The organism is Mesorhizobium muleiense, assembly GCF_900099905.1.
Lineage (GTDB): Bacteria > Pseudomonadota > Alphaproteobacteria > Rhizobiales > Rhizobiaceae > Mesorhizobium > Mesorhizobium muleiense.
In genome coordinates this window covers 1-55,815 of the sequence record NZ_FNEE01000002.1, presented here as the reverse complement: position 1 = coordinate 55,815, position 55,815 = coordinate 1, and the positions used below count along the sequence as shown (strand labels likewise).

The window sequence follows — 55,815 nt, the reverse complement described above, 5'->3', positions numbered from 1 at the left end:
GCGAGGACCCGGCCGATCAGCAGACCGGTTTCATCGGCGGCAAGTTCGCCTTCCAGTGGAACGGCAACTGGCGCGCGGTGGCAACGATGGAAGCCGTGGATGACGTTGTCTTCCTTCCAGCCCCCGATTTCGGCGCCGGCAACAAGATCGGCGCGGGATCTTGGCAATTCGGCGTGTCGGCCAAGTCAAAACATCCGGAAGGCGCTGCCGAGTTCATCAAGTTCGCCGCGCAGGACAAGTACCTGGCCGCCTTCTCCGACGGCATCGGCCTGATCCCGCCGACGCCCTCGGCGGCGCAGATGACGAAGAACTACAAGGATGGCGGCCCGCTCGCGGTGTTCTTCGACCTCTCCAAGGCACAAGCCCTGGTGCGCCCGGTCACCCCGGGCTACGTGGTCCAGGCCAAGGTCTTCACCAAGGCACTGGCCGATATCGCCAATGGCGCCGACGTGGCCGACACGCTTGACGCGGCGGTCGACGAGATCGACGCCGACATCGAAAGCAATGGTGGCTACGGTCACCGCTAGTTCTGTCGCGCCGGGGTCCTCGCCAGCCGCGGACTCCACCCTCTGTGGCTTGCTGGGCGGATACCGCAAATGGCGTCGAAATTAACCCTGTCGAACCGGGCGGGCTGGACATTCGCCCTGCCGGGCTTCGCACTCATCTTTACATTCATCGTCCTGCCGTTTTTCTTCGCGATCGGTCTGTCATTGACAAATCAGCGGCTGCTGTCGCCGAATCCCACCCAGTTCGTCGGGTTGGAAAACTATCAGCAGCTCCTGGGCCTTGCGGTGGTGACCCTCGAGCCAGAGCGCGACGATGCTGGCGAAACGATCCGAAACGAGGCCGGCGAAATCCAGTATCCGCGCCTGCGCGAGATCACCCGTAGCGACGACTATCCTCAGTATCGCGGCATGCGCGAGTGGTTTCGCTGGCAGTCCGGCGAAAACGTCATGATCGTCATCGCCAGCGACGTTGTGTTCATGAAGGCGCTGGTAAACACCTTCCTGTTCGTCCTGGTCGTGGCGCCGGTACAGGGCAGCCTCGCGCTGATGCTTGCTTTGCTGATCAACCACAAGGTCAGGGGCATCAACCTGTTCCGGACCATCTACTTCATGCCGGTGGTGGTCTCCATCGTCGTGGTCTCGCTCCTCTGGCGGTTCATCTATGACGGCCAGAACGGGCTGTTGAACAGCATCCTCCAGGCCCTCACCTTCGGCCTCTTCCAGCCCGTCGATTGGCTGGGCAATCCCTCGACGGCGCTGCCCGCAGTCATGGCCATGTCGATCTGGCAGGCCGTCGGCTTCCACATGGTCATCTGGCTGGCGGGGTTGCAGACGATCAGCCCCACGCTCTACGAGGCCGCCGCCATCGAGGGGGCTTCGAGATGGCAGACCTTCCGCTATGTCACCTGGCCGGGCCTGCGCAACATCGCCGTGCTTGTCCTTGTCGTGATCACCATGCAGGGCTTCGCGCTTTTCGCCCAGATCGACGTGATGACCAGTGGCGGTCCGCTCGACAGCACCCAGACCCTCGTCTTCCAGGCGGTCGAGCGCGGCTACGGCAAGCAGGACATCTCCGGCGGCTCGACCATCTCGGTCATCCTGTTCGCGATCGTGCTGGCGATCTCACTCATCCAGCGCTGGCTGACACGGGAGCGTTAGGATGGCCTTCGATCCCGACAATTACGGCCTCAGGCTGTTCGTCCGCTATCTGGTGCTGTGCCTGATCGCGCTGATCTTCGTCTTTCCGCTCGTGTTCATGATCAACTCGAGCTTCAAGCCGGACAGTCAGCTTCTCGCGGACACTTCCAGCCTGCGTGCATTCCTGCCCGTCGGGGACATCAGCCTCAACAACTATTTTGGTGCGTTCCGGCGGGCGCCTGTCGGCCTGTTCGTCCTAAACTCGGTTCTGGTCACCGGGGTGACCGTCCTTCTCTCGCTGCTGATCTGTTCGCTGGCCGCGTTCTCCTTTGCTTTCCTGCGGTGGAAGGGGCGCGATGTCCTGCTCTCGATCGTCATCGCGACGCTGATCATCCCTTTCGAGACCATCGCTATCCCGCTCCTGCTCCTGGTCTCGAAACTGCCCTGGATCGGGCTTGATGGGCTGCATTGGGGCTGGCTCAATACCTACCGGGTGCAGATCATCCCGTGGATCGCCGACGGACTGACGATCTTCCTGTTCGTGCAGTATTTCAAAGGGCTGCCGGGCGAACTGATCGAGGCAGGCCGGGTGGAGGGCGCGAATTGGTGGCAGGTCTACTATCGCGTCGTCATGCCGCTTTCAGGGCCGGTACTGGCGACTGCCGCCATCCTGAAATTCCTCGTCATGTACAACCAATATCTCTGGCCGCTGATCGTGGTGCAGCAGGAAGGCTATCGCCCGGTCATGGTCGGCCTCGGCTACTTCTTTCAACTCAACGTCGCCTGGGGCGAAGTCATGGCTTATCTCACCCTTATCACCGTCCCTGTGCTGGTCTTCTACCTGTTGCTGCAGCGCGCCTTCATCGCGTCGATCGCCTCGACCGGCGTGAAGGGCTGACTGCATGGCTCTCGCGCTCAAACGCCAGTGGATCTGGGACGGCCGGTCAGCCCCATTCCTCAAGGCCGACCAATCGATCGGAGACCCCGAATTGCCGCACATGAATCAGGAAACGGGAGCCATCGCTCATGGCTGAGGTCTCACTCAAGGGCGTCAAGAAATCCTTCGGTCGCGTCGAAATCATCAAAGGCGTCGATATCCACATCAACGACGGCGAGTTCGTCGTCTTTGTTGGACCGTCGGGCTGCGGGAAGTCCACGTTGCTGCGCATGATCGCCGGACTCGAGGACATAACCGAAGGCACCCTCGAGATCGGAGGCCGGGTGGTCAACCCGCTGCAGCCCAAGCAACGCGGTGTTGCGATGGTGTTCCAGAGCTATGCCATCTTTCCGCACATGACCGTGCGCGAGAACATCGCGTTCGGCCTTACGATCGCGGGCGCTTCCAGGCAGGAAAAGCAGCAGAAGGTGGCCGAGGCCGCACGCATCCTGCAAATGGAACATTTGCTCGACCGTCGGCCAAGTCAGCTTTCGGGCGGCCAGCGCCAGCGCGTCGCCATCGGGCGCGCAATCACCCGGAAACCGGCCGTATTCCTGTTTGACGAGCCGCTCTCCAACCTCGACGCCGCACTGCGCATGGACATGCGCATGGAAATCGGCCGGCTGCGCAGGCAACTGGGCACAACAATGATCTATGTCACCCACGACCAGGTCGAGGCGATGACGCTGGCTGACAGGATCGTCGTGCTGAAGGACGGTCAAGTCATGCAGATCGGAGCGCCGATGGAGCTCTATCACGAGCCGGCCAACAGGTTCGTAGCCGGCTTTCTCGGAGCGCCGTCGATGAATTTCCTGAACGTCGACGTCCTCGCCCTCGATGGCGAAGCGGCAATGGTTGGCAACCAATCCCTGGAGCCGATCAGGGTAGCGACCAGAAGGCGCGCCTTCCGGAAAGACGGCAAGGCCATCCTGGGTGTCCGTCCGCAGCACCTGCGGCCGGTGCAATCAGGAAAAGGCTTGCTGCATGGCATCGTGGCACATGCCGAGCGATTGGGCAGCGAGACGGTCGTCGACCTGACCCTTCGCGATAACAGCGAACTCATTGCCGCCTTCAATGAAGACAAGGTCTTTGAACCGGGTGACGCTCTGGAGCTCACGTTCGACACGGCCTTGGCCCACCTCTTCCCCGACGAAGGTGAGTTGCAGACGCATTAGCATGAGCAAACGACAATGCGTCGGCGCAATTCGCTTGTGTCCATTCCGGAACCCGGAACAAACCTGCCCGGAACAAACCTGCATGGCCGCGAGTTTCTACTTTTGCGAGAAGCGAGGGAAAGCCATGTTCAGACTTGTTTTGGCGACAGGCGTCGTAGTTCTCTTTTTCGGTGAACCGGCCCTTGCCGCAGACGGAAGTCCGTTGCCGCCGCAGAATGCCAGGAAACTGTCGGAGATAATCGCCAAGGTCGAGCAGCGCGACGACTTTCGCTACGTCGACGAGGTCGCCTGGGACAGCGGCGCCTACACCGTTACTTATTACACGACCGACAAGGCGAAGGTCGAAATCACCTACGATCCGGTGACAGCCGAGCCCAAATAGATCGCCACTCCAGCTCGGCGAACACTCATGGCGGCGCGGCCGGGTTCGGGCGCCCGCTTTCCCCCGCGGTAGTGTCCTCAGATCGCCGGCGAGCGAACGGCTTGCGTGCTGTCGAGCGCCTGCTGCAGCCGCGCGTCGCGGTCGTAGACGTCGCTGAAATATTCGACTTTGCCGGACATATCAGGCCAGGCGGTGAAATAGGCGACATAGACCGGGGTCCTGCGCGCTACCTTCTCCGTCGCATGTCCGTGCTTCAGCTTCTCCGCGATGTCATCGACCGAGGTGCCGAGCACGGCCGCCGCCATGCCGCGCGGATCCTGCAGGCGAACGCAGCCATGGCTGAGCGCGCGCATGTCACGCTGGAAAAACGTCTTTTGCGGCGTGTCGTGCATGTAGATGGCGTGCTTGTTGGGGAACAGGATCTTCAGTTCGCCCAGCGCATTGGCCTCGCTCGGCAGCTGGCGCACGCCATAAGGTATTTTTGCGCCATAGGCGCCCCAATTGACCGAGGAGGACGGAATGCGTTTGCCGCGCGCATTGACCACTTCGTAGCCGGCGCGGTCGAGATAGCCGGGGTCCCTGCGCAGCCGGGGCAGCATCTCGTTGACGAGGATCGACTGCGGCACGCCCCAATAGGGATGGAAGTCGACCTGCTCGAGCTGGTCGTAGAAGAAGGAAGTCTGGTTGGTGGTCTTGCCGATGACGACGCGGGTCTTCAGCTTCTCCTCGCCATTTTCGATATAGCTCGCGGTAAACGCCGGCTGGTTGATGAAGACACGCGGGCTGCCGAGATCGGATGGCAGCCAGCGCAACTCTTCCAGCGCGACCTGCACCTTTTGAATCTTGTCGGCTTTGGACGTCCCGACCAGCGCCGCGACGGTGCGCGGACCGATGACGCCGTCGCCCTTCATGCCAGCCTTTTTCTGAACCGCCTTGATGACCGGCACCAGTTCCGGATCATAGACCTCGCTGGTGGCGAGCCTGGCCAATATCTCGCCATAGGCGCCGCCCATCTCGTCGTCGAGATTGCGCGCGATCTTCGCCAGAAGCTTCGGCAGTTCGGGGCTGGTCTCTTCCGGCTTCAGCAACAGCTTGGGATCGACGACGATCTCGTCGTCGGCGCTGGCCTGAAGTGATTCCAGTTCGACGCGCAGCGCCTGGTATTCGGCGTTCTGCGGATGCCGTGATTCGAGATAGGTGCGCACTTGCTGGGTGCGCGTCAGCGTTTTCAGCACGCCTTCCATGTCGAGCGGCTTGGCCGGGAAATCATAGTAGCCGGTGATGCGATTGGGATCGACGCGGCCACTGTGCGCGTCGCGGACATAGCGCAAGACGCGCGCTGACAGCGCCATCTCGAAGCGGACGAGTTCCTTTAGCCGCGCATCGGCGCTGCCGGTCGATGCGCCGGCGGCAGGCACTTCAACCGTATAGTCGGCCGGCGTGAGGCCATAGCTCGTCGCCTCGCCAAGCACCCGCACCGCATCTTGCGCGCGGCTGTTGGCATTGGCTGACGTCACCCAGATGAAATCCGGATTGGCCGCGTAATAGGCGACGAGCGCCTTGGCGATGTCCTTCTCGGCGTAGAGCTCGTAATCGTCCAGTCCGGCAATCGCTTCGCGGAAGGCAGCGCCGGTGGCGGAAGATGGCTGGAATGCGGCGTCCTGTGGCATTGCCGGCTCCGGCGCTGCCGTCAGCGTCGAGAAGTCGACGCGCACGAGCGGATCGCTCTTGTAGGTGTAATAGGACGGGCTGCGAATCCGAGAGGCAGCGGGCGCTGCCGCATATGGCTTGTATTTCGGCCTCTGCCTTGATGGCGGCAGGGGGTAATCACCTCGCGGCGAATGCCTGACACCACCGCCGAAGAGCCTCTCGAAAAACCCTTGCGCGTCTGCCTGCGGCACGCCGAAGGCCAGCATTGCCGCGACCGCCGCAAGCGGCATCACGGTTGCTTTGTTTCCGAGGAATTTCATGGAATCACCCGCTCCGGCTGCAGCCGGCTCCCGTTCCGCATCGCTTGACGGTCTCGCCACCGCATCATGGATGTAGGGCGCGACTACACCGATTCATACTGATTTCGTTAAGCTTTCATAAATTTCATAAGGTCTGTTGCAGAACAGTTTCACAACGGTGGCAACCCGAAACGAATTGGCTCCGCTCCGGTTCCAGCAAATAGCGCTCGGGTCAGGCGACGCCGCCGCGGCGATGGGAATCAGCGCGCCCGGCCTCTACGCATTCGGCTGCAAGGAAGCGCTCTTCCTCGAAGCGCTCAATCTCTGCACGCAGGTCGAAGCCGCCGGTGTTAATGCAGCGATACCGGCTGCCGGTGTTCGGCAACGAAGCCGACCGCACGCTCGACCACGCCCTTGTCGGCGAGGATGCGGCGGTGGCCGAGCCCGTCGGCCCAGTACAGCCGCACATGGTCGCCGGCGCCGGCATAGAGCCTTGCATGGTCGGCGGACACTTCGCGGTCGTCCGGCGCATGGATGACCAGCGTTGGCACCGGCGTGCCGGCAAGCTGACGGTCGCCGGTGAATTCGTGCAGCGGTCGGCCGGCGATGCGTTCGACCCGGTCGGCCATGGCGGCCTGCGAGCGTGGGCCGACACTGAGCATGCGGCTGAAATCGTTGAAGATCGCAGGCAGTGAGCTCGGCGCCGCGATCAGCACCAGCCGCCCGGCCGGCAGCGGCGGAATGGCCTTGACCGAACCGGCGACGGCATTGGCGGCGACGGCGCCGCCGAAGGAATGGCCGACGACCGCCACGAACGGGCCGAACCACTCGCCGGTCAGCCGAGCGGCCTCGACAGCGCTGACCAATGTCAGCCGGCGGCCCTGCGATTGGCCGTGGCCCGGCAGGTCGAGCGAGACAACCTTGTAACCGGCGTCACGATAGGCTTCGATCAGCGTGCGCATATATTCGGTGCGCGAACGCCAGCCATGGATGACGAGCACCGTGCCGGCAGCCCGCCTGCCCGGCTCTGGCCTGAATTCATGCACCATGACGCAGCCGTTTTTGGTCTTCAGCCGATGATGGCGCGCCTCGGCCATGAAGCCGGCGGCGCGTTCGACGGCGCGTCGCTCGCCGTTGCTGAGAATTTTGGCGTTCGGCGTGCGGCAGAACAGTTCGAATGCCGCGCGCCCGGTAAGGCGGGGAGCCACATGTTCGGTGGCGGCAAACACGCCCCGGATGACCTTCAATCCAAATGATGCCATAGTGGCGATCCATCCATTCGTTCAAGCATGAACATAATAGTTCAAACATGAACATTAAACAAGAGCTGCCCTGGGACAACCCGCGTTTTCGCAACTGGGTCGCGGTGGCGCGCGCCTGCCATGTCCTGGAGCGCACGCTGGCAGTGAAGCTTGCGCCGCTGGACCTGAAGCCGGCGCAGCTCGACGTGCTGATGAATCTTTACCGCCATCCCGGCATGTCGCAGCACGATCTCGCCCGCCGGCTGCTGGTCGGCCGTTCCAACATCACCATGCTGCTGCCGCAACTCGAGACACGCGGCCTGCTGCGCCGCGAAGGCGATCAGAAGGACAAGCGCGTGCTGCGCCTGACCCTGACCGAAGCCGGCACGGAACTGCTGATGCAGGCGCTGAAGGTTCATATGGCGCTGATCGAGAAAGCGATGAGCCAGTCGACGCCGGAGCAATGCGACATGATCGGCGAGCAGATGCGCAAAATTGCCGACGTGCTCAAGGAGGCGTGACCCGCTCACCACATCGACTTTTTCGCGCGCTCCGGCCATTCCCTGTCGTAAGCCTCGCCGTCGATGCCTTTCCGGCTGGTGATTTCCAGGATCTTTCCGGGTGTCGGCAGCGACTTCGGGTCGACATGCCTCGCCGGGTTCCACAGTTCCGACCGATGGACGGCGCGAGCGCACTGGAAATAGACCGAATCGACATCGATGACCGTGACCGAACGCGCCGGTCGGCCGTCGACACTGAACGAGGCACACAGCGCGGCATCCGTGGTGATGTGGGCGCGACCGTTGACGCGCAGCGTGGTGCCGCAGCCTGGGACCAGGAACAACAGGCCGACGCGCGGATCGCGAATGATGTTTTTTAGCGAATCGGCACGGTTGTTGCCGCGCCGGTCCGGCATCATCAGGGTTTTCGGATCATGGATGCGGACGAAGCCGGCGAGATCGCCGCGCGGCGAGCAATCCAGCCCTTCCGGCCCGCTGGTCGCGAGCGCGGCAAAAGGCGAGGCCTCGATGAAGGCGGCGTATTCGGGAATGACATGGTCGAGTTCCTTGACCAGCGAGGTCTCGCCGGGCAGGCCATAGAGCGCTTCGAGCTGTTCGACCGTGGTGATGACGGACATGTTTTCGCCTCCGAGCATCCGCAGCCGCTACTCCAATTCCGTGACGTCTTGACGACACGTGCTGCACCTCATTTCGACCGTCTGGAAACGGGTGTCGACCCCCCAATATTAAGGGGTAAGCCACGTTGATAGCACGATCCTGAAACGGAGACGGAAAATGGATAAACCCTTCGATCGGCGACGTACCGCCTTGAAACTTCTCGAAAATATGTTCGAGGCTGAGATGCGCTTCCTGCAATCAGGGTCGGAGAGCCTCGATATCCTTGCCAGCGCGTTTCACGCGGAAGTTGTCGTGCATGAGCCGCAGTCCCTGCCCTATGCCGGCGACTGGAATGGCCTCGACGGCGTTGGCGCCCTTTTTCGCAAGATGCGGGAAATCTGGAGCGACGTGACCGTGGAAAGCCTTCAGGCCGCCCAAAACGATGACATGGTATTCATGAGCTGCACACTTGCGCTGACATCGCGGGCCAATGGTGCAACCATCAAACAGCCATTTGCCGAAGTCTTGCGCTTCAAGGATGACCGGCTGATCGAAGGCACGCCGTTTTATTACGACACCAGCGAAATACTGGCGATCCTGCGTTGATCGGAGCGTCCCGCCCGAACCATTCAACGATCGCGGCTTAGCCCCTTCTCTTCCAGCTCGGCAAGATAGGCGGCCCAGCGTGCGTCCTTCTCATGACCCAGCGTATGCAGGTAGTTCCAGGTGAAGATGCCGGTATCGTGGAAATCGTCGAAGGTGATGCGGACGGCATAGTTGCCGACCGGTTCGATCTTCAGGATCGCAACGTTGCGCTTGCCGGGAACGGTCACGCGCTGTTCGGGCGAATGGCCCTGCACTTCGGCGGATGGCGAGGCCACCCGCAAAAGCTCCGCCGGCAGCTCGAACGGCTGATGGCCAGGGAACGTCACGGTTAGCAGCCTGCGGTCCTTCGAGACCCTGAGTTCCTTCGGCGCCGTCATGGTGATAGGTTCCGCATCATCTGTCCTTTCCCTACGCCGCTTCGCGCAGCGGGAAAAGGCCGCTTCGAAACTTCCGACACGATCTGTCGGCGCGATGTTGCCAGGATCGAAACTTCTTGTCTTGAATGGCAGGTTGGATCGTATCACATAGCCATATATAACGATGCCGTTCGCAACCACGGGAAACGCACCAGCATGGACATGATCGATCCTTTTGGTCGCACGATCAGCTATCTGCGCGTTTCAGTCACCGACCGCTGCGACTTCCGCTGCACCTATTGCATGGCCGAGGACATGGCGTTCCTTCCCAAGAAGGATTTGCTGTCGCTGGAAGAACTCGACCGGCTATGCACGGTTTTCATCGAAAAGGGCGTCAGGAAACTGCGTCTTACCGGCGGCGAGCCGCTGGTGCGCAAGAACATCATGCATCTTGTGCGTCAGATTTCGCGTCATCTCGAAAGCGGCGCTCTGGAAGAATTGACGCTGACCACCAACGGCTCGCAGCTTTCGCGCTTTGCCGCTGAACTCGCCGATTGCGGGGTCAAGCGCATCAACGTCTCGCTGGACACGCTGGACCCGGAAAAATTCCGTCAGATTACCCGCTGGGGCAATCTCGACAAGGTCATGGATGGCATCGACGCCGCGCAGGCAGCGGGACTGAAGGTGAAGCTCAATGCGGTGGCGCTGAAGGATTTCAATGACGCCGAACTGCCCGAGATGCTGCGCTGGGCGCACGGCCGCGGCATGGAGTTGACTGTCATCGAAACCATGCCGATGGGCGAGATCGACGCCGACCGCACCGACCAGTATCTGCCGCTGTCGCTGCTGCGCGCAGCACTCGAGCGGCAGTTCACGCTGACCGACATCCCCTACAAGACCGGTGGCCCGGCCCGCTACGTCCACGTCGCCGAGACCGGTGGCAGGCTCGGCTTCATCACGCCGATGACGCATAATTTTTGCGAAAGCTGCAACCGCGTCCGGCTGACCTGCACCGGCACGCTCTATATGTGCCTCGGCCAGGAGGATGCCGCCGACCTGCGCGCACCGTTGCGTGCATCCGAAGGCAACGAACTGGTCGCCGACGCCATCGACGAAGCCATTGGCCGCAAGCCGAAGGGCCATGATTTCATCATCGACCGCCGCACCAACCGTCCGTCGGTATCGCGGCACATGAGCGTCACCGGCGGCTGATCTTCCTGGTCGCACCGCCGAAATAAATCCTGCCGCTGTTGCGAGGAGGTTGCAGCGAGCCGCCGAAGGCCGTGGACCAGCCCTTTGACGTTGCTGTCTTGCCGCCGGCTGGTAGAGGCTTGATGCAGGACCACAGTGGTAACGCCTTTGCTTTTTTCCCCAAATCTTCGCGGTGCACTGTTCATGGTGGTGGCGATGAGTGGTTTCACCCTCAACGACGCGATCACCAAAGTCGCGTCGGAATCCATGAACATGGCGCAGGTCATGCTGATCCGCGGCGCCTTCGCTTCGCTTTTCGTAGGCCTGCTTGCCTGGCAACGCGGTGCGCTTGCCCTGCCCGGCTCGATGCTGCAGCCGATGGTGGCGATACGCGTGATCGGCGAAGCCGGCGCTACTGCGTCGTTTCTCATCGCCCTTGCCCATCTGCCGATTGCCAATGTCTCGGCCGTGCTGCAGGCGCTGCCGCTGGCGGTGACGATGGGCGCAGCACTTGTGTTCAAGGAAGGCGTCGGCTGGCGTCGCTGGCTGGCTATCGCCATCGGCTTTGCCGGCGTGCTGATCATCGTGCGGCCCGGCTTCGAGGGGTTCAGCATCTATTCGCTGCTGGCGCTGGCCTGTGTCGCCTGTTGTGCGGTGCGTGACCTCGCCACCAAGCGGATACCGCAAGCCATTCCGACATTGCTGGTGTCGACCACCACGGCACTCGCCATGACAATGCTCGGCGCGGCGCTGCTTTTGCCAATGGGCGGGTGGACACCGATGACGGGTGAAAGCACGGCGTTCCTGGCATTGGCGGCAGTGCTCGTGGTCATCGGTTACCAGTTCATCATCATGGCGATGCGGATGGGCGACATCTCGTTCATCGCGCCGTTCCGCTACACGGCCCTGCTCTGGTCGATCCTGCTTGGCCTGTTCGTCTTCGGCGACGTCCCCGACCTGCCGATGATCCTCGGCGCCAGCGTCATCGTCGGCTCCGGCCTCTACGCACTTTACCGCGAACGGATCGTCGGCCGGCGCAAGACAGCCGCCGAAAGCGCTGGACCTGATATGGCGCCGGACGGCATATAGGCTTGCCGTTCGCCACGAGTGACCTTGTCCGTGTCGAGGGTATGTTGCAGAGCATGAAGCTATGATGAGACGCGTCTTCGGTATCACCGGCTGGAAGAATTCCGGCAAGACGACACTGACCGAAAAGCTGGTCGCCGAACTCGTCCGGCGTGGCTGGAAAGTCTCGACGGTAAAACACGCCCATCATGCCTTCGACATCGACAAACCGGGGGCGGACAGTTTTCGCCATAGGCAGGCCGGGGCCACTGAAGTCGCCATCGTGTCGGACAGGCGCTGGGCGCTGATGCACGAATTGCGCGGCGAGGACGAGCCGACGCTGGATGCGATCCTGTCGCGGCTCGGCACGGCCGACATCGTGCTGGTCGAAGGCTACAAGCGCGAGGCGCACAGCAAGATCGAGACGCGGCGGATGGAGGCCAAGGACTGGGCACCGCTTTCGGCAAATGATCCGCAGATCGTCGCCATCGCCGCCGACTTCGCCATAGCCGACGAAAGCCTGCCTGTCTTCGATCTCGACGACACCAGATCGATAGCCGACTTCATCGAGCGCGCGACAGGTTTGACGCGCTGAGGGTACTGCCGAAGAAGCATCGGCCGCCCCCTGTTTCCTCGTTGCCCCCCTGTTTTCCTCGGTTGTTTGCCTGCCGCAACGTCAGCATTGTCCGGCAATGCGAAACCCGCAAGCAACGGTTTTACAGTTGCTTTTTCTTGGGAAAGAATGGGAGTATCGCGCCAGCGGGCGGTCAACAGAACCGCCCACAGAGCCGTTTAGAACGACGGCCGGGAACATACAGAGAGGACTACCATGCGTACTGCACTGCGTATAGCGCTCGCCGCATCGGCGGCGCTGCTGACATTGGGCGTTGCCCAGGCTCAGGAGAAAACCTTGAGGATCGGCTCGGAGGGAGCCTATCCGCCGTTCAACAACCTGACTGCTGATGGCCAGCTCGTGGGCTTCGACATCGATATCGCCAAGGCGCTTTGCAACGAGATGAAGGTGACGTGCACTTTCGTCGCGCAGGATTGGGACGGCATCATCCCGGCGCTTCAGGCCGGCAAGTTCGACGCCATCGTTGCCTCGATGTCGATTACGCCGGAGCGTGCCGAGAAGGTCGACTTCACCAACAAATACTACAACACGCCGCCGGCGATCGCCGCGCCCAAGGACAGCGATATCAAAGGCGTGACCAAAGAGGACCTGGCAGGCAAGACGATCGGCGTGCAGGCGTCCACCACCCACTTCAATTATTCAACCAAGACTTATGCCGACAGCACAATCAAGCCGTACCCGACCGCGCAGGAATACCAGCTCGATCTCGCCAATGGCCGCGTTGATGCGGTCAACGACGACATCACTGTCATCGAAGGCTGGCTTGCCACGCCGGACGGCGCCTGCTGCAAGCTGATCGGCGCGATCACGCCCGACATCGAGATCCATGGTCCGGGCGCCGGCATCGCGGTACGCAAGGGCGATACCGCGTTGGTCAATCAGTTCAATAAGGCGATCGACGCCATCCGCGCCAACGGAAAGTACAAGGAAATCAACGACAAGTACTTCAAGTACGACGTCTACGGCGGCGAGTCCTGATCCTTCCGAGTTGACGGCGAACGGCGGGACATCCCCGCCGTTTGCGCAAGGCGCGGCGCGCCAGGGCTGACGCCGCGCTCTCAAAAAAAGCATAGAGGAGAACAGGCAGGCGGATGCAAAGCGTTTGGACGCTGCTCAGTTGGGGACCCGAAGGCTGGCTCGACGACATCGCCTATGGTGTTTTCATCACCGTTTTGCTTGCAGCCGCGACCCTGCCTGTCGGTCTGATGATCGGCTTTCTGGTCGCACTGGCCAAGCAATCCAACGAACCGTCACTGCGGCTGGCCGGCAATATCTACACCACGATCTTTCGTGGATTGCCTGAGCTGCTGACCCTGTTCATGATCTTTTACGGCGCGCAAATCGGCATCCAGCAATTGATGCGCCTGTACGACCCGACCGCCGCGGTCGAAGTGAATGCTTTTGTTTCCGGCATGATCGCGCTCGGCGTCGTCTTCTCGTCCTACGCCAGCGAGGTCTTCCTCTCGGCATTCCGCGCCATCCCGAAGGGACAGTATGAGGGCGGCTATTCGGTTGGCCTGTCGGGCGGGCAGACGATGCGACTGGTGGTGCTGCCGCAGCTTATCCGCATCGCCCTGCCGGGTCTTGCCAATCTGTGGCTTATCTTGCTCAAGGACACTGCGTTAGTTTCGGCGATTGGTCTTGCCGATATTCTGCGGCAGACCGGTGTTGCTGCCCGCGTGACCAAGCACGCCTTCCTTTTCTATGGATTTGCGGCCCTTATCTATCTGCTCCTCGCCATCATATCGTCTTTCGGCATCAATGCCATTGAACGCAGGGTTGGCCGACAACAGGTGCAACGATGAGTGCGGCAGCGGCCGACGTGGCGACCAAGGTCGAAAAACCGCCGGCAATCCCGCGCGGCTGGTCCCGGCAACGTGTATTGGGATATGCGTTGGTCGGTCTCTGGATCGTGCTCGGCATCGGCATGATTGTATACTTGGTCGAGGCTTGGAATTCCGAACTCTTCCAAAAATACGCCCCGGGCTACATCTCTGGCCTGGGCGTGACTCTCACGCTTGTCGCTGTGTCGATCGGGTTGGGAGCCGTCCTTTCAGTTCCTGTCGCCTACGCGCGGATGTCCAGGAACCGGACCCTGTCCAGCTTTGCCTACGCTTACGTCTACTTCTTCCGCGGCACTCCGCTCCTGACCCAAGTCTTTCTTATCTACTATGGAGTGGGTTCGTTTCGACCGGCACTTGAAGCTGTCGGCCTCTGGGGCTTTTTTCGCGAAGCCTGGTACTGCGCCATTTTCTCGTTCACCCTCAATACAGCAGCCTATCAGGCTGAGATCCTGCGCGGCGCAATCGAGAGCGTCCCCAGGGGCCAGTGGGAGGGCGCCGCCTCGCTCGGCCTGCACAAATTGCAGACGATGTGGAAGATCATCCTGCCGCAGGCACTGATCGTGGCGCTGCGTCCCTACGGCAACGAGATCATCCTGATGATCAAGGGCTCGGCCATCGTAGCCCTCATCACCGTCTATGATCTGATGGGCATCACGAAGCTCACCTATTCGCGGACTTTCGACTTCCAGTCCTATGTCTGGGCGGCGATCATCTATCTGATCATTGTCGAAACGCTGCGCCACGCAGTCGAATGGATCGAACGGCGCATTACGATCCATCTGCAACGCTGACTCCCATCGCTTTGCCTGATCCGCTAAGAAGGCCGGAAAACAGGATTGAAGGGATTCGAAAACATGGCATCGGTGGCATTTCTCGGTCTTGGCGTCATGGGCTATCCAATGGCCGGACATCTCCGGAACAAGGGCGGTCACGACGTCACCGTCTACAACCGCACCAAGGCAAAGGCCGAGCAATGGGTTGCCCAGCATGGCGGCAGTGTTGCCGACACGCCGGCTGAGGCCGCCGACGGCAAGGACTTTGTCTTTTGCTGCGTTGGCAATGACGATGATTTGCGCGCGGTGACGATTGGAGCCGAGGGTGCGTTCCAGTCGATGAAGAAGGGAGCCATCTTCATCGACAACACCACGGCCTCGGCTGAAGTCGCGCGCGAACTGGCGGAGAAGGCGCAAGTTCGCGGTTTTTCGTTCCTCGATGCACCGGTCTCCGGCGGCCAGGCCGGCGCCGACAACGGCGTCCTGACAGTCATGGTCGGCGGCGAGCAGAAAGCCTTCGAGCAGGCGAAGCCTGTCATCGATGCCTATGCCCGCATGGTCGGGCTGATGGGCCCGGCCGGCTCCGGCCAACTCACCAAGATGATCAACCAGATCTGCATCGCCGGCCTTGTCCAAGGGCTGGCCGAAGGCATTCATTTCGGCAAGAAGGCCGGGCTCGACATCGAAAAGGTCATCGAGGTGATCTCCAAGGGCGCGGCCGGCTCATGGCAGATGGAGAACCGCCACAAGACGATGAATGCCGGCAAATATGATTTCGGCTTCGCCGTCGACTGGATGCGCAAGGATCTCGGCATCTGCCTGGCGGAGGCCGACCGCAACGGCGCCAAGCTGCCGGTGACGGCACTTGTCGACCAGTTCTACAAGGATGTGCAGGCGATGGGCGGCAAACGCTGGGACACGTCTTCGCTGCTGGCGCGACTGGAGAAGTAGGTTTTGTCGTGGCCGAGCTTTCGCCTCACTCCAGCGCCGAGGAGATTGTCACCCATCTGCGCTCGATCGGCTCGCAGGAGAACCGCCTTGGCATGCTGCGCTACGGCATTAAGATCGAACGTGCGCTCGGAATCCCGCATGGCGTGCAGAGGCAGATTGCCAGGAAAATCAAGCGCAACCATGAGCGTGCCTTCGAACTGTGGCAGTCGGGCATAATGGAAGCGCAGTTCATCGCTTCCGTCACAGCCGATCCGAAGCGGTTTTCTGGCGCGGATGCAAGACGATGGGCGGCGACTTTCGACTCGTGGGATATCGTCGACGGCGTCTCCGATCTCTTTGTCGACACGGATTGCTGGAAGGAACTGATAGAAGAGTTTGCCGCCGATGACCGGGAGTTCGTTCGACGCACGGCTTTTGCGATGATGGCCTGGTCGGTCGTCCACCGGAAGACGGAGCCGGAGGCGACCTTCCTCGACTTCCTGCCGATCATCGAAGCGCACGCCGGCGATGACCGTAATTTTGTGAAGAAGGCGGTGAACTGGGCGCTTCGCTCTATAGGCAAGCGATCGATGAGTTTGCACGGCGCTGCCCTTGCCCTGGCACAGAAGCTGGCCGGATCGACCGACAAGACGGCGCGCTGGATCGGCAAGGACGCTGCAAGGGAGCTTTCCGATGCCAAGACGCTCGAGCGGCTCGCCAGAAAAGGCTGACTGGAGCCAGATCCGCTTTACTGAGGTGACGCGATCCACGCGCGCCGATTTCGAGAACCTGTTCGAGCAGCCTGGCGGCCCGAAATATTGCTGGTGCATGGCCTGGCGCCACCTCGAAAACCGCGAGCAAGCGTCCAACGATGAGAGGAGACGGGCCATGCTGGCGCTCATCGAAGCCGGCACGCCGGTCGGTATCGTCGCCCATGCCGAAGGCAAGACCGTCGGCTGGTGCTCCGTGGCGCCACGCGAGACCTATCGCAAGCTATCGCAGGAGCAGGACGACAGCGAGGCGGGCGTATGGTCGATCGTCTGCTTCTATGTGCCGAGGGCGTCGCGCGGCCGTGGACTGGCAAGCGCCCTGCTCGACGCGGCCATCGATCACGCCTTCGCCAAAGGCGCCAGGACCATCGAGGCCTATCCGGTCGACCAGGCATCGCCGAGCTACCGTTTCATGGGCTTTCGAGAGATGTTCGTGGCCCGCGGATTCCACGAGATCGGCATGGCCGGCTCGCGCCGGCATGTGATGCGGCTCGAACGTTGACGCTGTCGGCGACGGCAGCTTTACTCCTGTCAAATGGAGAGCACACGGTGAGCAATCGTTTCAAATCGACAGCGGCGCTGGCGGCCGTGCTGATTTCCATAGTGGCTGCCACCGCTGCCGCCGAAACGGCGCGCATATTCTGGAAGGACCTGCGCCCGGCGACCCAGCCCGCTGCCGAAAGTGTCGGATTGCCGATGGTCGCGGCAAAAATGCCTGACCGTGGCGAGACGCTGTCTGTCAATTTGCGAGACAAGGCCATCCAACTGGCGGGCTACGCGCTGCCGCTCGATCGGGACGGCGATCTCGTCTATCAGTTCCTGCTGGTGCCGTGGACAGGGGCGTGCAGCCACATGCCGACGCCGCCGCCCAATCAGATCGTCCTCGTCACGCCCGCCCGCCCCTACAGAATGTCGCAAGCCTATCAGCCGGTTGCCGTGACCGGCGCGCTGGAGCCTGGCATGGAGAAAAGTCAGCTCTTCATCCTCGACGGTGTCAGCGTGATCCAGTCGGGTTACACCGTACGCAAGGCGGAGGTGACGGATGTCGATCTCGTGCCGGACACGATCACGCTACCGGCAAACTCGCCGTGGAGTTTCCTCAACAAAAAGAAGAACTAAGCGAAAACTCCTCAGGCCGCGTTGGCGCCCGATTCCTTGTCCAGAACCATGTAGTCGAGCGGCATTTCTGTCGTGTATTTGATCTGTTCCATGGCAAACGACGACGAGACGTCGCGGATCTCGATCTTGGCGATCAGCCGCTTGTAGAAGGCGTCGTAAGCAGCGATGTCGGGCACCACCACGCGCAAGAGATAGTCGACGTCGCCGCTCATCCGGTAGAACTCGACCACTTCCGGAAATTCCTGGATGACCTCCGAAAAGCGCCGCAGCCACTCATGGCTGTGCGAATTGGTGCGGATCGACACGAACACGGTGACACGCACATTGACCTTTTCATGATCGAGGATGGCGACGCGCCGCTTGATGACGCCTTCCTCCTCGAGCTTCTGGATGCGCCGCCAGCAGGGCGTGGTCGACAGTCCGACTTTCTTGGCGACATCGGCGACCGCGAGCGTCGCGTCCTCCTGCAAGAGGCGGAGGATTTTTCTGTCAAGGCGGTCCATTTGGGTGCTCCCACGGGATAGATCAGGAATAGATTGGCTATAGTCCTTCTTATTTGGGCCATTCACAAGAAAGAAATTCTGTCAGATGGCGCAAAAGCGAGTGATTTCTTGCTTACGCGTCAGCCGAGGCGATAGCGGATTTCCGATCTCAGAAACGGCAGCAAATCCATTTCAAACCACGGATTGCGCTTCAGCCAGCCGGTGTTGCGCCACGACGGATGCGGTAGCGGCAGCACTTTCGGGATGGTGGGCGCATCCCAGATGGTGCGCCAATCCATCACCGTCTCGGTCAGCGAGGGCCGGCGCGCGGCGCCCATGTGCCAGGATTGCGCATAGATGCCGATCGTCAGCACCAGATCGATATGCGGCATCAGCGCCATCAGCGGCGCACGCCAGGTCGCTGCACATTCGCGGCGCGGCGGCAGGTCGCCGCCCTTGGCATCCTGGCCGGGAAAGCAAAAGCCCATCGGCACGATGGCGAATTTTGTCGTGTCGTAGAATTCTTCGCTGCTGACGCCCAGCCAGTCCCGCAACCGATCGCCGGAGGCGTCGGTGAACGGCATGCCTGACATATGCACCTTGGTGCCCGGTGCCTGGCTGGCAATCAGGATACGGGCGCTCGACGACGGCCTGAGCACCGGGCGCGGCTCATGCGGCAGCGGCCGGCCGACCGGGTTTTCGACGCAGATTCGGCAGGCGCGCACCCTCGCCGCGAAGTTTTCCAGCTCTTCACTCATGCCTGGGGCCATTCTCAGGCGGCGGCGCTCGGCCGGCTGGAGATCGCCTGATGCCAGCGCAGCACGTTGGCACAGTCTTCCGGCACCTTGATACGCGCCGGCTTCATGAAGTCGATGGCGATCAGCCCGGTGATGTCGGCGATCGAATAGGCGTCGCCGGCAACGAATTCGCGGTTCGCCAGTTCGTCGTCGAGGAGTTTCAGGAATGCAACGGCTTTCGGCTTGTTGGCCTCGCCCCATTCGGGAATTTGCGGAATTTCCCATTCCTTCATCGCCGGATGGACGTGTCGGAACGCGGCGCTGACGCAATTAAGCAAGTTGAGCTCCATCCGTCTTTGCCACATCTCGACCAGCGCTTTGCCGAGCGCGCCGCGGCCGAACAACGCCGGTTCCGGGTGCAGTTCCTCGAAATAGCGGCAGATGGCGACGGATTCGGTGATGACGGTGCCGTCGTCGAGTTCGAGCACCGGCAGACGCTGCAGCGGGTTGCGCGAACTGACCGGCTGCTCTCTGTGCTCCAGCGCGCCCATGTCGACGGGCACCAGCGGAACCTCAAGCCCCTTTTCGGCGAGGAAGACGCGAACTCGCCGTGGATTGGGCGCCCGGCCGCCGTCGAAGAGTTTCATCCCATCCTCCTTTCGCATCGGCCCGACAACCGGAATCGATTTCCGGAAAGCACGATGCGAAGTTTAAAATCTTAGCGCATGGCTTGTGTGTCCGAATAGACGCACGTCGCTCTGGTCACGTCTGTTGCGACAACTATAGGGTTGACCATCACCAGAAGCGAAAAATTTCTCGTAAGCCATCGCCGATCGAAGCCAAGCGACCGTGCTTTCTTTCGACCACGTCGTGATCGCGGCTCTCGCGCCAGTCGTGCGGCTCGTCGAAAGTGCCGGCCCAGATGCCGGCCTTGCCTGATCGGGCAGCGGCCTCCTCGGTTTCGAAATCGCCATAGGCAACTGCCCAGCCGGCCTCGACCTGGGCGCGGTTGAGATCCTTGCCGCCGGCGTTGCAATCGCCGAGCAGCCGGCGGTATCGATCGCGCTGCCAGCCGGTGCAGGAGACGGGTTTGCCTGATATCAGACGTACCAGCGACTGCCGCGCCAGCTTGCCGCAGGGATAGTCGGCGCCGTCCTTGCGGCAGATCTGCGAATATTCTGGCGCATCAATGCCGCGCATGCGGATGCGCTCGGTACCGAGCGTGATCGTATCGCCGTCATTGACGACGGCGGCACCCTCAGCCTTGCGCGTCTCGATCCGATCAAGGCGCGCCGCCAGAAGGATCAGCAGACCGAGGACAAGCACGGCCAGTGCATAGTCCACCAGCCGGCGCCAAAGGCTTCGCGGCTGCGGCGGGACGTATCGCAGTCCCGGCCACCGCGACCACGAACGGCTCATATGGCAAACCGTTGGTTAATCATTCGAACGTAGCTTAACAATTTGAAACCGCTGCCCGCATAAATTGAAGTCTCCATGCCCTCGCAACGTTCGACCACAGCGGACAAGTTTATTGTGGACCGCCGGAAACCCCATCGCAACAGCGATGTGGCGCGCGCGGTGCGCAAGACGCGCGACCGTCTTTCGCAGCAGGCGGGAAATCCTGATTTCGACCGCGAGCTGTTGAAACTCCACGCCCGTGCGATGATAGGCGGCGCGATCATAGTTCCGCTTCTCGTCCTGGCGACCGCCGCGACCGGTCTGTTTGCTGGCGTCGGCAAGGCAATTGGCGTCTGGGCGCTTCTTATACTCATCTGCTACGCCATCGTCGTGTTCATGGCGAGGCGCGTCGACCGAACGGAAGCTGGCGAACTCAACCCGCTGCAAACGCACCGTGATTTCCTGATAGGCCATTTCCTTTGCGGCCTGGGCTGGGCCTGGTTTGCCTGGCTCGGTTGCGACACCTGCCAGGTCGACCAGTTCCAGTTGATCAAGGCGGTGGTGCTGCTGCTTGCCATGGCGGCGACTGCGATCACAGCGTCATCGTTGCGCGGTGCGTTGCTGGCGACTTTCGCCGTTCCGGTGGCCGCCTATGCCTATGCCGGCGCCAAGCAGTGGATGCCGGTCGAGTTGATCATGGCCGGGTTGCTGATTGTCTCGCTGCCCTTCTTCGCCTATGTGGCGCGCCGCCTCAATCGCTCGTCCTTGATGCTGCTCTCGTTCCGCTCCGAAAAGGACGCGCTGATTGCCGAATTGGACACGGCGAAATCGATGTCGGACGAAGCGCGCCGACGGGCGGAGGACGCCAACCTGGCAAAGTCGCGGTTTTTGGCCTCGATGAGTCATGAGTTGCGGACGCCGCTCAACGCCATTCTCGGTTTCTCCGAGGTGATGGCGAACGAAGTGCTCGGACCGATGAGCAATCCGACCTATCGCGACTATGCTCGCGACGTCCATGACTCTGGCCAGCACCTGCTCGACCTGATCAACGAAATCCTCGACCTGTCGCGCATCGAAGCGGGCCGCTACCAGCTCAACGAAGAGCCGATGATGCTGCTTTCCGTCGTCGAGGATTGCTGTCACATGATGGAGCTGAAGGCGCGCAACAAGGACATCCGCATCGTCCAGGATTTCGAAAACGCCTTGCCGCGCCTGTTCGCTGACGAACGCGCGGTGCGCCAGATCGCGCTCAATCTTTTGTCGAACGCCATCAAGTTCACCGGAACTGGCGGCGAGATCCGCGTGCGCGTCGGCTGGACGGCGGGCGGCGGCCAATACCTCTCCGTCAAAGACAATGGGCCCGGCATTCCGGAAGACGAGATTCCGGTCGTGCTGTCCGCCTTCGGCCAGGGCTCCATCGCCATCAAGAGCGCCGAGCAAGGCACCGGGCTTGGCCTGCCGATCGTCCAAAGCCTGCTCGCCATGCATGGCGGCGAGTTCGAACTCCATTCCAAACTGCGCGAAGGCACCGAGGCGATCGCCATCTTTCCGTTGAGCCGGGTGATGGAGGAATTGCCGGCGCTGCCGACCAAGGCCGTTGCTGCGCGCCGGCGATAGACGCTTAATGCATGTCGCCGCAAAACAACAACCTGAAGCGCGTCGCATGAGGCGGGTCGAACGCGACGCGCTTTAATGCAGCGCCGCTGCCATGCCCGAGGCGGTGAGCGCAGCGGCTTTGACCAGGCCGGCCGCAAGTGCCGCCCCTGCTCCCTCGCCGTGGCTGACGCCGAGATCAAGTAGCGGGCGCAAGCCGAGCCGCTCGGCGGCCCGCGCATGCGCAGGCTCTGGCGACAGGCTGGCAAGCAGGCAATGATCGAGCGCAGTGGCGTCGGCGGCATGCAGCGCCGCCGCAGTGGCTGTCGCCACCAACCCATCGAGCAGGACGGGGATCTTCTGCGTCCGGGCGGCGAGAATGGCGCCGGCAATCGCTGCGAACTCACGGCCGCCAACCCGGCGCAACGCTTCCAGCGGGTCCCTGAGACCTGTGCGGTGGAAGGCTAGCGCGGCATCGACCACTTCCGCCTTGCGCACCCGCATCGATGCATCGGCGCCCGATCCGGATCCGACCCAATCTGCGCCACTGCCGCCGAACAGTGCGGCAAGCAAGGCCGCGGCGACGGTGGAATTGCCGACGCCGAGGTCGCCAAGGCAAAGCAGATCGGCGCCGCCGGCGATCGCCTCCATGCCGAAGGCCATGGTGGCGGCACAGCCGCGTTCGTCAAGTGCCGCCTCCTCGGTGATGTCGGCGGTTGGAATGTGCAGCGCAAGATCGAACACTTTCAGCCCGAGATTATTGGCGATGCAGATCTGGTTGATCGCCGCACCGCCGGCCGCGCAAAGCTCGACGGCGTTCGCCGTGGCAGCTACAGGCCGTGGCGAAATGCCGTGGCGAGCGACGCCGTGATTGCCGGCGAAGATCGCCACCAGAGGCCGGTTCACTGCCGGCGGCGCGCGGCCGCTCCAGGCGGCCAGCCAAGCCGCGATGTCCTCGATGCGGCCGAGCGAACCCTTGGGTTTGTCGGCCGTGGCAAACAGCGCACGGACGCGGGCTTCGGCTGCGGCGTCGGCCTGCGGCAGGGTCGCCAGAAGATTGCGAAAATCGTCAAAGGGCAGCGCGCTGGTCATGGCGTCGATGAACGTTCCCGGAGTTGGTGAGCGGCATAGCCGCCTTGCTCGGCCGGCACAACTGCCTGCATTGACGCGAACGCGGCTGCCGGCGGCGCATTCCGGAGGTCTTGCATTGGCCTTGCCGTTACACCATGTGGAAGCGAGACAAGGGATTCCTTGGGAATCCTGAGAGAATAAACATGACGGCCATCGAATCCCCATGCGTCCTGGTCTGTTCGATCGATATGAAAACCGGCTTCTGCTTCGGCTGCGGCCGCACGCGCGAGGAAATCGGCGCCTGGATCGAGATGACCCCTGAAATCCGCCGCAGCGTCATGGCCGAGCTGCCGGCCCGGCTGGAAACGGTTGAGCGCAGACCGCGCCGCGAAACCCGCCGCACCCGCCTCGCGCGCGAACGCGACGCTCTCTCGTGAGCCACATATGAACCGGGTTTTCTGGGTTTTGATGATCCTGATCGGGGTAGGCGTTGTCCTGCTCATGCTCAATGATTCCGCCGGCAGCACATTCGGCGTCGAGAATTACGATTTCAGCCGGCTGATCTGGCTTGGCGCACTGGTTGCACTCATCGCCGCCGGCCTGCTCAGATCAGGCAGACCCTTGGGCACGATGGCCCGCAGCATGGGCGCCTGGGCCGTCATCGTGCTCGCACTGATCGCCGGCTACCAGTATCGTTATGAATTGCAGGATTTCGCCAGCCGGGTAACGGCCGGCCTTGTTCCCGGCAGTCCGCTGGCGTTGGGCCTTGAGGACGGCCACGCCACGGTGACCCTGGACAAGGCCGGCAATGGCCATTTCGAAGCACGAATCATGGTCAACGGCACGCCGGTCCGGGCCGTGGTCGATACCGGCGCAACCAGCACCGTGCTGACCGCGCAGGACGCGCAAGCCGCCGGCTTCAATCCAGCCGCTCTCAATTTCACCATCCCGGTTTCGACCGCCAACGGCATGGCGCGCGCCGCCGTCGTGAGAACCGACGAATTGGCGATCGGCGGGATCGTGCGCAAGGACATGCCGGTCATGATCGCCGCGCCCGGCATGCTCGGCCAGAGCCTGCTCGGCATGAACTTCATCGGCTCATTGTCCGGATTCGACGTGCGCGGCGACCGCATGATCTTGCGCGATTGAACGGCCGCTGCGCCGCCGCTCAGTGAGCATCTCGACCGCTCGATCGAACGGTCCGTCCCGCTCCGCCCGGCGCAGGACGCCGACGCGCTCCACCAATATCTCCTTGGGCGTCGGCTCTCGGCTGAACAGAGCCATCGCCTCGTCGAAAACGCATCGAGCGGCATGTAGTCGTCGCGCCTCGACTGGCCGGGTGCCGCCGAAGCGCGATGCGATGCGCGCTCGATCCATGTCGCACGCGATCGAAGACTTGGAACAAGCGCAATCGATCGCATGATCTTGCGCGATTGGACAGTCAGGCTGCTTCGGCGTCCGTCCCGCCAAGATCGACTGCGGCGAAAGCTGCCTTCAGCACATCGGGTCCGGCGCCCGGCCTTGTCGCATCGGTCGAAAGGATCTGCCGGTAACGGCGCGCACCGGGCAGGCCGTGGAACAGGCCGACCATGTGACGGGTGACATGGCCAAGCCGCCCGCCCCGCTCGATATGGCGTGCCGCATAATCCGCCATGGCATCGACCAGCGCGCCGAAATCGAGCGTTTTGGGTTTGTCACCGTAAAATGCGGCGTCGACGCCTGCCAGAATGCCCGGCGTGTGGTAGGCGGCGCGGCCGAGCATGGCGCCATCGACATGATCAAGGTGATCAAGCGCCTCTTCAAGGGATTGAATTCCGCCGTTGATGCCGATGAATTTGTTTGGTTTTTTGGTTTTTAGCCGATACACCCTGTTGTAGTCGAGCGGCGGGATGTCGCGGTTTTCCTTCGGGCTCAGCCCTTCCAGCCACGCCTTGCGGGCATGCACCCACAGCGCGTCGGCGCCGGCCGCGAAAACCCCGTCCGCCAGCGCATCGAGCGCCGGCTCGGGATCCTGCTCGTCGACGCCGATGCGGCATTTGACGGTGACGGGAATGCCGACAGACGCCTTCATCGCCGCGACACAATCGGCGACCAGGTCAGGCGCCTTCATCAGGCAGGCGCCGAACGTACCCGACTGGACGCGGTCGGACGGGCAGCCGACATTGACGTTGATCTCGTCATAGCCGAACGCTTCGCCGATGCGGGCCGCCTCGGCAAGCTTCTGCGGATCGGAGCCGCCGAGCTGCAACGCCACCGGATGTTCCGTAGCATCGAAGCCGAGCAAGCGCTCGCGCTCGCCGTGGATGACCGCGTCGGCGACGACCATCTCGGTGTAGAGCAAGACCCGGCGCGTCAACTGACGATGGAGGAACCGGCAATGCCGGTCCGTCCAGTCCATCATCGGCGCAACGGCAAATTTGTTATATTCGTCAATCATTTATATATAGTTCTTAACCACACTGAATTTGGACAGACTGACATTGCCGGCCTCTATGATATGTGACTCATTTCATTCTATTTTTCAAAGCGTAATCATCAATGTCACTCAACACCGCTTTTCTGCTCATGGCACAATACAATGGTAAGGCAATCATTCCGCTCGATGGGGTCCGTCGCGATCCCTTGGCACATTTCTGACTTGTTTCTATTCGCACCGTCTAGCTGGCAGACACTTGGCTCACGTAGCGGAGCCAGACTAACTCTGCGTCGCGAGCAGACGTGCAGCTGACTTCAGATCAGCAGTATCCAAACCCTCAACGAAGCGCTCGAACCGCGGCTGGAGATGCGCCCGGGCGGTTTCGTGTTGTCTGCGATCGATCAGAAGGGTAGCCAGGTCGATCGCGGCGCGCAGCTCCCACCCCCACGCGCCCCAATCCTGACTCATTTCGAGAGACCGCCTGAAGTAGGTTTCAGCCTCGTCGGCGCCAGACTGCACTGACGCCAAAACAAGGCAGCCCTTCACGCGCAGCAACTCCGGCATATAGCAGAGATCTCCGTTTGCCTCGACCGACAGGATCGTGTCGTCGAGCAGTGCGAGGGCCTCCGCGAGCCGGCCCGTGGCAGCAAGGCCTTGAACGAGCGCGACGTTGAGCGGAGTGGTGAGCAGTTCGTAGGGTGCTGCGTGGAGCTCCGCGAGACTGCGTTGCAGGCTCTCGATTCCCTTCTCCGCATCGCCTCGACGAATGGCCAGTTCTCCCTTGAAGCCTCGTCCTAGCGCCAGATACGGTCCGAGCGAATGGGGTTCCGCACGCAAGAAGAGACGGTCTATATGCTCGTCTGCGCGGTCGAGATCGCCGACCCAAAGGAACACGGAAACGGCCCAGACAAGAGCGATCGAAAGCGTCAGCGGATGGTTCAAGATCTCGGCGTCCTTGATCGTCAGCTGTGCGCGTTCCACCGCCCGATCCGGATGGCCTTGCAGCCAAAGCGTTCTTGCCAGGATCGCGCCGGCCAGGATTCTCCCGTCGAAGCCGAGATAGTTGGTCGTGGTCTGACCCCGCGGCCCGTATCGCAATGCTGCCGCAAGCGAGGTCTGGGCGCGCCCTAGTTCTCCATTGAGGTGAAGCGATATTCCCATCAACGAATGCGCCAATGTCGTGGAAACGGAGTCTTCCAGCGCGTCGGCAATGACGGTGCAACGCTCCGCGTAGCGGAGTGCGGTCCTGAAATCTCCGGTACGCAAATGGAACATCTGCAGCGGCCCGAGAACCTGAATCTGGTCGAGCGCATCGCTGCGTTGCTCGGCAATGGAGAAGCTTCTGTTCAGCGCCACGCGCGCTGCGTCCCTTCCCCCGTGCGTGAACATCAGGGAAACTCCAAGGGCCGCCTGAAGGTGCATCTCCTCGCGTCCGCGGCGCATGGAGTCGTCGAGAGCGAAAATTGCCCGGGAGCTCCAGCGATGGCACTCGGTGAGCAAGGACATCGACAGGAAAAGCGGAGCAGCGGCGGCGGCAAGACGAATGCCGAGCCTGGCATCCCCGTTGGATCCGAAACACCAATCCAGAGCCCCACGCACATTGGCAAGGCCCGCGAGGTGCAGTGATCGTTGCGACGCGCTCGACAACGTAGGCCACTCATTCCCCGTATCCTCCAGCCATCGCAGACAGTAGGTCGCGTGCCGGGCGGCCAGTTCCGTGAGTTCCGCATCCTGGACCTCGAACTGAAGGGCATAAGCCCGCGTCGTATCGAGCAGTCGGTAGCGCATCGTTGCGCCAGCCGGCCTTGCCGCAACCATCGACTTGGCAACGAGGCTGTCTATGGCGCTGAAGATGAGCGCCTCGTCGATACTGGGGCTCGTTATAACCGCCAGAGCCGCCTCGATCGAAAAATGCCCGACGAACACGGCAAGCCGGCGAAGCACCAGGCGCTCAAACTCCGACAGCAGCCCGAAGCTCCAGTCCAGTGTAGCCTGGAGGGTTTTCTGGCGCGGCGGTGCTGTACGTTGACCCGGCCACATGAGGGCGAGTCGCTCGTCGAGAAGGGTCGCGGTTGTCTGCAGGCCATAGCTTGCCACCCGCCCGGCCGCCAACTCGATGGCAAGAGGTACGCCATCAAGCTTCCGGCAGATGTGCGCCACGACCCCCGCTTCCGAATCGTCGAGGTCAAGACGAGCACCGCTCGCTGCTGCGCGCTCCAAGAACAGCTCGGTCGCAGGGAACGCCTGCGCGACTGCCGCGGTGGGTTCCAGATCGTCCGGCGGGTAAGCAAGCGGCGCGAGCTTATAGACGTGCTCGCCTTCGACCTGGAGAGCCTCCCGGCTCGTCGCCAGGATGTGGGCCTGCGGCGCGGTAGCGAAGATACGGGCGGCCAGGTCTGCTGCCGCGTCTATGACATGCTCGCAGGTATCCAGGATCAGGAGGATTCTCTTGTCAGCCAGGTATGTGATGAGAGCGGACGTGGCGTCGTCAGACTGAAGCGACAGGCCCAGCATCGAGGCTACAGTCGGCGCAACCAGGTTGGGATCATTCAGCGCGCCAAGATCGACGAAATGCACAGCGCCGGCAAACGCATCGACGACGTGATGCCCGGCCGCCACCGCAACGGTGGTCTTGCCGACCCCACCCGTGCCGACGATCGTGACGAAGCGCGCGGCCGCCAGCTCCGCGGAAAGCGCGGCCGTGTCGTCGGTACGCCCAACCATGCGGGCTAGTCGGCTCGGGAGGTTGGCCTGCGGGTAGCTGGCGGCAGCCTCGCTTCGCGCATCGTTGCGACCACCCGATCGCGAGACCGGCGCCACGAAGCAATAGCCCCGGCCCTTCAAGGTAGCGATGTAGCGCGCGCCGTCCTTGCCGTCGCCCAACGCCTTTCTGAGATTGGCCATGTGAAACCGCAGACTACCCTCCTCGACGGTGACGTCGGGCCAGACGTTCGCCAATAAATCCCTCTTGCTGATCACCTCGTTGGAGCGGGCAGCCAAAGTAGCCAGGATATCGAAAGCGCGCCCGCCCAGATCGACGGTGGTGCCTTGCCGCAAGAGCAGCCGTTCGCGGACGGCAAGCGTAAAGGGACCAAATGATATCGTGTCGCTTGCAGGCCCTGTCATGACACTCCCTTCGCGGCCGGCTCATGCAGGCGACCACTCACCTATGAGAAGAACAAAAGTGGGGGCTTTGCTGCAAGCCTGCATTCGCCGACGAGCGCTAACGTTGCATCATAATGCATAACGGGCGCTTCGGGCGATCTCCTTCTATGTGTCGAAAGCAGCAAGAACCTCTCTGCCGACGGACCCAAGGAGAACGACCATGCCCGCATTATCGCCATCGCTCACGCGACGAAGCCTGCTTGCCGCATCAGCGGCCACAGGCGCCTTGAGCCTGCTTCCAGCAATGGCGCGCGCGAGCGTCGATAGTGAAGCCGTCCGTCCCTTCCGCGCCGGCATTCCGGAGGAGGCAATCGTCGATCTCCGCCGACGTCTGGCAACGACGCGCTGGCCCTCGCGGGAAACAGTTACGGATCAGTCCCAAGGCGTGCAGCTCGCAAAGCTCCAGGATCTCCTTCGATACTGGATGACCGATTACAACTGGCGGAAGGTCGAGGCGAAGCTCAACGCTCTGCCTATGTTCGTCACCGAAATCGACGGCCTCGCTATCCACTTCATCCAGGTCCGGTCCCGCCATGAGAATGCTATGCCGATGATCATGACGCATGGCTGGCCCGGCTCGATCTTGGAATTCATGAAGGTCGTCGGTCCGCTGACAGATCCCACGGCCCATGGCGGCGCCGCGGAAGACGCATTCCATCTCGTCGTGCCGTCGATACCTGGCTTCGGCTTCTCCGGGAAACCGACGGAGGCTGGCTGGGGCTCAGACCATATCGGCCGTGCCTGGGGCGTGCTGATGAGGCGGCTGGGTTACGACCGCTACGTCTCGCAGGGTGGCGACTGCGGTTCGGTCATCTCCCATCGCATGGCGCTGCAGAAGGTGCCTGGGCTCATTGGCATACACGTCAACATGCCGGGGACCGTGCCGCCGGAAATTGCATCAGTGCTGGCGGCCGGCGGGCCGGCGCCGAGCGGACTGAGCGAGAAGGAAAGAGCGGCGTTCGAGGCGCTAGACGCCTTCTACAAGGACAGCTCCGGTTATGCGGCCATGATGGTGACGCGGCCGCAGACCATCGGCTACTCCCTGGTGGATTCGCCGGTCGGCCTGGCGGCGTGGATCTACGAGAAATTCGCGCAGTGGACCTATAGCGGTGGCGACCCCGAGCGGGTTCTGACCAAGCACGAGATGCTCGACGACATCTCGCTCTACTGGCTCACTGAATCCGGAACCTCCGCGGCGCAGATCTACTGGGAAGACCACTCCAACAATTTCAATGCCGTGGACATTGCCGATCTTCCGGTCGCCGTGACGGTATTCCCCGGCGAAATCTACTGCGCGCCGCGAAGCTGGGCCGAGCGCTGCTACCACAACCTCATCTATTTCCGTGAGGCCAAGACCGGCGGGCATTTCGCGGCCTGGGAACAGCCGGAAATCTTCACCCAGGAGGTCCGTGCAGCTTTCAGATCGCTGCGCTGATCGAAGATCCGATGTCATACAGGATGCATGCCATGACTACCCAAGCAAAACGACTCTACACAGCGAAGGTGCACACAACGGGCGGCCGGGAGGGTGGCTCACGCAGTTCCGACGGCAGGCTGGACATCAGGCTCTCGACGCCCGGCGGCGCGGGCAGCGGCACCAATCCCGAACAGCTTTTTGCTGCCGGTTGGTCGGCATGTTTCGAGGGCGCGCTGGCGATCGCCGCGCGCAAGATGAACGTCGTGCTGCCAGCGGACCTTGCGATCGATGCGGAGGTAGATCTCAACAGCGGCGACGGCGGCTTCTTTCTCAGCGCCCGGCTCAATGTGAGCCTGCCAGGAATGGATCGCAACGACGCCCGGGCCATTGTCGATGCCGCTCATCAGACCTGTCCCTACTCGAAGGCCACGCGCGGCAACATCGAAGTCGAAATCAACCTGATCTAGTCCCTCGGTTTCGGCAATCGCGCCTGCCGCGGCTGCCCTGGAAACATGAACAAAGGTTAGTACTCCCATGAACGCAATCAAAATTCCGGAAGTCGTCGACCATCATCGCCGACGCCTGTTCGGCATCGCGGCCGCGACCGTGGCGTTGACCAAGTTGGGCGCGATCGGCGTTGCGAATGCCCAGGGCGGCGGGACAGGGCCAACGCCGGGTTCGGCCGGATCGCACACCACATTCGCGTCGCTAAAGCAGATCGAGGCGGGGCTGCTTACCGTCGGATATGCCGAGGATGGCCCAGCAGATGGACCTCCCGTCATACTGCTGCACGGCTGGCCCTACGACATCTATAGCTACGCCGATGTCGCGCCGCTGCTTGCAGGAGCCGGCTATCGGGTCATCATGCCCTATCTGCGCGGCCACGGCACGACGCGTTTCTTGTCGGATGCCACTCTTCGCAACGGCCAGCAGGCCGCGCTGGCGGTCGATATCATCGACCTGATGGATGCCCTGGGCGTCGAAAAAGCAATCGTCGCCGGCTACGACTGGGGCGCGAGGACGGCAAATATCCTTGCCGCACTCTGGCCGGAGCGCTGCAAGGCCATGGTTTCGGTCAGCGGCTATCTGATCGGCAGCCAGGCGGCCAACAAGGCGCCGCTACCGCCACAGGCCGAACTGCAATGGTGGTATCAATTCTATTTCGCGACCGATCGTGGCCGTGCCGGCTATGCGCAACACACGGATGACTTCGCCAAACTGATCTGGCGGCTCGCCTCGCCGCGCTGGAACTTCGACGATGCGACCTTCGCCAGAAGCGCCGCTGCGTTCAAAAACCCCGACCACGTCGACATCGTCGTCCACAACTACCGTTGGCGGCTCGGCCTTGCTGAAGGCGAGCGCCGCTATGACGAACTGGAGGAAAAGCTTGCCAAGCGCCCGGAGATCGACGTGCCAACGATCACGCTGGAGGGCGACGCGAATGGTGCGCCACATCCCGATCCCGACGCCTATGCGAAGAAATTCTCCGGCAAGTACGAGCATCGGCTGATCACCGGCGGCATCGGGCATGACCTGCCGCAGGAGGCGCCTGATGCCTTCGCCACGGCCATCATCGATGTCGACAAGTTCTGACCGCAGAAGGAGCGCGCGTATGAGACGCAAGCTTGCAATCGCAGCCGTCATCGCCGTGTCGATCGCGCTCGCAATCGGCTGCGTTGAGATCGACAGCGTTCGAGCCCAGAACGCGGAGGAAGCCTCGCCGATCTATGGTGTGACGATCCCGGACGGATACCGCAAATGGGAGTTCATCGCGCCGGCCTTGGAAGGCGATCCACTGAACGAGCTTCGTGCTGTCATGGGAAATACAGTAGCGATGGATGCGTACCGAGATAGCACGCTCCCGTTCCCGGACGGTACCGTCTTGGTCAAGCTCGCGTGGAAGCGAATGCAGTCGGCCGAGTTCGAACCTGCATCGGTTCCTGGCGCGGCCACAACGGTGCAGGTCATGGTCAAGGATTCGAAGAAATACGCCTCGAGCGGCGGCTGGGTTTTGGCCGGTTCATTAATGGCAAGCCGGCCGACGTAGCGCAGCACGAAACATGTTTCGCGTGCCACGAGGCGCGTGTCCAGCAACACGACTTCGTCTTCACCCGCTACGCGCCGTAACTCGGTCCACGCAGGAAAACGCCGGGCGGACACAGGTCGGGTCTGCGGCACCCCGCTCCTCGCCCTGCGCTCGGCACAGTGAAGACCGCACCCCACAACGAAAGGATGTTCAGATGAAAATCTTGCTCGCAGGCCTGGCTATTATCGCGGCCTCGTTGGGCAACGCCCACGCGCAGTCCGGCAAACCTACCGTCGTCTTGGTTCATGGCGCCTTCGCCGACTCTTCGAGTTGGAACGGTGTCGTTGAGATTCTTGAGAAAGATGGCTTTCCCGTAGTGGCGGCAGCCAATCCGCTGCGAGGCGTCAGAAGTGACGGAGACTATGTCGCCGATGTGCTTTCCTCGATAGAAACGCCAGTCGTTCTGGTCGGCCATTCCTATGGCGGGTCGGTGATCAGCGATGCCGCCGATGGTCATTCTAACGTGAAGGCTCTGGTCTATGTCGCCGCATTTGCGCCGGAGGTGGGTGAAACCGCGGCGCAACTTGCACGAAAGTTTCCAGGCAGCACGCTGGGGCCGACACTCGCTCCTCCTGCCGAGCTGTCAGGCGGCGGAAAGGACCTCTACATCCAGCAGGACAAGTTCCACGATCAGTTTGCCGCCGATGCTTCCGAAGCGCAAGCCAGACTGATGGCCGCAACGCAGCGGCCGATCACTGAAGCCGCGCTCAACGAAGCCCAGGCCAAGGCTGCCTGGAAGAACATCCCAAGCTGGTTCATCTACGGCGACGCGGACAAGAACATCCCGCCGCGTGCATCTGCCTACATGGCTCAACGGGCTCACGCCCGCGAAACGATCGCGATCAAGGGCGCTTCGCACGTAGTGATGGTGTCGAACCCTGAACCCGTAGCACAGCTGATTGAGAATGCCGCCAGGGAGATGTCGCAATGAAAGCCGTCGTCATGAACCGAACCGGGGGACCGGATGCGCTCGAATTCGTCGAGCGCCCCGAAACTGCTCCCACGAGCGGACAAGTTCTGGTCGAGGTCGCCGCGGCGGGCGTGAACTTCATGGACATCGGCGTGCGCCAGGGCATGGCCTGGACGGAAACGCCCAATCCCAAGGTTCTGGGCGTGGAGGGTGCCGGGCGGGTACTCGCCGTGGGCGATGGAGTAGAGCATTTCCGGCCCGGACAACGGGTTGCTTGGGTGTACACGCCTGGAAGCTACACAGATCGGGCGATGGTACCGGCGGACGCGCTCGTGCCGATTCCGGACGGGATCGATGATCGTACGGCCGCTTCCGTGATGATGCAGGGGCTGACTGCCAGCCACTTCGCCACCGAGTTCTATCCCGTCCAGCCCGGCGACGTGGCGCTGGTCCATGCGGCGGCGGGCGGCGTCGGATTGCTGCTCACCCAGATCATAAAGCTGAGAGGCGGGCACGTGATCGGCCGCGTCTCGTCCGCAGACAAGATCGCCGTGGCAAGAGAGGCCGGAGCAGACCATGTGATCGTGGACACCGAGGGGCGATTCGCCGAGGAAGTCGTTCGCCTGTCCGGCGGTGAAGGCGTCCATGTCGTCTATGACGGTTCCGGCCCGAAGACCTTTCAGGGCTCGCTCGATTCGCTGCGCCGCTCCGGCACCTTCTGCTGGTACGGCCCGGTGCTGGGCGGTCCCGGACCGCTCGACATCATGAGCCTGCCGAAAAGCATCAAAATAGGCTACGCAAGGTTCTTCGATCATATCCACACGCCGGCACTGCTTCGCGCCCGCATCGGCCAACTCTTCGACTGGATCGTGAAGGGAGACTTGAAGATCCGGATCGGCCGCGTTTACCCGCTCGCCGAAGCAGCATGCGCACATGCCGATATGGAAAGCCGCGCCACGACGGGAAAGCTTCTGCTCATCCCCTGAGCCATCCGGCCTTCCTCACGATACGGTTCTCGGGGGGCGTCCCTCTAAGCGGGCAATCACCTCGCTGGGTGAGCCCGGCAGACTTGCCGGGCTCACGTGTGATAGCTATTGAGGAGTAGAAGCAAGAGATTCGGGTGTCGGGCCGCACCGAATCATGTTGTATTCCAGCTTCATTGTCTCATTGCTCGGAGGTTGTGGGATTCCCTGAAGTAGCTTGGTTCTCTGTTCCATACTGCCCAACAGCGCATTCCCGAGATCGAGCGCCCTCATTGCCTGGACACTGCTATAATATGTGATCAACCTCTTCGCCGAATCGCTCTCGCCTCTTTCGAACATTCCTTCGGCCGACTGCTCCACCCAAGCTTGATCGTCGATCATATGGTTCTCGAACGCGGTGAGCGTTCCGACTACCTCGTCGTAAAACTCATCTAGTCGGCTGCATGTGTAATACAGAAGGCGCTTGTAGAGGTAGAATGCGTACTCGGTGGCCTCTTGCTGCGCATATTCCGCTGTGAGGTAGTTGGAGGCTGCCCCCTTCGTCATATAGCGGTGCCAGCGGTATTCCGCGGGAATTTCGCCCACACCAATTCGCCAAGGAATGAACGGAGCTGTGACGGAACTGGTGGGCGCCACCCACAGAAGCTGCATTTCGTTGCGTACACCCTCCTTCAACTGCGCAACCTGACCGTAGCCAGCCGCGTCGTCTGAAATGACTGGATCGCGGACGGCATCCATGAACTCCCTGAGCGTGACTTTTGCCCCGAGGTTTTGAAGCTTCGACTCCATGTACTCCACCCCAGGTGAACGCATCGGGGCGGTTTGGTCACCATACACTTTATGAACATCAAATGGCTGGCCAGGCTCATACCATCCTTGCTCTGCCGCGAAGGAGATTAAGTTGGCCGAGCCCATGAAATCCTGATTGGTTTGATAATCCAGCGGGATTTCCCCAATATAGCCGGGATAGGACATTCTGACGTCATCCGGCCCCAGTCGTTCAGCAACCCACAAACCCTTCCCTCCGCTGAAGTTTATTACGACCCATCCTTCGTTCGCGTCTGCAATTAGGTGAGAATTGCCGCCGTAGTCGGAATAGCCGTATTGGTTGATCAGATCACCAATCACTTGCACCGCTTCACGCGCCGTCTTGGCACGCTCAAGGGCGATGCGTGCCAAATCACTATACTGAGGGCCCTTCTGAGGATTAGGCGTCATGGCAATCAGTTCTTTTCGCGAGGGCGACCAGATGTCTCGCACCGCGACGCCATACTCATTAAGTCCGCCATTCGTCAGTGGCGGCGGAAATCCTTCGTAATCCGAGTAGTCCATTGAAATAAACGCTGCCGTCTCCCCGACTTGAGGGATTTCCATCATCTCCCCAGGCATGACGGCTTCCTTGGTGACGCCGACAGAAATAGTCTCGCCTGGCGCGTGCTTCTTGCGAGGTTCTATTCTCAGCCAATGGCTAGAGACTTCCTCGCCAGTACCGCCCAAAAACACGCTTCCGTCAGCTGTACGGTTCTTCCCAACATAAAGGCCGTAACTTGCTTCGGATACTTGACAAAAAACGAAGGTTGCCGCCACTGCGCCTGCAAAAGCAGCTAAGTGTCGGTGAAGTATTGAGATCGACATTATTCCTCCGATAGACTGAGTAATCATCAGTCGCATCCAGCTTACTGCCTTAGGCGTGATCGCAGATACGACTGGTCGTCAGTCTGTGCGGGGGAGGCGCCAGGGCACAACGCAGCACGATTGGTTGACTTTGCGCTAGTTGCAGCCAAGATGCGCAAAATCAGCAATTTTGAGAGCCGATGGAAACCCAACTGGCGGCGAATCTGCGGCTACTTTGCTCGACACATCGATCCGTGTCGGAAGTCTGCCGTAGGCTTGGATTCAATCGGCAGCAGTTCGCCCGTTACCTTACTGGGGAAACGCAGCCTTCCCATCATAATCTCCGTCGCATTGCTTCTGCTTTCGGGGTGACTATTGATGAACTTTTGCGCCCTGCAAGCGATTTCGAGGCGTCGGTGCGCTCGAAAGGCCTCTCGACGCAAGTTGGTCTTGCCAAGATGATCGACCGTGCGTTTCCGGGGGACATTCAAAAACTCCGGCCGCTGCTCGGATACTACCACATGCACTTCCTCGTTCCGCACTCGTCCGGAACGATCACCAGGTCGCTGATCCATATTTACGAACGGGATGGTAAGGTCTGCTCCAAGACGATTGAGCGCTCAGGGCCAGATGAGATAGTCCAACGTCTTTCAAAATACGAAGGGCTTCTTAGCTATCTCGGAAACTGCATTTTTCTTCTCGAATTCGAGACGCTATCATGCGATTCGATTGTGGAGTCGATGCTTTTTCCTTCCTATCGGAGGAAGCTGGATGTCCTGACGGGCCTCACCTTCGGGGTGACATCACAGGTCTATCGTCAGCCCTTTGCGTCCCCGATAGCTTGGAAATATCTTGGCAATGTGGTCGACATAAAGGAACAGCTCCGGGCCTGCGCCAGGTTTCCAAAAGAAGATAGGCGCATCGACCCGCGCATTCGAAAGTACCTGGAATCTGCCGGCTCGACGGGAACACTGAGCTCAACTCCTTTCTGAAACATCTTAGTAGTTCCACAGCGATACGCCGCTGATGCAAGGCGGCCAGGTGACGTTGCCCAGTTTCTGAGTTCGTTTCCGGCGTTGGTTTTGCCCTGCTGGGCGGGTGAAGCGACGGGCGCTGGCGCCGAGCCGTTGGCGAAGAACAGCTCGAGCTACCGACTCAGACACGCCCGAGCCGATAGGTGAACGCTCTCAGCCGGATTTGCGACCGGCCGCCTCGCCGAAATATTCGAGAAGGATGTCGATCAGGACCCGCACCTTGCGGGAAGGGAAAGCCCCTGGCGGGCGTACGACGAACATGCCGAGCTCAGGGGTTGCATGTCCCTCCAGCAGCGGCACGAGACTGCCCGCTGCGATATGCGTTTCGGTTAGAAAGTCCGGCAGCGCGGCCACCCCCACACCCGCCAAAGCAGCGGCCAGCACGGCCTCTCCGTTATCGGCGGTAAAGCGCCCGCGCGGGCGCACTGTGACGGTTTTGTCGCCATCCAGGATTGGCCAGACCTCACCCTTCCTGGTCACGGCCTGATGACGCGTCAGGTCCGTCAAGGTCTGTGGCGTGCCGTGGGCTGCGATATAGCCAGGGCTGGCAACGAGTCGCGCCCGGAATGCGCGGATCCGCCGGGTGATAAGGCTAGAATCGCGAAGCATCCCGAGCCGTATGGCGCAATCGAACCCTTCACCGACGAGGTCGACGAAGCGATCGCTGTAGGACGTGTCGAGATGCAGCAAGGGGTGACGGCGCGCCAGCTCGGCAAATATCGGGGGCAGCCTTGTTATGCCGAATGACAGAGGCGCGGCGATGCGCAGCAAGCCACGCACCTCGCCTTCCGGCGAAAGTGTCTCCTGTGCGGCTTCCAATTCGGCGACGACGCGCATGGCGTGCTCGCGGAAGGCTGCGCCGGCTTCAGTTAGAGCCGAGCCGCGTGTGGTGCGGGAAAGCAGTTGGGCGCCAAGCGTTTCTTCCAGCCGGGTCAGACGCCGGCTGACGATCGACTTGGACAGCCCCAACCGGCGCGCCGCGGGGGCGACGCCACCCGCATCCGCCACCTCCACGAAGGTCCGCAAATCTTCCAGATCCATGGCGTTCCTATTTTAGCAACTCAGAAACCGGCTTGTTGCGCCTAGTAGGGCGAATTTTGGAACGCTAACATCTCTCTCGGCTGACTACCATCCGTTCGGAGGCCCTGGAAGCCGCCACCGTTGAAATCGAAAAGCTGGCCGCATGACGCGGTCCTGATCAAGAAGGAAGACAATCGAATGAGCGCGAATTCACTCACGACAGCGGCCGTTCCGGCCGGAAAGGTCAAAGTCGCTTCCTGGGTCCTGCGCGGTCTCGCCGCTGCCGCATTCCTGGCGGCCGGCGGCGCGAAGCTTGCGGGCGTGCCGATGATGGTCGGCATTTACGAGCAGATCGGCATTGGTCAGTGGTTCCGGATCGTCACCGGCGTCGTGGAAGTCGCCGGCGCCATCGGCCTGCTTTTTCCGGCGACCGCAGGACTGGGCGGGCTTCTGCTCGCCGTCACCATGGCATGCGGCGTGATGACCCATCTCTTCGTCATCGGCGGCAGCGCGGTTCCGGCCCTTGTGCTGATGGTCATCACCGGCACGGTCGCCTGGCTGCATCGGGCCGGCATTGCCGGCGTGCTGAACAGCTTGAAACAAATCTGAAAACAGGAGCAATACCGATGGCACATCCTGCTTTAAAAAACGCGTGGCCGATACCAAGACGCATCGTGCAACGGACGCGCGGCCACGGCCAAGGGTTCATCACCCGGCTGATGAGCCCTGCCGACCTCGGACAGGCCCTGAAGCCATTCGTCTTTCTCGATATCTTCGATGCGGACCGGGCAATGCTTCAGGCCGTGGAGAGAAGCGGCGGGATGCCGATCCATCCCCACTCCGGCGTCGCCACGGTGACAGTCATCACCCAGGGTCACGCGCGCTATGATGATCCGGCCATCGGTGCCGGCGAGATCGCCTATGGCGGCGTCGAATGGATGCGCGCCGGCGGCGGCGTCTGGCACGGCAAGGAGATGACGGCGGGAGACGTCTCGCGCATGCAGGGTTTTCAGCTCTGGCTGGCGCTGCCGCCCGAACTGGAAAACGGGCCCGCCGAAAGCCGCTATATCGATGCCGGCGACATGCCCTATGCCTGGCCTGCCCATATCATCGTTGGCAAGTACGGAGACGTCCGGAGCCCCGTGCCGGCGCCGGATGGCATCAACTATCTGCTGGTGACCATGCGGCCCGGTGAAAGCTGGAGCTATGCGCCACCGGCCGGCCACAGCGTCGGCTGGCTGGCGCTCGCCAAAGGAATGCTCGATGCAGGCTCGACGGTCAGCGCGGGCGAGATGGCGATCTTCGAGAATGGCGAGGCGCCGATTTCCCTGGAAGCAACAGGTAGCGAAGACGCCGTCTTCGTCCTCGGTTCGGCGGTGCCGCACCCGCATCCGCTCCATCTCGGTCATTATTCCGTCCACACTTCTGCCGAAGCGCTTGCGGCGGGCGAACGCCGCATTGCCGAGCTGGGCCAAAAACTGAAAGAGGCAGGCGACCGGCAAACGGCATCAGGGTCGGTTCCGGTGTTTCGATGACGGGAATGGTCGGCAAAATCCGGGAATGGGAGCATGGCAAAATATTCTGAAACTTGCCGGGCTTTCGGCACGATAGTGCCGATCTGAGGCTGGATTGGCATCCATTCGGGCAGGCCGGCTTGTATGGTGATGGCCACCAGACTCGCCGGCCTGCCTTTTTCTTTTGGCAGCTGGAGGACTGTAACGCGCGGGATCTGAAAGGCGGGAGCATGAACTTCTACGACGTGGATTCTCCGACTTCCCCGGAAGCGTTTTGGCAGGAGGTGCGGGCGGCTTATCCGCGGCAGGAGCCACTCCTGAACCTGAACAATGCCGCAGTCAGCCCACCGCCACTGGAGGTCGAGCAAGCGGTCGTCGACGCCTACCGGCTGATCAGCCGCAATCCCGACGTCAATATGTGGAGCAAGCTCGACGCCGCGCTGCCGGACATCAAGGCGCAACTTGCGCAGCTGATCGACTGCGCGCCTAGCGAAATCGCGCTCAATCGCAACTCGTCAGAAGGTCTGTCGACGGCGATTTTCGGCATTCCGCTTCAGCCGGGCGATGAGGTGCTGATTTCGCCCTGGGATTACCCCAGCGCACGCGCCGGCTGGTTTCAACGCCGGGAACGCGAGGGTGTCCAGCCGGTCGTCTGTCAATTCGGCCTCCTCGACGACGACGAGGCGATCATCGAAGCCTATTCGCGCGCGATCACGCCGCGCACGCGGGTCATGCTGCTTACCCATATGTATCATTGGAACGGCCGTCTCCTGCCGGTCGAGCGCCTGTGCGCGCTGGCGCGCGCGCATGACATCATTACCGTGGTCGACGGCGCACAAACCTTCGCCCAGATGCCGGTCAGCTTCCGCAATCTCGGCTGCGACATCTTCATTACGAGCCTGCACAAATGGCTCGGCGCTCCGGTAGGCAACGGCATGCTGGTCGTCAGGGAAGGCCTGATCGACGACACCTGGCCGCTGCTTGCGCCCTTCGATCTGCCGCCGCTCAGGATCGACAAGTTCGATCACTGGAGCCTTGGCACCTATAATTCGGCCATCCAGGCGGGCATCATGCCGGCGATCCGCCTGCATCGCCGGATCGGCGTCGAGAGGATCCAGCTGCGCCTCAGCGAACTCACACGGTACTGGATCGGGCGCGCACGCGACATTCCGGGCTTTCGCCTGCATACGCCGCTTGATGCCGGGTCCCTTGATGCCGAGCCAGTTGATGCCGGACCCTTGGGCGCCGTGGCGCTCTTTTCCATCGACGGAGTCGATTCGCGGCTGCTCGAGCGCGTGCTGCATGAGCAGCACCGGGTCCATGTCAAATATCGCCGGGTCGAGGATATCGCCGGGATGCGCGTTTCCCCGCACATCTACATGCACAAGGACGAACTCGATGTGTTTGTCGATGCGCTGCAAGCGGCCATCAGCGGAGCGCGCGCATCGTGCTGACGCCGCGCATCGGCACGTACCGTCTATCCGCGCGCCGGCACCTGGGAACCAGGACCTGGCCACCTGGTCGCAGGCATGCGGTCTAGCCTGCGACCTTGATGAGCGCCCGCTCGATGGCTGCAAGAAAAAGATCGACATGCTCGGCCTGACAAACGAGCGGCGGGCGCACTTTGAGCGAATCCTCGTTGGCCCCTGTTGTGCTGACAAGGACGCCGTCGTCGCGCAGTGCGTTCACCACATCCAGCGCCATTGCCCGCCGGCTTGCCGCCGGGGCACCCTCACGCCCGATGTCGATGCCAAAGAACAGACCGGCGTTTCGGATAGCGCGCACTCCATATGGCTGATGCGCGATTTTCTCCAGCCCGGCTCGGAGGCGCTGGCTCATGGCAAGCGCTTTCTGGGGGATCTGGTCGCGCTGCAGGATCGCCAGCACGGCGTCGGCGGTCGCTATGCCAACCGTATTTCCGGCGAACGTGTTGGAGTAGCGAGCGGTTGCGCCAAATTGCTCCATCGGTGCTTTGCGACCAACGACCGCGCCAATTGGAAATCCGTTGCCCATCGGCTTGCCGAGGGTAGCGAGATCGGGAACGATCCCGTGCCGTTCAAAGCCCCACATATGAGCGCCGGTTCGCCCAAAACCCGGCTGAACCTCGTCGGCGATGACGAGACCACCTGCCTCTCGCACCGCCGCAACTCCACCGGCAATGAAGCCAGGAGGATCGACCCATACGCCGTCGCTTGAAAAAATACTGTCGATGAGCAGGGCCGCAACGCCGATGCCACGACGGTTCAGATCTACGATGGCCGCGCGTACTTGCGCCTCGAAAAAGTCCGCAGCTTGTGATTCCGGCACACCCGCCGGCCCCGGCAGGGAGACCATGCGCACGAATGGGCTGAGCTTGACGGCGTCGCCCAGGTTCGGGGAAACCGCGGCGACAGCCGCGCTGGTGCCGTGATAGGCGTAGGTCGAGACGATCACGCCTTCATTGCCGCTCGCAAATCGCGCGATACGCAGGGCCAGATCGTTGGATTCACTCCCCGTGCAGGTAAAAACCACCCGGTCGAGCTCGCTTGGGAAAGTGTCGACCAGTCGCTCGGCATAGTCGATAAGTTTTGGCTCGAGATAGCGCGTGTTGGCGCTTATCCGGCCCGCCTGTTCAGCCATTGCGGCGTTTACTTCTGGGTGGCAATGGCCGAGCGACGGCACGTTGTTGTAGAAATCAAGATAGGCACGCCCGTCAGGGTCGTAGAGCCACATGCCTTCGCCGCGAACGAAGTGCACGGGCCGGCGGTACTGAAGCCGATAGGAGGCCCCAAGTACTTCGTCACGGCGAGCAATGAGGTCGGACTCGCGCCTCGGAAGGTCGGATTCGCCGGGCCTGTAGCGATTAGGCATGAGATCTGTGGACATGTGCTGCTGCCTCTCTGAAAGACCACCTTGATCAATTCGCGGTTCGTCTTTTGGCTGGCGTGCCGGTCGAGCGAACCGAAATGCGTTACGGCTGAAACGACGACATTGCCGCCAGGACGGCTGCCTCGCCCGATGCGACACCAAGAGGCGCCAGGATGGAAAGTCCGTGCTCGGCACGCGAGACATTCTTTTTGATGTATTGGGCATCGGCCGGAAAAAGGTGGGACCGCCAGTAGTTGACCAGGATCAACGCGCTTTGTCGCGCCCGCATCAGTCCGACGAGCAATTTTGCTTCCAGTGCCGAAAGTGCAATGACAGAGGCATAGCCGGCAATAAGATGCTCGGCTCCACCCAAAGGAAGTGTCGAATCCCCTACGACGTGACTTGCTGCGATCGCCAGGTCCTGGATCCTGGGGCTCCAGCAGCCGTCGCCGAAATCGATGAAACCCATTCCCTGGCCAGTCACCATCATGTTGAACGGGCTGGGATCATTATGCGTTACCTGCCACGCCACGTCAGAGATTTGTGGCTCAACGAACTCCGCATACTCCGCCATCGCGACGCGTACGCTCTCGGCAATGCTTGGGGATGGCAGGTATTGCTCCAGTTCGATCAACCTCGACCAGCAACCGATGTGCCAAAGAACGGGACGGTGAGCCGCGGGCACACTGACCAGCTCAAGAGCCAGGTCCAGCCGGGCGAGAGCGCTGCCGGTTCGAAAAAGCAGGTCGGGAGTTGGCGTCGCCTGGTGCAGCGGAATGCCCTCGATCCGGGTCTGCAAGTACCCGCATGTCCCCTCTTGCTCGAACATCCCCTCTTGCTCGAACATCCCCTCTTGCTCGAACATCAAGGCGCCGCTGGTCGTGCGGAGCACTTCGGGTGCGACGAAGCCGGTGAACCCTTGCAATCCGGCCATGGCGGCGGTTTGAAAACGAAAGCTGTCGACCGCCTCTGCTGTTGCCGACGTCTTCAGGATCAACCGGCGGCCGTCCAGCAGGTTGACGTCAACGGTGCGCTCAACCTCGGAGGACAATGTCGCGATCGATCCGGTCAATCCGTAGTGGCGCTTCAGCAGTGCCGCCGACATGTCCGGTTCGGAAGCGCCCGGCCGCATCGCCAGGCTTGCGGCGGCAGCGCGAAAATAAGCTTCGGTTGAAGCTGCCGCGTAAGCCAGATGGTCGCGTCCTGCCGTCATGGAGCCATTGAGCTGACCAGCTTCTTCATCGGGGACCAGATCACCATAAGCACCCAATTCGAAAGATCCTCGCCTGTTGGGGAACCGTTGTCCTTCATGCTTCGACAGATGGAGCGCTCCAGCGATGACGCCCTGCAGTTCCATTTCTCGCGATGTTGAGACGCCGCCGCTGGCCGCCCCTCGAAAATTGGCGCACTGCTCTGCGGGGCTCCGGCCTCCTCGCCCCTCAGAGTCCGAAAACGCCGGGCAACTGCGTCACATCGCGGATTTCGGTGTATTCGTAAAAGGGATTGGCCGGCTCGTGGCCGCGGTTGACCCAGACCTTGCTCTTGATCCCCAGATCATAGGCGGACATCAGGTCGTGGCGGAAAGACGAGGACACATGCGTGATGTCCTCCGGGCCGCAGCCCAGCATGTCGAACATGTATTCGAACGCCTTGAAGTGCGGCTTGTAGGCACCCGCCTCTTCAGCGGTCAAGACGGCATGAAACGGCGCACCGAGCTTTGCCACGTTCGACGGAATCTGGGCCACCATGGAGTTCGTCAGGGTGACCAACGGAATTTCCTTGGCCAGCTTGGCCAATCCCTCGGGAACGTCCGGATGCGGCCCCCAGGTCGGGATGCGGTTGTAGATCGTTTCGGCGTCTTCGACACGGAATGCGACGCTGTTGCGGCGGCAGGTACGCTCCAGTGCGTTGTGAACGACATCTGCATAAGGCTTCCAGTCCTGCAGCACCTCATCGAGGCGGTAGCCCTGGAAGTTCCTGATGAATTCATCCATGCGCGGCCCATCCAGAAGATGACCGAACAGATCCCTGGCGGCGTCCGCCATTTGGAAATTGATGAGCGTGCCGTGGCAATCAAACGTCACGTATTTCGGCCGGAAGCGATCCATGTCCTTGGTTCCTGTCAATCTGCCCTATCAGCCGAGCATAATCGCAGGCGTTTGGCAGAATGTGCCGCAATGCATGGTCATTCAGCACAAGGCCCTCCGGTCGACCGCCAAACCAGCACGCCCTTTCGCAGCGCTGTCTCTTTCGCCCCGCCTGAGCCGATACGGGCGCAAAGGCGACCTTATTTTCTTGGTCTAGCTGTTCTCAAGCACCTGCCGCTTGAACGATCTCTCGGACTCCGCGGTCAGCCAATCGCGCAATGCGGAGAGGCCGGTTGAAACAATGACCGACTTCGGATGGATCAGGCCGTAGTCCGTCCCGTCGCGATCAAAGCCGAGTGGTGCTTCCAATCGCCCATTCGCGACGTCATCCGCTGCAATCGCCTGGGGGGCAAGAGCAACGCCAAGACCGCCCAGGGCCGCTTCTGCCATCAGGAAATGATGATCCAGCAATCGGGTCGTTCGAGGACGCGGCGCGTCCAGGTGCGCGTCGAGCCACGCTTCCCAAGCATCCGGTCGCGTCCGTGATCCGAGCGCCACATAGTCGCCACTCTCGAACCCCTTGCGCAGGGATGGCAGCATGACCGGACCAACCCGTTCCGGCATCAGCCTGATGATGGTCCATTCCGGGTCGACCAGAAAATCGAGTCGGCGGATCGCAAGCGTCACCCGGTCACGCGCGAAGTCGAGCCCTCCGCCGCCGGTCGACAGATGCACCTCGACATCCGGGTATCGATCCTGAAACCCAGACAAGCGAGGGATCAGCCAGCGCATCGCCAGCGAGCGCTCGCAGGACAAGATGATCGGAATGGGCGTCGAGCTGGATCTGATCTCTGCCAAGGCATCAGTGATTAAATGGAACGCCTTGCCGGTCGCCTCCGCCAGCTTCGCGCCATCGGAGGTCAGACGCACCCCGCGCCCGTCCGCTTCGAGCAAGCGCAAGCCAAGATCGGCGGAGAGTTTGGAGACGCGACGGCTGACTGCACCATGCGTCAGAGCGAGTTCGGCCGCCGCAGCACGCACAGACCCCAGACGCGCCACTGTTTGGAAGGCACGCAGATCGTCGAGTGAAGGTAGGTCAGATCGTTTCATTGGTGATTTCATATCACCATAAATCGTCAGATCATATCGATATTCGGTTCTCACCGTTCTGCTATTCTCACCAACATGAAGCAGACCACATCTCTCCTCGTCGGGATAGTCGCCGACGATCTGACCAGTGCTACCGACGGCGCGGCGGCCTTTCTCGCGAGAGGCTATGCACCTGTGATCAAGCGACAGGTCGACGGCGCGGAGAATGGAGCTATCACTTCTATCGATACCAACAGCCGCGCCTCCGACATCTGGCAGGCGACAAGGGCTATCGCCGACGCCGTGTCGGCCCTCTCGCATGCCCGCCTTCTGTTCAAAACGATCGACTCGACCCTGCGCGGCCATATCCGCGTGGAAGTCGCCGCCGCCTTTCGCGCCAGCGGCCGGAGCAGGCTTGTCATCGCTCCAGCCTTTCCCGAAGCGGGGCGGCTCACCGTCGGCGGAATCCAGACGGTGAACGGCATTCCCGTGAGCCAGAGCGTCTACGGCCGAGATCCAGTCCATCCCGCAGGCACATCGCACATTGCCGATCTGGTCGACCCGTCCCTGGGGATACCGATCATTCTCGCAGCAAACAGTTCCGGCGATGCGGCGACGAAAGGGTCCATTCTGATCCTCGACGCCGACAGCCGGGACATATTGAACCGGCAGGTCGCCAGCATCCCCGATCCTGAGACTGTTCTTTGGGTGGGCTCTCCTGGTCTCGCCATCGCGCTGGCATCGCTGGTCCCTGCCGTACCGGATGGACGCCCGGCAACCGGCCAAGCCGCCGGGCGGGTGGTGATCGTCGCAGGGAGCACCAATCCGGTGACGCGCGCCCAATGCGAGACCTTGCAGGTACAAGGCGTTCCCGTCGTCAGCGACCTGGCCGACGCTCCCGGCGACGCCCGTGTGATTTGTCTTCGGGCACCGCTGCAACGGCAGGAGAATGCCAGCGCGGTGATGACGAACCTCGCCGGACAAGCAGCCGCGGCGGTCGCCCGGCGCGACTATGACGCGGTGATCGCCACCGGCGGCGAGACGATGGCCGCGATCCTCGACCGCCTTGGCATCAACGGGTTCCTCCTCACCCGCGAGCTGGAGCCCGGCTTTCCGGTCGGCCGCGCCGAACGGGCGGATGGAACGCCGCTCACCATCGCCATGAAGGCGGGAGGCTTCGGCTCACCCTCGGCATTCCTTGATGCCGCCCGCGACCTGCTGGCAAACCGCTTTCACGAAAGGCTCTGACCGATGACCGCCCATGACGCTCCTCTCGCCGTGACCATGGGTGATCCCTCCGGCATCGGCCCCGAGATCACCGCAAAAATGTATCTCCGTCGACCGGACAAGCGACACTGGATCGTCGTCGGTGATCCGCTGGTGATGACCCACGCCCTTTGCGCACTTAATTCTGATGTGCGGATCCGGCCGATCGCCTCCGTCGATGAGACCGTGCTCGATGACGGAACCCTCAACGTGCTTTGCTCCTCGCAGCTTTCCGCCCTGCCACCGGTCAGCCAGGTTTCGGCCGTCAGTGGACGCGCGGCGTTCGACGCCATCGTTGTCGCGATCGGACTGGCGCGGGACGGTTGGGTGGGCGGCATCGTAACGGCGCCGATTCACAAGGAAGCACTCGCAGCAGCCGGTCTGCACTATCCCGGCCACACCGAAATCCTGGCCGATCATGGCGGGGCTCCCAAGGTCGCCATGATGCTGGCGAACGAGGACATTCGCACGGTCCTCGTCACCATCCATTGTTCGCTGTCCGAGGCGATCCGCAAAGGCGATTTCGCGGCGCAGATGGATGCCATCCGGTTGGCCGATGCCGGTGCGAAGGCGCTCGGCATCTCCCATCCGCGCGTCGCCGTCGCCGGCCTCAATCCGCATGCCGGCGAAGGCGGTCTCTTCGGCGAGGAGGAAATCCGCATCATCCGGCCGGCGATCGAGGCGGCCCGTGCCGAAGGTATCGACGCCTCCGGCCCATGGCCAGGCGACACCGTGTTCATGCAGGCCCGCAAGGGCCGGTTCGACATCGTGGTCGCCCAGTATCACGACCAGGGTCTCATCCCGGTCAAATATATGGGCCTCGACCATGGCGTGAACGTCACGCTGGGCCTGCCTTTCGTGCGCACCAGCCCCGATCACGGCACCGCCTTCGACATCGCGGGGTCTGGCGTTGCCGACCCCTCCAGCCTGGAGACCGCCTTCGACTACGCCCTTAGGCTGAAGGCCTCCCTCCCCTAACCAGAAAGCCGTCACCCCATGACCCAATTCGACTTCATCTTCATGCTGACACGCAACGACCGCACGGTGCCCGACGCCGCCGTCCACGCCGAAACGGCGCTCGGAGCCGGAATCCGCCACATCGGCTTCAAGGACATCGGCCTGCCGCTCGACGCGCTCGCCGCCCTCGCCCGCCAGATCCGCGAGGGCGGAGCCAGTACCTATCTCGAAGTCGTATCGCTCGACCGCGACAGCGAGATCCGTTCGGTCAAGGCGGCGATCGACCTCGGCGTCGACTTTCTCCTCGGTGGCACCCATGCCGAAGACGTGCTGCCGCTGCTGGAAGGGACGCCCATCCGCTACTATCCGTTTCCGGGTCGCATCGTCGGGCACCCGAGCATTCTGGAAGGATCGCAGGCCGAGATCGTCGAAAGCGCGGTCGCGCTCGCCAGCCATCCCGGTGTCGCCGGTCTCGACCTTCTCGCCTACCGTTCGGCAGGCAATGTGCCGTCTCTGATCGACGCTGTGTGCCGGGCCGTGCCCAAGCCCGTTATCGTCGCGGGATCGGTGGACCGGCCGGATCAGATCAACACCATTCGCAGCAGTGGCGCAGCGGGATTTACCGTCGGCACCTCCGCGCTGGACGGCCGGTTCCCGGCGGAGAGCCCCGCACTGGAATTCCAGCTGCGGGCGATTTCCGCTTGCCTCGAAGGACATCAAGAGAGCGTGGGAGGTTAGTCCTGGTCAAAATAATCACAAATTGAACTCATCACGGCGGCGCTTCGAACGATCGAGGAGGCTCCAGGCCAGAGTTCTCCACTAAATTCGATCGTACAGACAGCAAGACAAACGAATCATGAGCCCAAGCTCCCGCCACGACGGACTTTTCTATGCTTTTGGGTTCAGCGGGCATGGCTTTCAAACCGGGACCAGGCGTTGGCGACATGATGGCGGATGGTCGCTACCGGCGAGACATCGATCGCAATCGAGCACTACTCCGTCCGGCGCTTTCTGACTTAGCCGAAAGAACAAGCACCGAAAAGTTCGGCCATACGGTCCGACAGCTTGTCTGCGCGTGGCGTGGTCTCGCCCGCAACTGGCGATGGATCTCGCTTCTTGAGACGACATCCACGCTGGTTGCCGCCTGGGAACTCGGCGACAGGCGCAGCAAGCCGTGCAGTCTTCACTTTAACTGGTTGACGATCCGCCCGGTCTGCAGGCATGGACGGCGCCACCTGCGCCCTCTGCGCCCGGCAAAAATGTCGCCTAGAAATAGCCGAGGATGGATTTGACCTCGAGATACTCCAACATGCCTTCGATGCCATATTCGCGTCCGTTTCCGGACTGCTTGAAACCGCCAAACGGGGCGTGCGGATCCCAGGCTGGGTAGTTGAGATGAACCTGACCGGCGCGAATCCGCGAGGCGACGTCCCTGACGGCGCCCACATCCTCGCCCTGCACATGGGCGCCCAGGCCGTAGACCGTATCGTTGGCGATAGTGACGGCCTCTTCGACCGTGTCGTAGGGGATGATGCACAGAACTGGCCCAAAAACCTCTTCCTGGGCAATGCGCATGCCTGTGCGCACGTCGGAAAAGATGGTCGGCTTCACATAGAACCCGACGCTCAGATCGTCGGCGCGACCCGACCCGCCGGTGAGGAGCCTGGCGCCCTCCGAAATGCCGATGCCGATCATGGTTTGGATGCGGTCGAACTGGGAACGGTTGGCGATTGCACCGTGAGTGGTGGCTTCCGAAAGCGGATCGCCGACGATGATCTGGGCTGCGGCCCTCCTGGCGATTGCCTCGATCTCGGACAGCCGCACGCGCGGCACGATCATACGCGTCGGCGCGCTGCATGACTGGCCGAGATTGCGGAAGGCGGCGGCGACGCCCAGCGAAACGGCACGATCGAGATCGGCGTCGGGCAGAATCACATTCGGCGACTTGCCGCCGAGCTCCTGTCCGACGCGCTTGACCGTCGGCGCCGCGGCCTGGGCCACCGCGATGCCGGCACGGGTGGAGCCGGTAATGGAGATCATGTCGACATCCCTATGGGAGGCGAGACCCATGCCCACGCCTGGGCCGTCACCATTGACGAGGTTGAAGACACCGGCAGGGAAGCCGGCTTCCTCAATCGCCTCGGCGAACAGCAGGGCGTCCAAAGGAGAGAGTTCGCTTGGCTTGAGCACGACCGTGCACCCTGCGGCGAGCGCCGGCGCAACCTTGGCGGTGATCTGGTAGAGTGGCCAGTTCCAGGGCGTGATCAGGGCGCAGACACCGATCGGTTCGTGGGTGACGGCGGTGTGGCCGCGCTGCTCGACGAAGGGGAAGGTTTTCAGGACATCGCGAGCGACTTGCACATGGGCGATCGCGAGCGGCACCTGCGCGGTGCGCGCATATCCGATCGCCGCGCCCATTTCGAGGCTCAAGCATTGCGCAAGCAGTTCATTGCGCGCTTCGAGCAGCGCCTGCAGGCGATCAAGCAGACCCGCGCGGTATTCCGGCCTGGTACGGCTCCAGGTGGCGAACGCCCGGCGGGCCGCTGCAACGGCCGCGTCCACATCCCAGCTGTTTCCGAGCGGAAACCGGGCCACGACCTCTTCGGTGGCGGGGTTCACCACGATGCCTTCGGCGGTGCCCTTCGGCTCGACCCATTGACCGTCGATGAAGAACTTGTCCAGGCGTCCGTTGCGGGACAGGTGTTCGAGGGGCGAGTTCATGTGACAAGGTCCTTCACGCGGTAATAGGCGCCGAGGATCGGCAGGAACCAGGGACGCCCAAAATATCCAGGGATCGCCGGCCAGTCGAAATCCTTCCAGGGGTTCAGGTCGGGACGCCCGTCCATGACATCGGCCATGATGCTGCCCATCAGCGTCGACATATGGGTGCCGTGGCCGCTATAGCCCATCGAGTAGTAAATTCCGTTGCGCTCTCCGGCGCGCGGCAGCCGGTCGCGGGTCATGTCGACCATGCCGCCCCAGCAGTAATCGATGCGGATGTCGGCCAGTTCCGGATAGACCTCGACCATCGCCGCTTTCAGGATCCGGCCGCTCTTCTCGTCGGACTGCGGGTTGGATACTGCAAACCGGGCCCGCCCGCCGAACAGCATGCGATTGTCCGGCGTCAGCCGCCAGTAGACGACGAGATTGCGCGTGTCGACGACGTTGCGTCGGGTCGGCATGAGGCGCTCGAGTTGCGAAGGCGATAGCGGTTCCGTCACGACCAGGAAGGCGCCGACCGGCACGATGCGGCGGCGGATCCATCCGAGCGGACCGACCTGGGAAATGCCGCTCGCCAGCAGGACCTGACGCGCGACGATCTTGCCTCGCGGGGTCTCGACCTCATGCCCGTCGGCGACCTTGCGCAGAGCCATGACAGGGGCGTTTTCATAGACCTCTGCGCCGCGCCGCGCCGCCGCGGTCGCCAGACCCCGGACGAAACGGCCGACATGCATGCTGGCGCTCTTGGGAAAGAGCAGCCCGCCATAATAGCGGTTGGTGCCGACTTCGTCTCGCAGGTCGGCGCGCGCGATCATCCTCGTTCCGGGATCGACATTGGCCGCCAAGAGTTCCTGACTGCGTGCCAGCACGTCGTAGTGCTCGGGCTTGGCGGCAAGCTTGAGCTTGCCGACCCGGGAGAAGCTGCAGTCGATCGTTTCTTCCTGCACCAACCGCTCGACCATATCGACGCCGGAGTCGAAAGCCTTGTAGAGGGCGTTTGCGGCCGGCTTGCCGTGCTTGCCGGCCATGATTGCATAGTTCTGGGCAAAACCGTTGTTGCACATCCCGCCATTGCGGCCGGAAGCGGCGTTGCCGATCGTTTCGGCCTCCAACAGTGCAACCCGGGCGCCCTTTTTGGCGAGGGCCAACGCGGCGGAGGATCCGGTCAGGCCGCCGCCCACAATCGCTACATCGTAGTGGCCTTCGAGCGGTTTGGACGCGCCCTCGTTGAACGGCTGAGACGTATCCAGCCAATAAGATGTAAACTTCATGATTGCACCACCAGTGCGTCAGTTTGCACGGGCGCCATGCAAAGCGTTGCGATTGCAGCCCCTACCATCCGCGGATCCGCTCCCAACGGGCTTCGATCCGGGGACTGTCCCCGTTGACGACGCTGTAGAAGTGGTGCTGGGCGGCCATCGCGCAGGCATGGTTGGGCAGAATCCGGACCCGAGCCCCGAGCGGCAAATCGGGCATGGACTTTCCAGAACCGGCACGAATGGCGAGGATACCGTGTTCCTGGCTGGCCTGCGCCACGATCACATCTTCAAGCACCCGCCCCTTTTCATCGCAGACGACACCGTAACCCTGGTCGACCTGCTGGTTTGCGGTTCCGCGGTCGCGCGAAAGCGCCATCCAGCCCGCGTCGACCAGCACCCATCCTTTTTCCGGCTTGGACCCGATCACCGTGGCCAACACGGAAATCGCGATATCGTCGAGACGGCAGACCCCTACCCCGTGCTGGACGAGATCGAAGAACATGTAGACCCCGGCGCGCAGCTCCGTGACGCCTTCGAGGTTCTCGGCGAAGTGCGCCGTCGGCGTCGAGCCGAGGCTGACGATCGGGCAGGGATGGCCGTGAGCGCGCAAAGTTTCGGCGGCGCCCACGGTGGCCGAACGCTCGTCCTCGGCTGCCTTGACCAGCGCATCGGGCGTGCTCAAGCCATAGGACTCGCCGGCATGGGCGAGAACGCCGACCAAGTTGGCGCCGGCTGCGACGATCCTGTCGGCCACATCGAGCAGCTTGGGATCGTCCGGCTTCAATCCGCCGCGATGGTCGTCGCAGTCCAGTTCGATGAAGACCGACGGCGTCACGCCGGTGGCTTCGCGTACACCGGCCAGGGCGTCGGCCTGCTCCACGCAATCGAGCAGCAGCTTCACATCAGCGCCGGTGCGGCGACAAAGCTCCATAGCCCGGACGGCCGAAGCCGGCGACATGCCGACTGCATAGGTGATGTCTCGAAAGCCGTGGCCGGCGAAATACTCCGCCTCGGCGATGGTCGAGACCGTGATCGGGCCGGGTTCGCCGGGGAACACATGTCGGGCCACGTCGATGCTTTTGGCCGTCTTCATATGCGGGCGCAGCACCACGCCAAGCTCTCCGGCATGCTCGGCCAGACGCTGGATGTTGCGCTCGATCCGCCCCCGGTCCAGAAGCAGCGACGGGGTGATGAGGGCATCGATCGTTTGTGCCGCCTCACGGATATCTACATTCGTATCCATCGCTACCCTACCTCATTCCTTAACCGAACGACTGATTTGCCAAGGCATACATGCGGGCCGTCCCGTCTGAGACGGGCCGTAGCCCCTTGACCATCGCAATCACATCACCGACACGCGCGAGGCCCAGGCTCTCCAGCCAGTCGCCCAATCCGTGTTCGGCATAGACGTCGATGCGCACGAATTGGCCGTGAAGCGTCGCAAGCTGGGCCAGGATCAGAAGCCGCGCGTCCTGGGCGCTTTCTGCTGCAACAGGGCCGACGACATAGCCGCGGCCGAACCGCCTGGCGATGGCGTAGCCTGCAATCCGCCCCGCGCGTTCGATGACCGAAACATTGCCCGCGTCAGCGAGGCCAGCCACCATCGACGGCCGGGGCATGCCTGTGGCCCGTTCGTCGAAGGCCTGGATTGCCGCGAGGTCAGAGACCGTCGCCTGACGGATGTCGTCGCGCGCACTCTGCGTCACGGCAACGGTCAGCGGGCCCTGGTGCTGAACCACCGTACCCCAGGCAGTGAACCCGCGTCGCTTGTAGAGTGCGAGCCCCTCTTCCGTCGAATTGAGCAGCACGCTGCGCCCGTCCGTGGCCTGAAGCAACCCGTCAAAAAGCCGGGAGCCGTTGCCGCCGCCTTGCGCGGAGCCGGTTACTATGATCATCCCGGCAGTGGCATAGGCCTGTCCGTAATTCCAGGACATGGCAGTGCCGATCACCTGTCCTGCCCGCTCGAGGACCAGGCCATTGCCGACCGTCACGGCAAATTCCCAGTCCTCCTGGCGATAAGGCCAGCCCATCTCCTGCGACAGCTTCAGCGCGCCCGGCACATGGCGGGTCTCGATTTTCATCAGCTCGGTCGGGACGCTGACGCTATCCCTGTCATGATCAACGGCCATAGGTGCAACGCTGTCGCTTAATCCAAAGTCACATTTGTAGTCGGACCTTAGAGTGGCGTCCGGCAGGCAGATTTCGCTGCTGTTATGCCCCTTCAATTCAGCGGGATCATTCGTTTTGAGCCGTCCGTCGGCATGCCATATGGCGCAAATCGGGCGAGGAACGCGGCAAGACCACTCGGGCGTCGTCAGGCGAGGTGCAATGCAGACCTCAGCGGCATCTTTCGGTCGCAGCCTGCCACTCGCCTGACCAACCTCAATGCAATTTGAGACGCGGACGGACAACCCGGTTGACATGGCCGACCAGGATAAGAGCCAGGCCCTTGATCCAGCCATGTATGGCCACCAGGTGCATGCGGTACAAAGACACGTAGATCATCCTGGCGAGCCGCCCTTCGATCGCCATCCGCCCTCCGACGAGATTTCCCATCAAGCTGCCGACGGTGGAAAACCGGCTCAACGACACGAGCGAGCCCTTGTCCCGATAGACAAATGCTTCCGGCGTTTCTCCGGCAATCAAGTGAAGAATGTTGCGATAAGCGGTCGATGCCATCTGATGGGCGGCCTGAGCGCGTGGCGGCACCGGGCCGCCTGCCCCTTCCGGCTTGAAAAAGCAGCAATCGCCGATAGCGAAGATGCGCTCGTCCCGGCTCGTTTGGAGGGTGGGAAGGACGACAAGTTGCCTGCTGCGCGCCACCTCAAGTCCGTCGAGCTCTCCCAGAATATTTGCCCCCTGCACTCCTGCAGCCCAGACGCAAATATTGGCGTGTATCTGCTCCCCGGTAGCACACCGCAGTCCCTGTTCCGTTGCTTCGGATACAGCCGTGTTTGCGAGCACCCGGACGCCGAGGGCCTCAAGTTCCTGATGCGCGGCCTTTGCCAAAGCTTCTGGGAGAGCCGGAAGAATCCGCGGCCCGGCCTCTATCAAAGTGACCCTCAGCCGGGTCTCGTCGAAGACTTCCAGGCCATAATGTCTGAGCGATGATGCAGCATTGTAGAGTTCAGCAGCGAGTTCGACGCCTGTCGCGCCGCCACCGACGATAGCTATATCAACAAAGGCGTCGTCGGTTGAATCAGCTGACATTGTCCTGGAAACTCGAAGACAATGATTCAACAACTTCAATCGAAAGCGATCCGCTTGGTGACGGTCTTCGAGGAAAAGGCAATGATCCTTGACTCCGGGAGTGCCGAAGTCGTTTGAAACCGACCCGATTGCGATAACGAGGTAGTCGTATCGGAGCCGATGTCGACCGACCAGTTCCGACCCGTCATCGTCGAATATCGGCGCCACTGTGACCTGCCGCGCGGTGCGATCGATGGCCTCCAGCGACCCGTAGAAGAAGCGGTAGCCCCAACGGTGCCCGTGGCCGCGGTAGCCCACTTCGTCAAGATTTGCGTCGAGTGATCCGGCCGCAACCTCATGGAGGAGCGGCTTCCAGACATGGGTGTGGTTCCGCTCGACAAGAATGATATCGAAATCCTTGCGGCCGAGACGTGCTCCGAGCCGGCGCACGAGTCCAAGACCTCCAGCCCCACCGCCAACGACGACAATTTGGGTCTTCATTCGTGCTTGCCCGGTCCGTAGCGGAATGCTTCTCGACATGACCAACCGCCTGTCAACGGCTGGTGCGCCGGATGGCAATCAAGTCCTGGATTCGATAGCCCTGAATGATAAAGAAGCGTCATCATCGCCCTCACGAAATCCGAAAATCGCCCTGCCGCTGGGCGTTCATGTCCACAGATGACGAGCCTGGAGTCTAGCCCCAAGCGCCGCCGCCCTCACCAATCCATGACAACCTTGCCGGAATTGCCGCTCTTCATCGCCTCGAACCCGGTCTGGAAGTCGTCCACGCCGATGCGGTGCGTGATCAGGCCACTGACATCGAGCGGACCCTGCACCAGCGCGATCATCTTGTACCAGGTCTCGAACATCTCGCGGCCATAGATGCCCTTGAGATGCAGCATCTTGAAGATGACCTTGTTCCAGTCGATCTCGAAGCCGGTCGGCGCGATGCCCAGAATGGCGATCTTGCCGCCATTGTTCATGGCGTCGATCATGTCGCGGAAGGCGGGTGCCGCACCCGACATTTCGAGGCCGACGTCAAAACCTTCGGTCATGCCGAGCGCCGGCATGACATCGCGCAGCTTTTCCTTCGACGCGTCGACGACATGCTGGACGCCGAGTTTTTTCGCCAGCGCCAGCCGCACCGGGTTGATGTCGGTGATGACCACCTTTCGCGCGCCGACGCACTGCGCCACCAGCGCAGCCATGATGCCGATCGGCCCGGCG

Annotated in this window: 57 protein-coding genes and 2 pseudogenes (1 of these 59 only partly in view); 36 read left to right on the top strand and 23 right to left on the bottom strand. The window is 61.9% G+C overall.

Annotated elements, in window-relative coordinates; genetic code table 11:
• The 5 genes from BLT09_RS04165 to BLT09_RS04145 form a co-directional block, all read left to right on the top strand.
• Positions 1-527 carry the 3' end of an ABC transporter substrate-binding protein gene (locus tag BLT09_RS04165; protein ID WP_091590968.1) on the top strand. It extends 736 nt beyond the left edge of the window, so the window shows 527 of its 1,263 coding nt (coding positions 737-1,263); the start codon falls outside the window, past its left edge; its stop codon occupies positions 525-527.
• Positions 528-596: 69 nt separating this feature from the next.
• Positions 597-1,664 (top strand): carbohydrate ABC transporter permease, encoded by a 1,068-nt coding sequence (locus tag BLT09_RS04160; protein ID WP_091590966.1) that lies wholly within the window; start codon positions 597-599, stop codon positions 1,662-1,664.
• Between the two features lies 1 nt (position 1,665).
• Positions 1,666-2,541 carry a carbohydrate ABC transporter permease gene (locus tag BLT09_RS04155; RefSeq protein WP_091590964.1) on the top strand — a complete coding sequence of 292 codons (876 nt, stop codon included), beginning with the start codon at positions 1,666-1,668 and terminating at the stop codon, positions 2,539-2,541.
• A 128-nt stretch (positions 2,542-2,669) separates the two neighbouring features.
• Positions 2,670-3,755 carry an ABC transporter ATP-binding protein gene (locus BLT09_RS04150; protein WP_091590963.1) on the top strand — a complete coding sequence of 362 codons (1,086 nt, stop codon included), beginning with the start codon at positions 2,670-2,672 and terminating at the stop codon, positions 3,753-3,755.
• 124 nt (positions 3,756-3,879) lie between these two features.
• Positions 3,880-4,137, top strand: a complete 258-nt coding sequence (locus BLT09_RS04145; protein WP_027151749.1) for a PepSY domain-containing protein — start codon at positions 3,880-3,882, stop codon at positions 4,135-4,137.
• A 77-nt stretch (positions 4,138-4,214) separates the two neighbouring features.
• Here BLT09_RS04145 and BLT09_RS04140 read toward each other — a convergent pair whose 3' ends face one another.
• On the bottom strand, positions 4,215-6,107 hold the full coding sequence (locus BLT09_RS04140; protein ID WP_091590961.1) for a L,D-transpeptidase family protein: 1,893 nt from the start codon (positions 6,105-6,107) through the stop codon (positions 4,215-4,217).
• A 226-nt stretch (positions 6,108-6,333) separates the two neighbouring features.
• Here BLT09_RS04140 and BLT09_RS34810 point away from each other — a divergent pair.
• Positions 6,334-6,412: pseudogene (locus tag BLT09_RS34810) on the top strand (TetR/AcrR family transcriptional regulator); the annotation flags it as partial.
• Positions 6,413-6,436: 24 nt separating this feature from the next.
• Here BLT09_RS34810 and BLT09_RS04135 read toward each other — a convergent pair.
• Positions 6,437-7,348 (bottom strand): alpha/beta hydrolase, encoded by a 912-nt coding sequence (locus BLT09_RS04135; RefSeq protein WP_091590960.1) that lies wholly within the window; start codon positions 7,346-7,348, stop codon positions 6,437-6,439.
• 47 nt (positions 7,349-7,395) lie between these two features.
• Here BLT09_RS04135 and BLT09_RS04130 point away from each other — a divergent pair, with 47 nt between their 5' ends.
• Positions 7,396-7,848 (top strand): MarR family winged helix-turn-helix transcriptional regulator, encoded by a 453-nt coding sequence (locus BLT09_RS04130; RefSeq protein WP_091590958.1) that lies wholly within the window; start codon positions 7,396-7,398, stop codon positions 7,846-7,848.
• Between the two features lie 5 nt (positions 7,849-7,853).
• Here BLT09_RS04130 and BLT09_RS04125 read toward each other — a convergent pair whose 3' ends face one another.
• A complete protein-coding gene (locus BLT09_RS04125; protein WP_091591738.1) occupies positions 7,854-8,465 on the bottom strand; it encodes a pyridoxamine 5'-phosphate oxidase family protein in 612 nt (203 codons plus the stop codon).
• Between the two features lie 157 nt (positions 8,466-8,622).
• Between BLT09_RS04125 and BLT09_RS04120 the strand changes: the two genes are divergently transcribed.
• Positions 8,623-9,051: a nuclear transport factor 2 family protein gene (locus BLT09_RS04120; RefSeq protein ID WP_091590957.1), complete on the top strand. Its 429-nt coding sequence runs from the start codon at positions 8,623-8,625 to the stop codon at positions 9,049-9,051.
• Between the two features lie 23 nt (positions 9,052-9,074).
• Here the strand turns inward: BLT09_RS04120 and BLT09_RS04115 are convergent, their stop codons facing one another.
• On the bottom strand, positions 9,075-9,428 hold the full coding sequence (locus BLT09_RS04115; RefSeq protein ID WP_023801862.1) for a gamma-butyrobetaine hydroxylase family protein: 354 nt from the start codon (positions 9,426-9,428) through the stop codon (positions 9,075-9,077).
• Between the two features lie 195 nt (positions 9,429-9,623).
• On the opposite strand from BLT09_RS04115, the gene moaA reads away from it, so the two are divergent.
• The 10 genes from moaA to BLT09_RS04065 all read left to right on the top strand — a co-directional run bounded on the left by moaA (position 9,624) and on the right by BLT09_RS04065 (position 17,733).
• A complete protein-coding gene (gene moaA / locus BLT09_RS04110) occupies positions 9,624-10,619 on the top strand; it encodes a GTP 3',8-cyclase MoaA (RefSeq protein WP_027151755.1) in 996 nt (331 codons plus the stop codon).
• 147 nt (positions 10,620-10,766) lie between these two features.
• Positions 10,767-11,687 carry a DMT family transporter gene (locus BLT09_RS04105; protein ID WP_091590955.1) on the top strand — a complete coding sequence of 307 codons (921 nt, stop codon included), beginning with the start codon at positions 10,767-10,769 and terminating at the stop codon, positions 11,685-11,687.
• Positions 11,688-11,748: 61 nt separating this feature from the next.
• Positions 11,749-12,258: a molybdopterin-guanine dinucleotide biosynthesis protein B gene (gene mobB, locus BLT09_RS04100; RefSeq protein ID WP_091590954.1), complete on the top strand. Its 510-nt coding sequence runs from the start codon at positions 11,749-11,751 to the stop codon at positions 12,256-12,258.
• Positions 12,259-12,492: 234 nt separating this feature from the next.
• The gene (locus tag BLT09_RS04095; protein ID WP_091590952.1) at positions 12,493-13,275 is read left to right on the top strand and encodes an ABC transporter substrate-binding protein; all 783 of its coding nucleotides are present in this window, start codon (positions 12,493-12,495) and stop codon (positions 13,273-13,275) included.
• A gap of 113 nt (positions 13,276-13,388) precedes the next feature.
• Positions 13,389-14,102 (top strand): ABC transporter permease, encoded by a 714-nt coding sequence (locus BLT09_RS04090; protein WP_023801867.1) that lies wholly within the window; start codon positions 13,389-13,391, stop codon positions 14,100-14,102.
• Complete coding sequence (locus BLT09_RS04085; protein ID WP_091590950.1) at positions 14,099-14,932, top strand: ABC transporter permease; 834 nt, start codon at positions 14,099-14,101, stop codon at positions 14,930-14,932. Before BLT09_RS04090 ends, BLT09_RS04085 begins: the two co-directional genes overlap by 4 nt.
• 63 nt (positions 14,933-14,995) lie before the next feature.
• Positions 14,996-15,865: an NAD(P)-dependent oxidoreductase gene (locus tag BLT09_RS04080; protein WP_091591736.1), complete on the top strand. Its 870-nt coding sequence runs from the start codon at positions 14,996-14,998 to the stop codon at positions 15,863-15,865.
• 8 nt (positions 15,866-15,873) lie between these two features.
• A complete protein-coding gene (locus BLT09_RS04075; protein ID WP_091590948.1) occupies positions 15,874-16,575 on the top strand; it encodes a DNA alkylation repair protein in 702 nt (233 codons plus the stop codon).
• The gene (locus tag BLT09_RS04070; RefSeq protein ID WP_091590946.1) at positions 16,538-17,116 is read left to right on the top strand and encodes a GNAT family N-acetyltransferase; all 579 of its coding nucleotides are present in this window, start codon (positions 16,538-16,540) and stop codon (positions 17,114-17,116) included. Before BLT09_RS04075 ends, BLT09_RS04070 begins: the two co-directional genes overlap by 38 nt.
• 47 nt (positions 17,117-17,163) lie before the next feature.
• Complete coding sequence (locus tag BLT09_RS04065) at positions 17,164-17,733, top strand: DUF3299 domain-containing protein (protein ID WP_091590945.1); 570 nt, start codon at positions 17,164-17,166, stop codon at positions 17,731-17,733.
• A gap of 11 nt (positions 17,734-17,744) precedes the next feature.
• Here the strand turns inward: BLT09_RS04065 and BLT09_RS04060 are convergent, their stop codons facing one another.
• The 4 genes from BLT09_RS04060 to BLT09_RS04045 form a co-directional block, all read right to left on the bottom strand.
• A complete protein-coding gene (locus tag BLT09_RS04060; RefSeq protein WP_006333679.1) occupies positions 17,745-18,236 on the bottom strand; it encodes an Lrp/AsnC family transcriptional regulator in 492 nt (163 codons plus the stop codon).
• Positions 18,237-18,355: 119 nt separating this feature from the next.
• Entirely contained in the window at positions 18,356-18,973 is a 618-nt protein-coding gene (locus tag BLT09_RS04055; RefSeq protein WP_413468405.1) for a uracil-DNA glycosylase family protein, read from the bottom strand.
• Positions 18,974-18,987: 14 nt separating this feature from the next.
• On the bottom strand, positions 18,988-19,599 hold the full coding sequence (locus BLT09_RS04050) for a glutathione S-transferase (protein ID WP_091590943.1): 612 nt from the start codon (positions 19,597-19,599) through the stop codon (positions 18,988-18,990).
• 148 nt (positions 19,600-19,747) lie between these two features.
• Positions 19,748-20,371 (bottom strand): thermonuclease family protein, encoded by a 624-nt coding sequence (locus BLT09_RS04045; protein ID WP_091590941.1) that lies wholly within the window; start codon positions 20,369-20,371, stop codon positions 19,748-19,750.
• Between the two features lie 75 nt (positions 20,372-20,446).
• Here BLT09_RS04045 and BLT09_RS04040 point away from each other — a divergent pair, with 75 nt between their 5' ends.
• Positions 20,447-21,967: an ATP-binding protein gene (locus tag BLT09_RS04040; protein ID WP_091590940.1), complete on the top strand. Its 1,521-nt coding sequence runs from the start codon at positions 20,447-20,449 to the stop codon at positions 21,965-21,967.
• Between the two features lie 72 nt (positions 21,968-22,039).
• Here the strand turns inward: BLT09_RS04040 and BLT09_RS04035 are convergent, their stop codons facing one another.
• Positions 22,040-23,035: a nicotinate-nucleotide--dimethylbenzimidazole phosphoribosyltransferase gene (locus BLT09_RS04035; RefSeq protein ID WP_091590938.1), complete on the bottom strand. Its 996-nt coding sequence runs from the start codon at positions 23,033-23,035 to the stop codon at positions 22,040-22,042.
• Positions 23,036-23,217: 182 nt separating this feature from the next.
• Here BLT09_RS04035 and BLT09_RS04030 point away from each other — a divergent pair, with 182 nt between their 5' ends.
• Both BLT09_RS04030 and BLT09_RS04025 read left to right on the top strand, forming a co-directional pair.
• A complete protein-coding gene (locus BLT09_RS04030) occupies positions 23,218-23,451 on the top strand; it encodes a DUF1289 domain-containing protein (RefSeq protein WP_027151770.1) in 234 nt (77 codons plus the stop codon).
• 7 nt (positions 23,452-23,458) lie between these two features.
• Complete coding sequence (locus tag BLT09_RS04025) at positions 23,459-24,163, top strand: TIGR02281 family clan AA aspartic protease (RefSeq protein WP_091590936.1); 705 nt, start codon at positions 23,459-23,461, stop codon at positions 24,161-24,163.
• A 292-nt stretch (positions 24,164-24,455) separates the two neighbouring features.
• Here BLT09_RS04025 and dusA read toward each other — a convergent pair whose 3' ends face one another.
• A complete protein-coding gene (gene dusA / locus BLT09_RS04015; protein WP_167366332.1) occupies positions 24,456-25,451 on the bottom strand; it encodes a tRNA dihydrouridine(20/20a) synthase DusA in 996 nt (331 codons plus the stop codon).
• Positions 25,452-25,552: 101 nt separating this feature from the next.
• Here dusA and BLT09_RS34805 point away from each other — a divergent pair, with 101 nt between their 5' ends.
• Positions 25,553-25,651, top strand: coding sequence for a pyocin activator PrtN family protein (locus BLT09_RS34805; protein ID WP_268931428.1), 99 nt, complete (start codon positions 25,553-25,555; stop codon positions 25,649-25,651).
• 58 nt (positions 25,652-25,709) lie between these two features.
• Here BLT09_RS34805 and BLT09_RS04005 read toward each other — a convergent pair whose 3' ends face one another.
• Positions 25,710-28,556, bottom strand: a complete 2,847-nt coding sequence (locus BLT09_RS04005) for an ATP-binding protein (protein WP_091590934.1) — start codon at positions 28,554-28,556, stop codon at positions 25,710-25,712.
• Between the two features lie 199 nt (positions 28,557-28,755).
• On the opposite strand from BLT09_RS04005, the gene BLT09_RS04000 reads away from it, so the two are divergent.
• The 6 genes and pseudogenes from BLT09_RS04000 (at position 28,756) to BLT09_RS03975 (ending at position 33,994) form a co-directional block, all read left to right on the top strand.
• Entirely contained in the window at positions 28,756-30,030 is a 1,275-nt protein-coding gene (locus BLT09_RS04000; protein WP_091590933.1) for an epoxide hydrolase family protein, read from the top strand.
• 32 nt (positions 30,031-30,062) lie between these two features.
• Positions 30,063-30,479 (top strand): organic hydroperoxide resistance protein, encoded by a 417-nt coding sequence (locus tag BLT09_RS03995; protein ID WP_091591731.1) that lies wholly within the window; start codon positions 30,063-30,065, stop codon positions 30,477-30,479.
• An 82-nt stretch (positions 30,480-30,561) separates the two neighbouring features.
• A complete protein-coding gene (locus BLT09_RS03990) occupies positions 30,562-31,605 on the top strand; it encodes an alpha/beta fold hydrolase (protein WP_091591729.1) in 1,044 nt (347 codons plus the stop codon).
• Positions 31,589-32,139: pseudogene (locus BLT09_RS03985) on the top strand (cytochrome P460 family protein). Before BLT09_RS03990 ends, BLT09_RS03985 begins: the two are co-directional and overlap by 17 nt.
• 113 nt (positions 32,140-32,252) lie before the next feature.
• Positions 32,253-33,029 carry an alpha/beta fold hydrolase gene (locus BLT09_RS03980; protein WP_091590931.1) on the top strand — a complete coding sequence of 259 codons (777 nt, stop codon included), beginning with the start codon at positions 32,253-32,255 and terminating at the stop codon, positions 33,027-33,029.
• Positions 33,026-33,994 (top strand): quinone oxidoreductase family protein, encoded by a 969-nt coding sequence (locus BLT09_RS03975; RefSeq protein ID WP_091590929.1) that lies wholly within the window; start codon positions 33,026-33,028, stop codon positions 33,992-33,994. The genes BLT09_RS03980 and BLT09_RS03975 overlap by 4 nt, the downstream gene beginning before the upstream one ends.
• 105 nt (positions 33,995-34,099) lie before the next feature.
• Here the strand turns inward: BLT09_RS03975 and BLT09_RS03970 are convergent, their stop codons facing one another.
• Positions 34,100-35,653: a C69 family dipeptidase gene (locus BLT09_RS03970; RefSeq protein ID WP_208602474.1), complete on the bottom strand. Its 1,554-nt coding sequence runs from the start codon at positions 35,651-35,653 to the stop codon at positions 34,100-34,102.
• Between the two features lie 152 nt (positions 35,654-35,805).
• Here BLT09_RS03970 and BLT09_RS03965 point away from each other — a divergent pair, with 152 nt between their 5' ends.
• Positions 35,806-36,597 (top strand): helix-turn-helix domain-containing protein, encoded by a 792-nt coding sequence (locus BLT09_RS03965; protein ID WP_091590927.1) that lies wholly within the window; start codon positions 35,806-35,808, stop codon positions 36,595-36,597.
• 195 nt (positions 36,598-36,792) lie between these two features.
• Here the strand turns inward: BLT09_RS03965 and BLT09_RS03960 are convergent, their stop codons facing one another.
• Positions 36,793-37,680 (bottom strand): LysR family transcriptional regulator, encoded by an 888-nt coding sequence (locus tag BLT09_RS03960; protein ID WP_091590926.1) that lies wholly within the window; start codon positions 37,678-37,680, stop codon positions 36,793-36,795.
• Between the two features lie 177 nt (positions 37,681-37,857).
• Here BLT09_RS03960 and BLT09_RS03955 point away from each other — a divergent pair, with 177 nt between their 5' ends.
• The 3 genes from BLT09_RS03955 to BLT09_RS03945 all read left to right on the top strand — a co-directional run bounded on the left by BLT09_RS03955 (position 37,858) and on the right by BLT09_RS03945 (position 40,627).
• Positions 37,858-38,268 carry a DoxX family protein gene (locus tag BLT09_RS03955; RefSeq protein WP_091591725.1) on the top strand — a complete coding sequence of 137 codons (411 nt, stop codon included), beginning with the start codon at positions 37,858-37,860 and terminating at the stop codon, positions 38,266-38,268.
• A gap of 17 nt (positions 38,269-38,285) precedes the next feature.
• Positions 38,286-39,194: a pirin family protein gene (locus tag BLT09_RS03950; RefSeq protein WP_091590924.1), complete on the top strand. Its 909-nt coding sequence runs from the start codon at positions 38,286-38,288 to the stop codon at positions 39,192-39,194.
• A 209-nt stretch (positions 39,195-39,403) separates the two neighbouring features.
• Entirely contained in the window at positions 39,404-40,627 is a 1,224-nt protein-coding gene (locus tag BLT09_RS03945) for an aminotransferase class V-fold PLP-dependent enzyme (protein ID WP_091591724.1), read from the top strand.
• An 82-nt stretch (positions 40,628-40,709) separates the two neighbouring features.
• Here the strand turns inward: BLT09_RS03945 and BLT09_RS03940 are convergent, their stop codons facing one another.
• The 4 genes from BLT09_RS03940 to BLT09_RS03920 all read right to left on the bottom strand — a co-directional run bounded on the left by BLT09_RS03940 (position 40,710) and on the right by BLT09_RS03920 (position 45,271).
• On the bottom strand, positions 40,710-42,038 hold the full coding sequence (locus BLT09_RS03940) for an aspartate aminotransferase family protein (RefSeq protein WP_091590922.1): 1,329 nt from the start codon (positions 42,036-42,038) through the stop codon (positions 40,710-40,712).
• An 85-nt stretch (positions 42,039-42,123) separates the two neighbouring features.
• On the bottom strand, positions 42,124-43,377 hold the full coding sequence (locus BLT09_RS03935; protein WP_208602473.1) for a phosphotransferase enzyme family protein: 1,254 nt from the start codon (positions 43,375-43,377) through the stop codon (positions 42,124-42,126).
• A gap of 82 nt (positions 43,378-43,459) precedes the next feature.
• Positions 43,460-44,128: a haloacid dehalogenase type II gene (locus BLT09_RS03930; RefSeq protein WP_091590921.1), complete on the bottom strand. Its 669-nt coding sequence runs from the start codon at positions 44,126-44,128 to the stop codon at positions 43,460-43,462.
• Between the two features lie 192 nt (positions 44,129-44,320).
• Positions 44,321-45,271, bottom strand: coding sequence for a LysR substrate-binding domain-containing protein (locus BLT09_RS03920; RefSeq protein WP_236473416.1), 951 nt, complete (start codon positions 45,269-45,271; stop codon positions 44,321-44,323).
• A 21-nt stretch (positions 45,272-45,292) separates the two neighbouring features.
• On the opposite strand from BLT09_RS03920, the gene BLT09_RS03915 reads away from it, so the two are divergent.
• The 3 genes from BLT09_RS03915 to BLT09_RS03905 are packed head-to-tail and all read left to right on the top strand — an operon-like array spanning position 45,293 to position 48,157.
• Positions 45,293-46,444 carry a four-carbon acid sugar kinase family protein gene (locus BLT09_RS03915; protein ID WP_091590916.1) on the top strand — a complete coding sequence of 384 codons (1,152 nt, stop codon included), beginning with the start codon at positions 45,293-45,295 and terminating at the stop codon, positions 46,442-46,444.
• A gap of 3 nt (positions 46,445-46,447) precedes the next feature.
• A complete protein-coding gene (gene pdxA / locus BLT09_RS03910) occupies positions 46,448-47,440 on the top strand; it encodes a 4-hydroxythreonine-4-phosphate dehydrogenase PdxA (RefSeq protein ID WP_091590915.1) in 993 nt (330 codons plus the stop codon).
• A gap of 18 nt (positions 47,441-47,458) precedes the next feature.
• Entirely contained in the window at positions 47,459-48,157 is a 699-nt protein-coding gene (locus tag BLT09_RS03905) for a beta/alpha barrel domain-containing protein (protein WP_091590913.1), read from the top strand.
• Positions 48,158-48,685: 528 nt separating this feature from the next.
• Here BLT09_RS03905 and BLT09_RS03900 read toward each other — a convergent pair.
• The 5 genes from BLT09_RS03900 to BLT09_RS03880 form a co-directional block, all read right to left on the bottom strand.
• On the bottom strand, positions 48,686-50,140 hold the full coding sequence (locus BLT09_RS03900; protein WP_091590911.1) for an aldehyde dehydrogenase family protein: 1,455 nt from the start codon (positions 50,138-50,140) through the stop codon (positions 48,686-48,688).
• A complete protein-coding gene (locus BLT09_RS03895; protein ID WP_091590909.1) occupies positions 50,137-51,411 on the bottom strand; it encodes an NAD(P)/FAD-dependent oxidoreductase in 1,275 nt (424 codons plus the stop codon). The genes BLT09_RS03900 and BLT09_RS03895 overlap by 4 nt, the downstream gene beginning before the upstream one ends.
• 61 nt (positions 51,412-51,472) lie before the next feature.
• A complete protein-coding gene (locus BLT09_RS03890) occupies positions 51,473-52,642 on the bottom strand; it encodes an alanine racemase (protein WP_091590908.1) in 1,170 nt (389 codons plus the stop codon).
• 19 nt (positions 52,643-52,661) lie between these two features.
• A complete protein-coding gene (locus BLT09_RS03885; RefSeq protein WP_091590906.1) occupies positions 52,662-53,528 on the bottom strand; it encodes a GNAT family N-acetyltransferase in 867 nt (288 codons plus the stop codon).
• 253 nt (positions 53,529-53,781) lie between these two features.
• Positions 53,782-55,089 (bottom strand): NAD(P)/FAD-dependent oxidoreductase, encoded by a 1,308-nt coding sequence (locus BLT09_RS03880; protein ID WP_091590903.1) that lies wholly within the window; start codon positions 55,087-55,089, stop codon positions 53,782-53,784.
• A 37-nt stretch (positions 55,090-55,126) separates the two neighbouring features.
• Between BLT09_RS03880 and BLT09_RS34190 the strand changes: the two genes are divergently transcribed.
• Positions 55,127-55,270, top strand: coding sequence for a hypothetical protein (locus tag BLT09_RS34190; RefSeq protein ID WP_167366331.1), 144 nt, complete (start codon positions 55,127-55,129; stop codon positions 55,268-55,270).
• 34 nt (positions 55,271-55,304) lie between these two features.
• Here the strand turns inward: BLT09_RS34190 and BLT09_RS03875 are convergent.
• The coding region (locus BLT09_RS03875) for a zinc-binding dehydrogenase (RefSeq protein WP_139172488.1) at positions 55,305-55,815 on the bottom strand (511 nt) is incomplete at its 5' end.

Coding starts and splice junctions, on each gene's coding strand:
- BLT09_RS04160 (WP_091590966.1), top strand. CDS start 597: ATGGCGTCGAAATTAACCCTGTCGAACCGGGCGGGCTGGACATTCGCC.
- BLT09_RS04155 (WP_091590964.1), top strand. CDS start 1,666: ATGGCCTTCGATCCCGACAATTACGGCCTCAGGCTGTTCGTCCGCTAT.
- BLT09_RS04150 (WP_091590963.1), top strand. CDS start 2,670: ATGGCTGAGGTCTCACTCAAGGGCGTCAAGAAATCCTTCGGTCGCGTC.
- BLT09_RS04145 (WP_027151749.1), top strand. CDS start 3,880: ATGTTCAGACTTGTTTTGGCGACAGGCGTCGTAGTTCTCTTTTTCGGT.
- BLT09_RS04140 (WP_091590961.1), bottom strand. CDS start 6,107: ATGAAATTCCTCGGAAACAAAGCAACCGTGATGCCGCTTGCGGCGGTC.
- BLT09_RS04135 (WP_091590960.1), bottom strand. CDS start 7,348: ATGGCATCATTTGGATTGAAGGTCATCCGGGGCGTGTTTGCCGCCACC.
- BLT09_RS04130 (WP_091590958.1), top strand. CDS start 7,396: ATGAACATTAAACAAGAGCTGCCCTGGGACAACCCGCGTTTTCGCAAC.
- BLT09_RS04125 (WP_091591738.1), bottom strand. CDS start 8,465: ATGTCCGTCATCACCACGGTCGAACAGCTCGAAGCGCTCTATGGCCTG.
- BLT09_RS04120 (WP_091590957.1), top strand. CDS start 8,623: ATGGATAAACCCTTCGATCGGCGACGTACCGCCTTGAAACTTCTCGAA.
- BLT09_RS04115 (WP_023801862.1), bottom strand. CDS start 9,428: ATGACGGCGCCGAAGGAACTCAGGGTCTCGAAGGACCGCAGGCTGCTA.
- moaA (WP_027151755.1), top strand. CDS start 9,624: ATGGACATGATCGATCCTTTTGGTCGCACGATCAGCTATCTGCGCGTT.
- mobB (WP_091590954.1), top strand. CDS start 11,749: ATGATGAGACGCGTCTTCGGTATCACCGGCTGGAAGAATTCCGGCAAG.
- BLT09_RS04095 (WP_091590952.1), top strand. CDS start 12,493: ATGCGTACTGCACTGCGTATAGCGCTCGCCGCATCGGCGGCGCTGCTG.
- BLT09_RS04090 (WP_023801867.1), top strand. CDS start 13,389: ATGCAAAGCGTTTGGACGCTGCTCAGTTGGGGACCCGAAGGCTGGCTC.
- BLT09_RS04085 (WP_091590950.1), top strand. CDS start 14,099: ATGAGTGCGGCAGCGGCCGACGTGGCGACCAAGGTCGAAAAACCGCCG.
- BLT09_RS04080 (WP_091591736.1), top strand. CDS start 14,996: ATGGCATCGGTGGCATTTCTCGGTCTTGGCGTCATGGGCTATCCAATG.
- BLT09_RS04070 (WP_091590946.1), top strand. CDS start 16,538: ATGCCAAGACGCTCGAGCGGCTCGCCAGAAAAGGCTGACTGGAGCCAG.
- BLT09_RS04060 (WP_006333679.1), bottom strand. CDS start 18,236: ATGGACCGCCTTGACAGAAAAATCCTCCGCCTCTTGCAGGAGGACGCG.
- BLT09_RS04055 (WP_413468405.1), bottom strand. CDS start 18,973: ATGAGTGAAGAGCTGGAAAACTTCGCGGCGAGGGTGCGCGCCTGCCGA.
- BLT09_RS04050 (WP_091590943.1), bottom strand. CDS start 19,599: ATGAAACTCTTCGACGGCGGCCGGGCGCCCAATCCACGGCGAGTTCGC.
- BLT09_RS04045 (WP_091590941.1), bottom strand. CDS start 20,371: ATGAGCCGTTCGTGGTCGCGGTGGCCGGGACTGCGATACGTCCCGCCG.
- BLT09_RS04040 (WP_091590940.1), top strand. CDS start 20,447: ATGCCCTCGCAACGTTCGACCACAGCGGACAAGTTTATTGTGGACCGC.
- BLT09_RS04035 (WP_091590938.1), bottom strand. CDS start 23,035: ATGACCAGCGCGCTGCCCTTTGACGATTTTCGCAATCTTCTGGCGACC.
- BLT09_RS04030 (WP_027151770.1), top strand. CDS start 23,218: ATGACGGCCATCGAATCCCCATGCGTCCTGGTCTGTTCGATCGATATG.
- BLT09_RS04025 (WP_091590936.1), top strand. CDS start 23,459: ATGAACCGGGTTTTCTGGGTTTTGATGATCCTGATCGGGGTAGGCGTT.
- dusA (WP_167366332.1), bottom strand. CDS start 25,451: ATGATTGACGAATATAACAAATTTGCCGTTGCGCCGATGATGGACTGG.
- BLT09_RS34805 (WP_268931428.1), top strand. CDS start 25,553: ATGTCACTCAACACCGCTTTTCTGCTCATGGCACAATACAATGGTAAG.
- BLT09_RS04005 (WP_091590934.1), bottom strand. CDS start 28,556: ATGACAGGGCCTGCAAGCGACACGATATCATTTGGTCCCTTTACGCTT.
- BLT09_RS04000 (WP_091590933.1), top strand. CDS start 28,756: ATGCCCGCATTATCGCCATCGCTCACGCGACGAAGCCTGCTTGCCGCA.
- BLT09_RS03995 (WP_091591731.1), top strand. CDS start 30,063: ATGACTACCCAAGCAAAACGACTCTACACAGCGAAGGTGCACACAACG.
- BLT09_RS03980 (WP_091590931.1), top strand. CDS start 32,253: ATGAAAATCTTGCTCGCAGGCCTGGCTATTATCGCGGCCTCGTTGGGC.
- BLT09_RS03975 (WP_091590929.1), top strand. CDS start 33,026: ATGAAAGCCGTCGTCATGAACCGAACCGGGGGACCGGATGCGCTCGAA.
- BLT09_RS03970 (WP_208602474.1), bottom strand. CDS start 35,653: ATGATTACTCAGTCTATCGGAGGAATAATGTCGATCTCAATACTTCAC.
- BLT09_RS03965 (WP_091590927.1), top strand. CDS start 35,806: ATGGAAACCCAACTGGCGGCGAATCTGCGGCTACTTTGCTCGACACAT.
- BLT09_RS03960 (WP_091590926.1), bottom strand. CDS start 37,680: ATGGATCTGGAAGATTTGCGGACCTTCGTGGAGGTGGCGGATGCGGGT.
- BLT09_RS03955 (WP_091591725.1), top strand. CDS start 37,858: ATGAGCGCGAATTCACTCACGACAGCGGCCGTTCCGGCCGGAAAGGTC.
- BLT09_RS03950 (WP_091590924.1), top strand. CDS start 38,286: ATGGCACATCCTGCTTTAAAAAACGCGTGGCCGATACCAAGACGCATC.
- BLT09_RS03945 (WP_091591724.1), top strand. CDS start 39,404: ATGAACTTCTACGACGTGGATTCTCCGACTTCCCCGGAAGCGTTTTGG.
- BLT09_RS03940 (WP_091590922.1), bottom strand. CDS start 42,038: ATGTCCACAGATCTCATGCCTAATCGCTACAGGCCCGGCGAATCCGAC.
- BLT09_RS03935 (WP_208602473.1), bottom strand. CDS start 43,377: ATGGAACTGCAGGGCGTCATCGCTGGAGCGCTCCATCTGTCGAAGCAT.
- BLT09_RS03930 (WP_091590921.1), bottom strand. CDS start 44,128: ATGGATCGCTTCCGGCCGAAATACGTGACGTTTGATTGCCACGGCACG.
- BLT09_RS03915 (WP_091590916.1), top strand. CDS start 45,293: ATGAAGCAGACCACATCTCTCCTCGTCGGGATAGTCGCCGACGATCTG.
- pdxA (WP_091590915.1), top strand. CDS start 46,448: ATGACCGCCCATGACGCTCCTCTCGCCGTGACCATGGGTGATCCCTCC.
- BLT09_RS03905 (WP_091590913.1), top strand. CDS start 47,459: ATGACCCAATTCGACTTCATCTTCATGCTGACACGCAACGACCGCACG.
- BLT09_RS03900 (WP_091590911.1), bottom strand. CDS start 50,140: ATGAACTCGCCCCTCGAACACCTGTCCCGCAACGGACGCCTGGACAAG.
- BLT09_RS03895 (WP_091590909.1), bottom strand. CDS start 51,411: ATGAAGTTTACATCTTATTGGCTGGATACGTCTCAGCCGTTCAACGAG.
- BLT09_RS03890 (WP_091590908.1), bottom strand. CDS start 52,642: ATGGATACGAATGTAGATATCCGTGAGGCGGCACAAACGATCGATGCC.
- BLT09_RS03885 (WP_091590906.1), bottom strand. CDS start 53,528: ATGGCCGTTGATCATGACAGGGATAGCGTCAGCGTCCCGACCGAGCTG.
- BLT09_RS03880 (WP_091590903.1), bottom strand. CDS start 55,089: ATGAAGACCCAAATTGTCGTCGTTGGCGGTGGGGCTGGAGGTCTTGGA.
- BLT09_RS34190 (WP_167366331.1), top strand. CDS start 55,127: ATGACCAACCGCCTGTCAACGGCTGGTGCGCCGGATGGCAATCAAGTC.